47 protein-coding genes and 1 pseudogene (1 of these 48 running past the window's edge) are annotated in these 57,671 nt (G+C 51.6%); 21 read left to right on the forward strand and 27 right to left on the reverse strand.

Annotation, left to right across the window (positions count from 1 at the left end; translation table 11 throughout):
* Nucleotides 1-96 precede the first annotated feature (96 nt).
* A complete protein-coding gene (locus tag NNL35_RS02165; RefSeq protein WP_006676943.1) occupies nucleotides 97-1,635 on the forward strand; it encodes a hypothetical protein in 1,539 nt (512 codons plus the stop codon).
* A 95-nt stretch (nucleotides 1,636-1,730) separates the two neighbouring features.
* On the opposite strand, the gene NNL35_RS02170 is transcribed toward NNL35_RS02165, so the two are convergent.
* The 6 genes from NNL35_RS02170 to NNL35_RS02195 form a co-directional block, all read right to left on the reverse strand.
* The gene (locus tag NNL35_RS02170; protein WP_006676942.1) at nucleotides 1,731-2,567 is read right to left on the reverse strand and encodes a YitT family protein; all 837 of its coding nucleotides are present in this window, start codon (nucleotides 2,565-2,567) and stop codon (nucleotides 1,731-1,733) included.
* 202 nt (nucleotides 2,568-2,769) lie between these two features.
* The gene (locus NNL35_RS02175) at nucleotides 2,770-3,945 is read right to left on the reverse strand and encodes a DUF4272 domain-containing protein (protein WP_006676941.1); all 1,176 of its coding nucleotides are present in this window, start codon (nucleotides 3,943-3,945) and stop codon (nucleotides 2,770-2,772) included.
* Between the two features lie 31 nt (nucleotides 3,946-3,976).
* Complete coding sequence (locus NNL35_RS02180) at nucleotides 3,977-4,810, reverse strand: TIGR02452 family protein (protein WP_006676940.1); 834 nt, start codon at nucleotides 4,808-4,810, stop codon at nucleotides 3,977-3,979.
* Nucleotide 4,811: 1 nt separating this feature from the next.
* On the reverse strand, nucleotides 4,812-5,372 hold the full coding sequence (locus NNL35_RS02185) for a riboflavin biosynthesis intermediates N-glycosidase (RefSeq protein ID WP_006676939.1): 561 nt from the start codon (nucleotides 5,370-5,372) through the stop codon (nucleotides 4,812-4,814).
* A complete protein-coding gene (locus tag NNL35_RS02190) occupies nucleotides 5,372-6,262 on the reverse strand; it encodes an NUDIX hydrolase (RefSeq protein ID WP_006676938.1) in 891 nt (296 codons plus the stop codon). Before NNL35_RS02190 ends, NNL35_RS02185 begins: the two co-directional genes overlap by 1 nt.
* A 209-nt stretch (nucleotides 6,263-6,471) precedes the next feature.
* Nucleotides 6,472-6,825, reverse strand: coding sequence for a helix-turn-helix domain-containing protein (locus NNL35_RS02195; protein ID WP_100226331.1), 354 nt, complete (start codon nucleotides 6,823-6,825; stop codon nucleotides 6,472-6,474).
* A gap of 158 nt (nucleotides 6,826-6,983) precedes the next feature.
* Here NNL35_RS02195 and NNL35_RS02200 point away from each other — a divergent pair, with 158 nt between their 5' ends.
* On the forward strand, nucleotides 6,984-7,328 hold the full coding sequence (locus NNL35_RS02200; protein ID WP_006676936.1) for a hypothetical protein: 345 nt from the start codon (nucleotides 6,984-6,986) through the stop codon (nucleotides 7,326-7,328).
* A gap of 21 nt (nucleotides 7,329-7,349) precedes the next feature.
* Here the strand turns inward: NNL35_RS02200 and NNL35_RS02205 are convergent, their stop codons facing one another.
* The 4 genes from NNL35_RS02205 to NNL35_RS02225 form a co-directional block, all read right to left on the reverse strand.
* Complete coding sequence (locus NNL35_RS02205) at nucleotides 7,350-7,613, reverse strand: hypothetical protein (protein WP_006676935.1); 264 nt, start codon at nucleotides 7,611-7,613, stop codon at nucleotides 7,350-7,352.
* Nucleotides 7,614-7,623: 10 nt separating this feature from the next.
* Nucleotides 7,624-7,965, reverse strand: coding sequence for a zinc ribbon domain-containing protein YjdM (locus tag NNL35_RS02210; RefSeq protein WP_006676934.1), 342 nt, complete (start codon nucleotides 7,963-7,965; stop codon nucleotides 7,624-7,626).
* A gap of 475 nt (nucleotides 7,966-8,440) precedes the next feature.
* Nucleotides 8,441-8,917 (reverse strand): helix-turn-helix domain-containing protein, encoded by a 477-nt coding sequence (locus NNL35_RS02220; RefSeq protein ID WP_006676933.1) that lies wholly within the window; start codon nucleotides 8,915-8,917, stop codon nucleotides 8,441-8,443.
* The gene (locus tag NNL35_RS02225) at nucleotides 8,907-9,842 is read right to left on the reverse strand and encodes an aminoglycoside phosphotransferase family protein (RefSeq protein ID WP_040731261.1); all 936 of its coding nucleotides are present in this window, start codon (nucleotides 9,840-9,842) and stop codon (nucleotides 8,907-8,909) included. The genes NNL35_RS02220 and NNL35_RS02225 overlap by 11 nt, the downstream gene beginning before the upstream one ends.
* A 184-nt stretch (nucleotides 9,843-10,026) precedes the next feature.
* Here NNL35_RS02225 and NNL35_RS02230 point away from each other — a divergent pair, with 184 nt between their 5' ends.
* On the forward strand, nucleotides 10,027-10,560 hold the full coding sequence (locus NNL35_RS02230; RefSeq protein WP_006676931.1) for an SUKH-3 domain-containing protein: 534 nt from the start codon (nucleotides 10,027-10,029) through the stop codon (nucleotides 10,558-10,560).
* Between the two features lie 25 nt (nucleotides 10,561-10,585).
* Here the strand turns inward: NNL35_RS02230 and NNL35_RS02235 are convergent, their stop codons facing one another.
* Entirely contained in the window at nucleotides 10,586-11,287 is a 702-nt protein-coding gene (locus NNL35_RS02235) for a lysoplasmalogenase (protein ID WP_006676930.1), read from the reverse strand.
* Nucleotides 11,288-11,426: 139 nt separating this feature from the next.
* Nucleotides 11,427-12,167: a Bax inhibitor-1/YccA family protein gene (locus NNL35_RS02240; RefSeq protein WP_006676929.1), complete on the reverse strand. Its 741-nt coding sequence runs from the start codon at nucleotides 12,165-12,167 to the stop codon at nucleotides 11,427-11,429.
* Nucleotides 12,168-12,392: 225 nt separating this feature from the next.
* On the opposite strand from NNL35_RS02240, the gene NNL35_RS02245 reads away from it, so the two are divergent.
* The 4 genes from NNL35_RS02245 to NNL35_RS02260 all read left to right on the forward strand — a co-directional run bounded on the left by NNL35_RS02245 (nucleotide 12,393) and on the right by NNL35_RS02260 (nucleotide 16,459).
* Nucleotides 12,393-13,526: a DUF418 domain-containing protein gene (locus tag NNL35_RS02245; RefSeq protein WP_006676928.1), complete on the forward strand. Its 1,134-nt coding sequence runs from the start codon at nucleotides 12,393-12,395 to the stop codon at nucleotides 13,524-13,526.
* Between the two features lie 26 nt (nucleotides 13,527-13,552).
* Nucleotides 13,553-14,716: a sensor histidine kinase gene (locus NNL35_RS02250; RefSeq protein WP_006676927.1), complete on the forward strand. Its 1,164-nt coding sequence runs from the start codon at nucleotides 13,553-13,555 to the stop codon at nucleotides 14,714-14,716.
* Nucleotides 14,646-15,251 (forward strand): response regulator transcription factor, encoded by a 606-nt coding sequence (locus NNL35_RS02255; RefSeq protein ID WP_006676926.1) that lies wholly within the window; start codon nucleotides 14,646-14,648, stop codon nucleotides 15,249-15,251. Before NNL35_RS02250 ends, NNL35_RS02255 begins: the two co-directional genes overlap by 71 nt.
* Nucleotides 15,252-15,766: 515 nt before the next feature.
* Entirely contained in the window at nucleotides 15,767-16,459 is a 693-nt protein-coding gene (locus tag NNL35_RS02260) for a Dph6-related ATP pyrophosphatase (protein ID WP_006676925.1), read from the forward strand.
* Nucleotides 16,460-16,557: 98 nt separating this feature from the next.
* Here the strand turns inward: NNL35_RS02260 and NNL35_RS02265 are convergent, their stop codons facing one another.
* A complete protein-coding gene (locus NNL35_RS02265) occupies nucleotides 16,558-16,947 on the reverse strand; it encodes a hypothetical protein (protein ID WP_006676924.1) in 390 nt (129 codons plus the stop codon).
* 377 nt (nucleotides 16,948-17,324) lie between these two features.
* Between NNL35_RS02265 and NNL35_RS02270 the strand changes: the two genes are divergently transcribed.
* From NNL35_RS02270 to NNL35_RS02285, 5 genes and pseudogenes are all read left to right on the forward strand, one after another.
* Nucleotides 17,325-20,312: a hybrid sensor histidine kinase/response regulator gene (locus tag NNL35_RS02270; protein WP_254552894.1), complete on the forward strand. Its 2,988-nt coding sequence runs from the start codon at nucleotides 17,325-17,327 to the stop codon at nucleotides 20,310-20,312.
* Between the two features lie 114 nt (nucleotides 20,313-20,426).
* Entirely contained in the window at nucleotides 20,427-21,485 is a 1,059-nt protein-coding gene (locus NNL35_RS02275) for an endonuclease/exonuclease/phosphatase family protein (protein WP_420798530.1), read from the forward strand.
* Nucleotides 21,486-21,765: 280 nt separating this feature from the next.
* The gene (locus tag NNL35_RS02280) at nucleotides 21,766-22,263 is read left to right on the forward strand and encodes a hypothetical protein (RefSeq protein ID WP_006676921.1); all 498 of its coding nucleotides are present in this window, start codon (nucleotides 21,766-21,768) and stop codon (nucleotides 22,261-22,263) included.
* Nucleotides 22,264-22,280: 17 nt separating this feature from the next.
* Nucleotides 22,281-22,385: pseudogene (locus tag NNL35_RS30800) on the forward strand (spr1630 family ClpXP-sensitive toxin); the annotation flags it as partial.
* Nucleotides 22,386-22,424: 39 nt separating this feature from the next.
* On the forward strand, nucleotides 22,425-23,633 hold the full coding sequence (locus NNL35_RS02285; RefSeq protein WP_006676920.1) for a spr1629 family repressor/antitoxin: 1,209 nt from the start codon (nucleotides 22,425-22,427) through the stop codon (nucleotides 23,631-23,633).
* 134 nt (nucleotides 23,634-23,767) lie between these two features.
* On the opposite strand, the gene mqo is transcribed toward NNL35_RS02285, so the two are convergent.
* The gene (mqo, locus tag NNL35_RS02290) at nucleotides 23,768-25,405 is read right to left on the reverse strand and encodes a malate dehydrogenase (quinone) (protein ID WP_083835547.1); all 1,638 of its coding nucleotides are present in this window, start codon (nucleotides 25,403-25,405) and stop codon (nucleotides 23,768-23,770) included.
* Between the two features lie 136 nt (nucleotides 25,406-25,541).
* A complete protein-coding gene (locus NNL35_RS02295; RefSeq protein WP_006676918.1) occupies nucleotides 25,542-26,735 on the reverse strand; it encodes an MFS transporter in 1,194 nt (397 codons plus the stop codon).
* 278 nt (nucleotides 26,736-27,013) lie between these two features.
* Here NNL35_RS02295 and NNL35_RS02300 point away from each other — a divergent pair, with 278 nt between their 5' ends.
* Together NNL35_RS02300 and NNL35_RS02305 are read left to right on the forward strand one after the other, a co-directional pair.
* Nucleotides 27,014-27,601 carry a TetR/AcrR family transcriptional regulator gene (locus NNL35_RS02300; protein ID WP_083835546.1) on the forward strand — a complete coding sequence of 196 codons (588 nt, stop codon included), beginning with the start codon at nucleotides 27,014-27,016 and terminating at the stop codon, nucleotides 27,599-27,601.
* Nucleotides 27,602-28,275: 674 nt separating this feature from the next.
* Nucleotides 28,276-28,908 carry a sterol desaturase family protein gene (locus tag NNL35_RS02305; RefSeq protein WP_040731271.1) on the forward strand — a complete coding sequence of 211 codons (633 nt, stop codon included), beginning with the start codon at nucleotides 28,276-28,278 and terminating at the stop codon, nucleotides 28,906-28,908.
* A 122-nt stretch (nucleotides 28,909-29,030) separates the two neighbouring features.
* On the opposite strand, the gene NNL35_RS02310 is transcribed toward NNL35_RS02305, so the two are convergent.
* The 3 genes from NNL35_RS02310 to NNL35_RS02320 form a co-directional block, all read right to left on the reverse strand.
* Nucleotides 29,031-29,711 carry a type 1 glutamine amidotransferase family protein gene (locus NNL35_RS02310; protein WP_006676915.1) on the reverse strand — a complete coding sequence of 227 codons (681 nt, stop codon included), beginning with the start codon at nucleotides 29,709-29,711 and terminating at the stop codon, nucleotides 29,031-29,033.
* A gap of 81 nt (nucleotides 29,712-29,792) precedes the next feature.
* Nucleotides 29,793-30,755, reverse strand: coding sequence for a helix-turn-helix transcriptional regulator (locus NNL35_RS02315; RefSeq protein WP_006676914.1), 963 nt, complete (start codon nucleotides 30,753-30,755; stop codon nucleotides 29,793-29,795).
* Nucleotides 30,756-30,830: 75 nt separating this feature from the next.
* Complete coding sequence (locus NNL35_RS02320; protein WP_083835550.1) at nucleotides 30,831-31,418, reverse strand: uracil-DNA glycosylase; 588 nt, start codon at nucleotides 31,416-31,418, stop codon at nucleotides 30,831-30,833.
* A gap of 1,246 nt (nucleotides 31,419-32,664) precedes the next feature.
* Between NNL35_RS02320 and NNL35_RS02330 the strand changes: the two genes are divergently transcribed.
* On the forward strand, nucleotides 32,665-34,701 hold the full coding sequence (locus NNL35_RS02330) for a serine hydrolase domain-containing protein (protein ID WP_006676911.1): 2,037 nt from the start codon (nucleotides 32,665-32,667) through the stop codon (nucleotides 34,699-34,701).
* A 666-nt stretch (nucleotides 34,702-35,367) separates the two neighbouring features.
* Nucleotides 35,368-36,816, forward strand: coding sequence for a serine hydrolase domain-containing protein (locus NNL35_RS02335; protein ID WP_006676910.1), 1,449 nt, complete (start codon nucleotides 35,368-35,370; stop codon nucleotides 36,814-36,816).
* Between the two features lie 101 nt (nucleotides 36,817-36,917).
* Here NNL35_RS02335 and rlmH read toward each other — a convergent pair whose 3' ends face one another.
* Both rlmH and NNL35_RS02345 read right to left on the reverse strand, forming a co-directional pair.
* On the reverse strand, nucleotides 36,918-37,397 hold the full coding sequence (gene rlmH / locus NNL35_RS02340) for a 23S rRNA (pseudouridine(1915)-N(3))-methyltransferase RlmH (protein ID WP_006676909.1): 480 nt from the start codon (nucleotides 37,395-37,397) through the stop codon (nucleotides 36,918-36,920).
* 371 nt (nucleotides 37,398-37,768) lie between these two features.
* Nucleotides 37,769-43,969 (reverse strand): phosphodiester glycosidase family protein, encoded by a 6,201-nt coding sequence (locus NNL35_RS02345; protein WP_254552896.1) that lies wholly within the window; start codon nucleotides 43,967-43,969, stop codon nucleotides 37,769-37,771.
* A gap of 365 nt (nucleotides 43,970-44,334) precedes the next feature.
* Between NNL35_RS02345 and NNL35_RS02350 the strand changes: the two genes are divergently transcribed.
* Together NNL35_RS02350 and NNL35_RS02355 are read left to right on the forward strand one after the other, a co-directional pair.
* Nucleotides 44,335-44,964: a nitroreductase family protein gene (locus NNL35_RS02350; protein ID WP_006676907.1), complete on the forward strand. Its 630-nt coding sequence runs from the start codon at nucleotides 44,335-44,337 to the stop codon at nucleotides 44,962-44,964.
* A 396-nt stretch (nucleotides 44,965-45,360) separates the two neighbouring features.
* A complete protein-coding gene (locus tag NNL35_RS02355; protein ID WP_254552899.1) occupies nucleotides 45,361-45,528 on the forward strand; it encodes a hypothetical protein in 168 nt (55 codons plus the stop codon).
* Between the two features lie 251 nt (nucleotides 45,529-45,779).
* Here the strand turns inward: NNL35_RS02355 and NNL35_RS02360 are convergent, their stop codons facing one another.
* Entirely contained in the window at nucleotides 45,780-46,742 is a 963-nt protein-coding gene (locus NNL35_RS02360) for a DMT family transporter (RefSeq protein WP_006678702.1), read from the reverse strand.
* 257 nt (nucleotides 46,743-46,999) lie between these two features.
* On the opposite strand from NNL35_RS02360, the gene NNL35_RS02365 reads away from it, so the two are divergent.
* Both NNL35_RS02365 and NNL35_RS02370 read left to right on the forward strand, forming a co-directional pair.
* Entirely contained in the window at nucleotides 47,000-49,150 is a 2,151-nt protein-coding gene (locus tag NNL35_RS02365; RefSeq protein ID WP_040733312.1) for a YhgE/Pip domain-containing protein, read from the forward strand.
* Nucleotides 49,151-49,261: 111 nt separating this feature from the next.
* Complete coding sequence (locus NNL35_RS02370) at nucleotides 49,262-50,575, forward strand: MFS transporter (protein ID WP_006678704.1); 1,314 nt, start codon at nucleotides 49,262-49,264, stop codon at nucleotides 50,573-50,575.
* 607 nt (nucleotides 50,576-51,182) lie between these two features.
* Here the strand turns inward: NNL35_RS02370 and NNL35_RS02375 are convergent.
* Both NNL35_RS02375 and NNL35_RS02380 read right to left on the reverse strand, forming a co-directional pair.
* Nucleotides 51,183-51,353 carry a CxxH/CxxC protein gene (locus tag NNL35_RS02375; protein ID WP_006678705.1) on the reverse strand — a complete coding sequence of 57 codons (171 nt, stop codon included), beginning with the start codon at nucleotides 51,351-51,353 and terminating at the stop codon, nucleotides 51,183-51,185.
* Between the two features lie 124 nt (nucleotides 51,354-51,477).
* Nucleotides 51,478-52,725 carry a S1C family serine protease gene (locus NNL35_RS02380; RefSeq protein ID WP_006678706.1) on the reverse strand — a complete coding sequence of 416 codons (1,248 nt, stop codon included), beginning with the start codon at nucleotides 52,723-52,725 and terminating at the stop codon, nucleotides 51,478-51,480.
* 265 nt (nucleotides 52,726-52,990) lie between these two features.
* On the opposite strand from NNL35_RS02380, the gene NNL35_RS02385 reads away from it, so the two are divergent.
* Nucleotides 52,991-53,197 carry a hypothetical protein gene (locus NNL35_RS02385; protein ID WP_006678707.1) on the forward strand — a complete coding sequence of 69 codons (207 nt, stop codon included), beginning with the start codon at nucleotides 52,991-52,993 and terminating at the stop codon, nucleotides 53,195-53,197.
* On the opposite strand, the gene NNL35_RS02390 is transcribed toward NNL35_RS02385, so the two are convergent.
* The 4 genes in view from NNL35_RS02390 to walK are tightly spaced (at most 54 nt apart) and all read right to left on the reverse strand, a layout consistent with a single transcriptional unit that may run on beyond the window.
* On the reverse strand, nucleotides 53,169-53,990 hold the full coding sequence (locus NNL35_RS02390; protein WP_006678708.1) for an MBL fold metallo-hydrolase: 822 nt from the start codon (nucleotides 53,988-53,990) through the stop codon (nucleotides 53,169-53,171). The genes NNL35_RS02385 and NNL35_RS02390 overlap by 29 nt on opposite strands.
* A complete protein-coding gene (gene yycI / locus NNL35_RS02395; RefSeq protein ID WP_006678709.1) occupies nucleotides 53,987-54,733 on the reverse strand; it encodes a two-component system regulatory protein YycI in 747 nt (248 codons plus the stop codon). The genes NNL35_RS02390 and yycI overlap by 4 nt, the downstream gene beginning before the upstream one ends.
* A 54-nt stretch (nucleotides 54,734-54,787) precedes the next feature.
* Entirely contained in the window at nucleotides 54,788-56,095 is a 1,308-nt protein-coding gene (locus NNL35_RS02400) for a YycH family regulatory protein (RefSeq protein WP_006678710.1), read from the reverse strand.
* Nucleotides 56,092-57,671, reverse strand: the 3' portion of a protein-coding gene (gene walK / locus NNL35_RS02405) for a cell wall metabolism sensor histidine kinase WalK (protein WP_006678711.1). 274 nt of this gene lie beyond the right edge of the window; 1,580 of the gene's 1,854 nt are visible here — the last part of the coding sequence; its start codon lies beyond the right edge, outside the window — the gene reads right to left on this strand; the stop codon is at nucleotides 56,092-56,094. Before walK ends, NNL35_RS02400 begins: the two co-directional genes overlap by 4 nt.

Consider the following 57,671-nt stretch of genomic DNA (forward strand, 5'->3'; position numbering starts at 1 on the left):
CTCCCGGCCCATGCGGAGCGATCCTCCGCATATTATAATGATGAATAACTTGACAATCCGGGGCACGGATTGTTCACGGGAGGGCGATGACCGGATATGAAGCCGAAGACGGGAGATATTTATTGCGTATGGGTGGAGCCGCTGCGGAAATACGCCGCTTGCCAGGTGACCATGCTGAAGGAGACGGACTCGGGCAAAGGAAGGAGTCTGGCCGCCGTACTGGAATTGGACTGGATCGGCGACGATCTGCCCAATGAAGAAGAGCTCGAGAGCATGAAGCCGCTGTATTGCGATTATTTCTTCTGGAATCACCGGATCGATCACAGCTACCTCGACGCTATTGTCCCCCAAAATTATATTTTGGCAGGCAATGTGCCCCCGAAGGTAACAGAGAAGACCAACAGTTACAGCGGCGGCTGGAATGTCGGCGGCAGCGTCTACCGGCAGCTAAAATGGATGGAAATCCCCGAGGAACGGCGGAAACGCTTCAAAGAAGCAGCGCAGGATGACACGATGATTGAAGTGGGCGGCCAGCAGGTTCGACGTTCCATGAATGTCGCCGATGACGAGCTTCTGCGGAGCCTCTCCGACGTGTCCGAGCTGGACAAGCTGCCATGTCTGACGCGAATTATCGCCAGCCGTCCCGATAAGGCACTGCTGTCTTATATCGCAGGCAATCCGTTCATTGCCGAATTGCAGTTGGAGCATCCCGGCGGCGCTTCGCTTGATGTTCGCGGCTCCAGGTTGAGCCGGCTTATCATGCAGGCAGACGGGCTGGAGGCGCTCTTCCTGAATGAAGGCTTGCGCCACCTCTCGCTAGGGGGCGTACCGTCACCCAACCTGACCATCCATGCGGAGGACGGGGGGCAATGGCTAACGGCTGCTTTTACGGAAACTGCTCCACTCGGTTGCGGTCTGGATCATCTGGGTGCGCTCTACTTGAACGGCATCCGGGACCTGGATCTGGAGCCGATTGTTCGAAGCTATCCGTTCCTCCGGGACTTGCGCCTGTGGGGCAAGCCTGGACATATCCGCAACCTGGGCAGCATCGCGCAATTGTCCCAGCTCCGTATGTTCAGCACCAATGAGGTGTTCGGGTTCACGGGCGAGGAGTTCCCCGATCCGGATCGGATGCCGGCGCTCTCCTCACTATGGATGGCCAGCCTGCCGGCCGATGCGGCCGCTTCCATCAAGAAAAGATACAAAAAGGAAACCGCCAGCGGGCTTAACCTCTCTATCACCAAGCCGCGCAAACCGGAATGGCTCGCGGAAAACGTCGACAACCCGTTCCGCGATTGGGACGGCCGGGATCGTATCGCGCCTGCCCATGCCAAGAAGGCCATGAATCAGTACAAGAAGACATTGGCTGCTATCGCGGCCGCCGAAGCCCGGCTCGGCAATGGCCTAACAGCGGCAGAGGCGGAAGTAGAACTGGAAGCCGCCGTCGCCAAGTACACCGCTGCGTTCAATGCGATGGACAAGCACACCGGCTTCATCGAGACGGTCGAGCGGGAAGAAATCTTTGCCGTGCTGGACGAGCTGCTTCAAGGCGCCCAGTCCAGACTAAGCGCCGCCGGGGTTGAAATGGATACCGCCAAGCTGTTCAGCGTGTTCGACCAAATACGAGACTTTTAATCAGAAAATAGGATCGGCCTCAAGCGGGCCACTGCCATCTCCATCCTCGTCCCCTACGGGGGCGGAGGATGGGGATATTTTCATGTCCGAGCGGGTTATTTCGATATATCGACGAACCCTTCGCCGAACACGTCCCGCACATCATGAATCGTAATGAAGGCATCTTTATCAATCGCTTTTACGATCTTTTTGAGCGTGCTCACTTCCTGCTTGCTGATGACAATATACAGAATCTCCTTCGGCATTTTCGTATAATGCCCATGCCCGTATAAGACGGTAACCCCCCGATCCATGACAACATTGACTTGCTCGGCGATCTTGTCATGTTCCTTGGACACGATCGTAACGGCCTTCTTCGGATTGACGCCTTCTATGATGAAGTCCATCACCTTCGTCCCGATATAGAGCATCACAATCGTGAACATGAGACTCTCCGCGCCAATAATGAAGTAGGAGGAAAAGGCGACGATCAGATCGAAGAACAACAGCGCATAGCTCACGTTCCAGTCCAGATACTTATTCATGATGCGGGCTAAAATGGTCGTTCCCGCGGTCGTTCCGCCTACCCGGATAATCAATCCGATCCCTACGCCCGTAAAGATTCCCCCGAATATCGTGTTAATGATCAGCTCATTGGATTCAATGCGCCAATCCTGGGTCAGATGCAGGAACAGCGAGTTGAAGATGACGGCGATGATCGTGTAGACGGTCGTATTTTTGTCGAGAAATTTGTACCCGACGAGTAACAGAATGGCGTTCAGAATGAAGCTGACGAGCCCCGGAGACCATTGGAACAGATAATACAGAATGATGGTGACCCCCGTCACCCCGCCTTCGCCAAGCTCGTTCGGAATGACGAACAAATTGATGGCCAGAGCAAAAATCAATGCCCCTACCATAATGACAAAAATGTCGATGCAACGTTTTTTCATAATATAATCCTTTCCCGTAACGCATGTAGTGATCGTGGCAGCTAAACCGATATACGCGCGCAAGCCCGTATCCCCGTATATTTTATCAAAAAAAGGGAGTCTGGTATGCGATCGGCAGCAAAAAAGCACCTGACTTAAGCGCCGGTGCCTCTTGCTGTATCTCTATGCGGTAGATCCATTCATCATGATATGATTCCACGGTCTATGTATCCATCGGGATATGATCCCAATCTTCCTCGTCGCAGCCGACCATCCAGAACAATCCTCTGCGTCTCTCCATGACAATGCTTTCGTTCATGCCAGCCGGGGCTTCCTTCCCGTGGATCCGGCTATCGACGCATGCCCAATGCAGCCGGTAGATTTTGTCGGCTTCATCCATGATTTCCTCCTGGCTGCGCAGGACGGTCTTCCCGTAGAATTCCTCGAACGATTCGCATCTGGACACCACCTCAATCGCATACTCGCAGTCGCAAATATGATCGGGGAAGTCGAGCGATTCCACCAGACCGAGCGCCCAGATAAGCGTCCAGTACGCTTCATACTGCCACACAATATTAACCGCCTCTTGCTCTACCGGTTCGGCATCCTGCAGCAGCTTGCGCTCCTTCTCCGTCAGTTGGTCCTCCACCTCGAATTTACGCAGCATGCGCATCACGAAGTCCTTCGATTCTTCCAGATCTCCGCCTTGAGCGACGTCGCAAGCATACTGGATCACGATTAATAGAGCGACCGCTCTTCTCGCGACGTCTTCTTGCGGCTTCCACATACACGCCGCCGCGGGCGGGAGCAGGGGCAAGGTCTCCAGATGCGGAATCCCGCGCTCCTGGATATAGGCGATGGATGCGCGCTTCCTTCGCTCGCCTTCCTCGGAAGTCATCTCCGGCCCCATCACTTTATTGGTGCAGGCCCGGGGGGTGAAGTCGGCCGGTCCCGACGTTCCGTCGGGGTAGACAATCACCTGCCCGTCGCTATCGAGCAGCGTCCCGTCCTGCAGGAATCCGATGCCTTCAACCGCGGACATCAGCGCCGTGCATAATTGCAGTTGGCCTTCGTTCAGCTCCTTCTCCGCTTCGATCGCCAGCAGCGTATTGAAGACGGAGATTTGCGTCAGGACCAGTTGCTTCCGGTTCTCGTCGGCAAAAGGAATCCGATCATAAAACCCCATCATCCCGGGTATATTGGCTTCGAAATAATCGGGATTCGTATCTTCGGTCGAGACTCGAATCGTCAGCTTGTGCTTTTTGAACAGCGAGTTGGATTGAACGACATAGTCATTGCCTGCTTGTTCGATCTTATAGCCTGTCGCGAACACGGAGGCTATCTTGTCCCCGATATCATCAATATCGTTCTTGGAAGCAAATATGGTCAAATACTTCAAACTCCATGACCTCCCCGGAATGCATATATCGTTAGCCTACTTGACTCCCGAAGCGGCTGTCAAATGCACGAATGCATTTCCCGTCCCTGGCTCTGTCCAGCACGGCGTATACAATTCGCTCGAAGAACCTACCATAGCCTTCCTTCAGGAGCAGCTTCTGCCACCAGCCGGCGACCAGCTCCGGATCATTGCGGAACACCCCGCACCCGTATGCTCCCAGGACAAGATTGCGGTCCCCCCGATCGGCGAAAATGGCCAGCGCCAGACGCATCCGATCTTGCATGACCCGCTGCGCATGTTCCGGGTCCTCCCCCTTCAGCAGCACCTGTCCGTAATTGACTGCCGGAAGCGTCAACACGGAGGCGGTCACCGGCTGCTCCAGCAGCTCAAACCGCTTGTCGCGGAAAAACACCACATCCGGCGAATAGATGGCATGGTCGGTATACATCATCGATTTGCAAGCGCGGTTGGCCCGATAATAGCCCTCATGGCGCAGCTGCGTGGCGTACAGGCCGCTTGATGCGGCGAGGCTCTCCTCCTGTGCCATCGCCCCGTTCAGGAAGCCGCCGCCCGGATTTTTGGCGCTGGCGAAGTTGAGCACCCCGACCCGCTCGGTGCCGGCCCGGGCGAAATCAAGAATCGCCTGTACCGTCGCCTCGTTGGCTACCGTATGCTCCGCCAGCTTCCCTGCGGAAGGCGGTATACAGTTCCGCACCAGCTCGGCCCCCTGTTCCGGCGTAATGAGAACGCTGTTATCCTCCGAATATTGCTGCGCCGCGGCGAAATCGACCCGCCGCCCGTTCATTTCATAATATCCTTGCTGCATATAGCGCAGCGTATCTTGTGCGATTCCCTTTCTTTTCATACTACTCCCCTTCTTGTGCTAAAAGCTGATCGCGGACCTCGGTCAATGCGAAGCCCAGCCAATTGCGGCCCCGCCATTTGATCGGATTCTCCGCGTCCGGATTGGCCTTCCCCATCCCGATGCCCCAGATGCGGTCGCGCGGGCTTGCCTCCACGAGGATCCGGTTTTTCGTCGTTTTGAGGAAATTCCACAGCGCTGGATTTTGCGAAAACTTGGCATGGTTGCCCCGCTTCACGATCTCATAGCAGCTGCTCTCCCATATGTCCTTGTCGAAGTTCTTCACGGCGCGGCCATAAGCTTTCATCTCTTTCGGATGCTTCGCGTTCATAATCGCCGCCTTCATCTCATCGTCCCCGAACAGGCGCGCCTTCTCCGCCATCATATACTGTTCCGCGCAGGAATAGCGCTCGCCGTCGACGGTGAATTCGCACATCCACCATTGGCTGAAGCAGCTCTGATTGATGCTGCCGTCTGCCGGCGGCGTATGTCCCCAGAAGAACACATATTTGAATTTCTGACCCGCGTTATAAGCCTTCCGCAGCTCTTCTATGTTGTACATCATCATATCCTCTCCCAGCTTCTCCGGTACAGCCTTGATGGGCGGTGACCGGCGTTCTCCGTATAATGGTCCGTCTCCTCGACGAGATGGGCCACCTTCCGCCGGAATGCGGCCTTCAGCAGCTCACGGTCGAGAATGACCTCGTATACTTGCTGCAATTCCGTCAAGGTGAACAGCTTCGGCATCAGATGCAGTGCAATGTCCGTATATTCGACCTTGCCCCGCAGCCGCTCGATGGCGCAGGCGATGATCTTCGCGTGATCGAAGGCCAGCCCTTCGTTGGAGACGATGGCATATTCGGTCGCATAGGCCGTATCCGTCGACGTGATCTTCCGTTCCACCACGGCGGTCAACATGTCGTCTCCGTTGACCAGCCTCAGCTCGTACTGCCGCGTCTTGATGAACCCATCCTCCAGCAGCTCCTTCGACTCCCGCAGCAGCCGGTACGAGACCTGGAACCAGGCGGCGTTGTCGGCGTCGTCCCCCGCCTCCACCTGCACCTGGCTGCTGTCGATAAGCGCCATATACGAGCAGCTCATCACCCACGTTCGCGGGTCGCGCCCGGGCTCGCTGAACGTATACAGCTGCTCCAGGTAGACGTTGTCCACGCCCGTCTCCTCCCGCAGCTCCCGCTGCGCCGCCTGCTCCGTCGTCTCCACAGGGCGGACGAACCCGCCCGGCAGCGCCCACTGCCCCAGAAAAGGATGCCCGCCGCGCTGAATGAGCAGGATGCGCAGCTCCTTCTCCGGCAGCTTGCGGTAATTGTCCTCCGCGGTATCCGTCACCGTGAAGATGACCATGTCCGTTGCGACCGACGGACGCTCATAATCCCCTGCGCGGTATTGCTCCAGGAACTCCCGTTCCGTCAGCCCATTGCGATCCCGCAGCTCCATTGTTCATCACCTGTTCGTAACTTTTTGATATTATCTACTTGATACTAACAACATACGCGATGGGGCGCGCTTTGTCAAGGTTGTCGTGGTTAGGGTTGAAAAACCAGCCCGTCTCCATAACAACGGCGAACAATGCGAGCATTCATATTAGCCATAAGATAAGGGGGGGAAACGATTGCTTACGCTATATTCTAGTGAAAGCAATCAACTCATTGATCTTTTGAGTCCAACGTTTCCAGAACATCTTTAATAATGCGGTAGATTAGTTTCTTTTCTTCCAAGGTTCGGTTATAAAGTAGTGAATTTACAATTTCCAGCAATTGCGCATCTTCCAGATTGGAAGATAACACGTCCATCTCGTGTAATTGAAACATTTCAGTAGGAGTAACATTGAGACCATGGATAAGCTTCTCCAGTGTTTCTATGGAAATATTCCGATCTCCCCGCTCAACAGAGCCTATATACGATGGATTGAGACCTGCTTTTTCCGCTAATTCTTCTTGCGTGAGATTATTTCGTTTCCTCAAATATCTTAATCTCTCACCAATCAACTTCAGCAACAAGGATTTACCACCTCTCTTTCAGGTTAGAGAAGCATCATACCTGAAAACAGAGTATTAAAGAAGTGATTTGTTTGATATCTGTTCATATATACACTAATATTAGGGATCAGTAATGTTAGTGAATGTGAACCCATTATGTTTAAGGAGGGTGAAAAGGAATGCATTATTTTAATGTGGTGGTATGCCCTGAAAAAAATAAGCTGCCTTATTTGCAAGGCAACTTTGTTCGACCGCATCTCTATTTATTTGAAGACCGCCCGACAGGGATTCAGGATGATGCTTACTCTCTCTCCTATAACAAAATGCAGCATTTTATTGCCACTACACCTCATCAGGCTCATATTAATCTTTATGCTGCCCGCATGGATTCGTTATTGAAAGGAGCCGTTGACGGCTTTGTTCATTATCGATCCCGTTCTAGCAGGAGATTGCTCGTATGGATGATCGATTCCCTGCAAAAGGACAGTAAGGCTTTGAGTTACTATCAGCATGCAATAGAATAAAGAATGTCCTCCGCTTATCGCCTAGGAAATCATGCCGGTATCACGAAACTCCTCTACGAAGCCGTTCAGCCAGTCTTCCGTGAAATCGAGCGCGCCCGTATCATTATGGATAAAGGCGACATCCAGACCCATCACCCACCATCTTCTGGTGATGACGAACAATTCTACCGCTGCTTCATCCTGCTCCGAGAACGCTCTGACCGACCGATACCCGGACAGAAGAGCATTCCACAGCTTCTCTTTATGCTCCTCTTGCTGCCGCTTCCGGGCGCGCACTTGAGCCAAGGTTATCCTTCTAAATCTTTTTCACGAATTCAGATTTTAACTTCATCGCTCCAAAGCCGTCGATTTTGCAATCAATGTCATGATCCCCCTCGACCAGGCGTATATTTTTAACTTTTGTTCCGATTTTCACAACGGATGAGCTTCCTTTGACCTTCAAATCCTTGATCACAGTTACGGAATCCCCATCGTTCAGCACATTTCCATTGGCATCTCGGATGACTCGTCCATCCTCGTTAGCTTCCGCTTCAGCCCCTGGCGTCCACTCATGTGCACATTCCGGACATACCAACAGATGTCCATCTTCGTACGTATATTCAGAATTGCATTGTGGGCAGTTCGGCAAATTAGACATAATTACATTAGCTCCAATCGTTATTAATATGTTTATATACTGGCATAGATTTCTCATATTGGCAAATTCATTGGACCCGACGATTACTTCATAAACGAAGAAAAAAAGAGCGGGATAATCCGCCCTAACGCAAGGTGCTTCACACATAAAGCGCTTGCTTGATGACATATAAAATAGTATTGGGATATGCGTCTGAAAAGGATCAAACCGGGCAATCTCATACGGTGTTCCTGCCGGATGGAAATGTGCATGAAATTTCATAATAAGATTGCCATTAGAATCATTCCAGTTGTAATAGTAGCTTTCAATTTCACCGTTTGCATCAATTATTTCATGGCATTGCAACTTCGAAAAATCACGGAATACAATAGCCTGCCTTACAGATCGTGGTTCAGAGGGGAGGCTGAACGCCCCGGGCCCGATTTCCAGAATAATATCATCGTATTCCATATTTAGAAATCGAAAACTGCTCTTTTTAATCCCTAAAGACATTGGCTTGTCTCGACAAAAAATATTTCCATGCTCTAGCGTCGGTTTCTTCTTCTACTGTCCAATTCTCTTGGAGCTTCCGACCAATCGTGTTTCTAAACTCCCCTTTGTACTTTTCTTCGTATAGGGCAACTTGGCGTGTCAGGAATTCTAGTTCGGTATCTTCCTTAACTGACCCATTTTCCTTATGCCACATTTCTACGACTTCCGAAATAGGAATCACTCCGCCAGAAGCAAGCCGAAACCGCGTATCTTCCGGAACACGAAGCTGCTTACCAGGATGATACGTAATTCCTTCAAACCGACCTTCTTTATGCCAATTGGTTATGGTGGTTTGACTTACTCCAAAATATTTCGCTAATTCTCCGGATGTGTAAGTTTTGAGCGATGTCGGAACATAGGACTTAGTTTGGATATCCTCCGTCGAAGTTTCGGCGATGGCAACACGATTACTAAGCTTCATGCTGAAACCTACTGTACCACTTCGGCACAATCAACTCGAAATGGTCATGATCATCCATGACTCTGTCGATCTTCATCATCATGGAATCCAGCTCCTCCGGCCGCACCTTCAGAATCCAAACAACGGATGAGATCAATGTCATGCCCAGATAGAGCGAATACAGCCGCCAAAATGCCTCGTCAGGCTCACTGTGATGATGATATCCCCGAATTTGCCCGACTGCAAAAGGCACGCTCACTTCGGCGCTGAACATCCCGACCTTCACGAAGTCATGAAGCGGATCTCCCCAGTCGCTTCGGTTGAAATCAATGACCCCCGAGAGCTTGCCGTCCTTCACGATGAGATTGCCGATGTGGTAGTCGTCATGCTGGAAGAGATTCGGCCTGTCCTGCATCAAGTGGAGGTGGCTGTCAATGAAGGTTAACAGCTTCTCCTCATGGTCTATCGCCACACCACAGCTGGCGTATTCCGTCCGGTACCGCTGATGCTTGGCGGCCATCCTGTCCTGCCAGGACTTCATGCTGTCCGGGCAGGCGACCTGATGGATCTTCTTCAACTCCTCGCCCGCTTGCACGCCAATCGCATACTGCTCGTTCTCGGTGAGGAGCGGCAGTTCTTCCGACGCCTCATTTCCCTCCACGTAGGAGACAATCATATACCCGAGCCGCTTATCAGGGAGGACGCCGATGTCAACCGGCCGGGAGCATGCTACCCCCTGTTCCTCCATCATGCTGAGCCTGTTAAACTCCAGCCTTTTGTTCGCATCTTGATCGATGCCATACGCCCTTAAAATATATTGAGGCCGGCCGCTCTGGCCATATACGATATACTTGCTGTCGCTGGAGTATCCCTTGTGAATCTGTTCGATCTTGGCGCTATCCCGCAGGCTGGTAATCCCGCTGCGGAACAGATCTGGTTTGTTCATCATATCCCTCACCTTCGTATCATCCTCCGTAGGTCTTCATTTCAACGAATCCAAATCTATCTCAGGTATATTTATTCGCGTCTGGGTGCGAAGACCCTTTCGCGGGCCGATATATATGTAGTAACAAAAGAAAACAGACATCTGGTAAGATGTGAGTAAGCTTGCTGAACAGAGGAGATTGATGATGGTGAGTAAAACCCCAAAGCAGTCACAACATGAAGTCAGCAAACAGGAACAACTGGTCTTGTTACTGAAAAAGGCCGGCTGGCATGAGGACAGGCATGTCGATATTTCGGGCTTTGAGCTCCGCTGCCAGGCTGAAGGCGTGGAGCTGTTCGACAGTGCGAAGCATTTCCTGCAAGAGTTCTCGGGCTTGGACAGCATGGTCTATTTCAAATATATTCATGATTGGCCCGATAGCCGCTTTTCTGATTCATGGTATGACTACACTTTTGATTTTCTTCCGGACGAGCTGGACGAAATCGCAAATTCCCACGATTATCAAGCAATTCTTGCTTTTGCCCAGGAGGACTGCTTCTGTCTGGGGGAATCCGGATATTATTATCCGGCCGTTGCAGCCATTGGGCGCTCCGGGAAGCTGTACTTCAAGCATGACTATGAGGACATGGTCCATGTGTTCGATTCCTTACTCCACAGCATGGAGCATGAGTTGAAGCATCTTGACCTCGTCACCGCTTCTTTGTATGAAAAAGCCTAACATCGTGCTGCTGCTGGCCCCTATTTCAAGCAAGGTCGCCTGAATGGATGGCGGTGCTGGGTTTGTCTTGCGCGATCGTTCTGAGGCTGGAAGCAATGAGGAACTGGGCTGAATAATACGTTATCATAATCAACGGCCCTGCGAAGACGATATCGGATACAAATCTATCCCACGCCAATATAGAGTCCGATACCGCGAACAAGACGCTGCCGGCCATCGCAAGCTTATTCCCGGTCATGATCGCAGACCAGGTCATGAAGGAAATGACGATAATATAGAGAAGCACAGCTGCAGCCAAGGCGTAATTATCGGCTTGAATCAGCGCTTGAATCAGATGCCAGCTCATGAACGAGGCATACGCCAGGATCGGAATGAGCATGAAGAAGCGAATGGCGGAGAAGCGCCATCTGCTTATAAATGCAGTCACATAGAACAAATGCCCGATGAGGAAGGCCGCAAGCCCTACGATGAACCAGACCAACAGTCCGTCGCCCAGCATACAGAAAAACAACCCGATCCCGATCATCCAATGGCAGCTCTTTCGTTTGGATGGCATTTGCAGATAGCCGTAGGCGATAATCAGCCACATCGGAATTAATTTGAACAGCAGCTTGACCGCTTGCGGCTCGTCAGGAATCACGAAAATATAAAGGACACCCATGACAGCGATAAGTGCGGGCAGCCCATACTTCACCAAAAGAACCTCTCCCTTCATGACATGTTCCATTGTATAAGCGATTCCGTATATCCTATTCTTCATGCCCACGGTAAATGTCTTGAGAGCAGGCCCCATCCCCGTTATGGGCACAAAAAAGGGAGTGCCTCAATAAAGGCACTCCGCAACCCGCTAACCTGTTCCTATTCGATTAATCCCGATTCGCGAGCTTGGCCAGGAGACGGACAATCTCGATGTACAGCCATACGAGGGTCACGAGCAAGCCGAACGCCCCGTACCACTCCATATATTTCGGCGCGCCCTGCTGCGCCCCCTCTTCGATGAAGTTGAAGTCCAGCACGAAGTTCAGAGCCGCGATAATGATGATGACGACCGAGATCCCGATGCCGATCGGGGTGCTGTCATGCAAATAAGGCACCGTTACGCCAAACATCCGAAGCACAAAGCTGAGCAGATAGACAATCGCAATTCCTGCCGTAGCGGCGACTACGCCGCGCTTGAAGCCTGCCGACGCCTTGATCATGCCCGTCTTGTAGGCAAGCAGCATGCCCATGAACACGCACATCGTCAGCAATGCCGCCTGGAGGGTAATGCCGTAGTACAATGATTCATAATTGGCTGACAGAGCCCCAAGGAACAACCCTTCCGCAATGGCATAGACAGGCGTCAAAATCGGCGCCGTCGAAGGCTTGAAGCTGATGATCAGCGCCAGAATCAGGCCGCCAATCGCTCCGCCTATCATATAAGGAAACATTTCGTACCCATTGAAGAACATAGTCCAAGAGATCACGGCTGCCCCCACGAGCAGCGCCAGCGTCATGAACGATTTGTTCACCGTCCCGCCGATCGTCATCGTCTCTTGTCCATTGTAATGTCCGCTATTCTCAAACGTGTTTTCGTTGAGCGTCGGATTTCCGCTGCGACCAATCAAATGAAAGAACCTCCCACTATGTATTTATACCTATATTAGCATATGTTAATATATTCCTCCACCTTGATTGTGAAACAGGATGCAATGATTCCGGCGAAGTTAGCGCTTGAATCACGCAGAGATGACACCTGTCATCAATATCTCTTTACACTTGTGAATGTTTTGTCACTCTTCTCACAACTACAATAAAACCACGCTAATCAATGTGAGAAGAGGGTGAGTACTGTGGAGCAACGCAAAGGGAGAATTCCCCTGCTTGATATTCTGCGAGGGTTCGCCATCCTGGGAACCCTTGGGACGAACATCTGGATATTCGCGCACTTAGGGGATTTATCTTATATTATGACGTACAATTATACCGGTTGGTGGAAGCCCGATGATCTGCTCAGGATGATCGTGTTATTCCTCGTGAACGGGAAGCTGCTTGGCTTGTTGACGATTATGTTCGGTGTAGGAATGGAATTAAAGTATCAGCAAGCGATACGCACAGGAAAAGCTTGGCCAGGAGTCTATATGTGGGTCCTCATCATCCTGTTCATGGAAGGCCTGCTTCACTTTACCCTGGTCATGGAGTTTGACATCCTCATGAGCTACGGCATCACTGGCATGATTGCAGCGTTCATCGTCCGAGGCGGTGACCGCCTCATCTCGATTACGATGAGAGCGATTGGCAGCGTCCATGCGGTCATCATCTTGGCCATCCTGCTTCTTTCCTTGATGGCACCCAATATATCGCTGGGCAGCTTCGATCATATCGTCACTCTTTATCAAGACGGTTCTTGGCTGCAGCAATTCCAATATCGGCTGTCTCATTTCCTGAAGCTTCGATTAGAAGTCATTTTCGTGATTCCCATGAATGTCTTTTTATTTTTGCTTGGCGTTCGTCTCATGCGCTTAGGGGTCTTTGCCCAAGATGAGAACGGCGAAAGACAGCGTAAAAAACTGTTGAAATTGGGGCTTTTTCTTGGTCTGCCGCTGAATCTGTTGATTTTTATTCCTGGGGGCGCCTTTGATCTGCCTGTGCGCTATTTATTTGCCCCATTCCTTTCCCTTGGGTATATAGCACTCATTGGAAAAATGATACAATATACGAAGTTGAACTGGCTTTGGCGTCTTCTTGAACATGCCGGGAAGATGTCTTTGAGCTGTTATGTCATGCAAAACATAATCGCTTCCGTCATTTTTTATGGCTGGGGCTTTGCTCTAGGCGGGAAGCTGAATTCCCTGACAATTATAGCGGTCTGGATTGGCATTTCCATCTTCCAGCTATGGTTTGCATCAACATGGCTTCGTGCCTTTAAGGCAGGGCCTATGGAATCAGTCCGTAGACGTGCACTGGGAATCTTCGAATCCAGATAACCCGACAACCGAACTGGAGGTCATCCATGATATTCAAGATTTACCCGAGAGATCAAATCAAGAATTATTTGCTCTTAGATGTGATCGCGATCGTGTATTTATTTTACATGGTTCTCAGTTCCAGTTCGAATCCGGGTCTTGTGGGAAGTCTCCTTCTTCTGCTTTCCTTTCTTGTTTGCTTTTATATCGGACTGTGGTATCGCAATGGGTATCTTCTAGCGGCAGTTCTAGCCGGTCTTGCTACAACTGCTCTGATCGGTTTGTACATCGACACGAACCTCTTGATATTTGGATTTATATTTGCCGACCTGATCGGAAGGTCGAAGTCCAAGTGGCATATTGGTATCGGGAGTGCCGCCATTGCCCTCATGTTTATCCTTGTTCATTGGGAGAGGACAGACAATTTTCTATTCCTGCCTATTATGATTGTCCAAATGCTTTTCCCTATCGTCATTTATATTACGGAAAAAGCCAAGCGCTTGCAGAGCAAGCTGGATGCAGCCAATCAACAGCTTGAAAAGTACATTCAACAGGAGGAAAGGCAGCGTATTGCGAGGGATCTTCATGATACGTTAGGGCAGACCTTGATGATGATTAAACTGAAATGCGAGCTGGCCAATAAATGGGTAGATAAAGACCCGCTGCAGGCCAAGGAAGAACTGAAGGATATACTGTACACATCGAGAATCGCCTTGAAGCAGGTGAGAGAGTTGGTTTCCGATATGAAGTTCATCTCTCTGGCTCATGAAATAGAGCATTCCCGCAAGCTGCTGCATACGGCAGGCATTGAACTTGAAATCGTGGAAATTGGAATGCCTCCCCTGATGGCTAGCGTAGAAGAAACGATGATTGCGCTCGCAGTTCGGGAAGCGGCGACCAATATTGTCAAACACAGTCAGGCAAAGCAATGTACAATCAAGCTGGAAACGGTGGACAATCTGTATTGTGTATCGATAACGGATGACGGAGTTGGCCTGCTGGATCAAGCAATCGGAAATGGAATTCAGTCGATGAAGGAGCGGATGCAAGCTCTTCATGGAACCTTCATTCACCTGGCGGGGGAACGGCTATTGCTATGCAGCTTCCGCTTCGCCAGCCTGGAAAGGAGAGTCCCGCAACATGATTCGAGTCGTCATTGCCGAAGATCAGCAAATGCTGCGCGGCGCCTTCGCCTCATTGTTGAAATTTGAACCAGATATTGAGGTGCTGGCTGAAGTGCCGGACGGGAAGCAAGCCTGGGAGGCGATACAGAAGCACCAGCCTGATGTGTGCGTGCTTGACATTGAAATGCCTCTCATCAACGGCCTTGAGCTGGCTGAGCAAATAAGAAATGCCGACTTGCCCTGCAAAATCATGATCGTCACTACGTTTGCCCGTCCCGGCTATTTACAAAAAGCGATCGAGGCTCAAGTGAATGGCTACTTATTAAAGGATGAACCGATTGATTATCTGATCGAGTCGATTCGCCGAGTCATGGCTGGGGAACGGGTGATCAGCACCGATTTGGCGGCAGCGCTCTTTATGAAAGAAGATAATCCGTTAAGCGAAAGGGAAGTTGAGATGCTGCGCCTCACCAAAGAAGGTATGACGACGAGTGATATCAGCAAGGCCCTCTTCTTAACGAAGGGTACCGTGCGGAACTATTTGTCCTCTGCGATTCAGAAGCTGGAAGCCGAATCGAGGCAGCAGGCCGTGAATATTGCCGATGACAAAGGGTGGCTCTAATTATATGCGGCAAGGGCCAGACGGGACAACGGGGGATGCGGAAAGCGGGGAAGAAGACGGGTAAGGCGGAGGAAAATCTGTGATGAGGAAGCGAAATCCTGCGTACAAGCAGGATTTTTCGCTATTTGAACCGCTAGTTGATGAGATTGCTGCAAAAAGACAGCAATTTGGGTTACTTTGGGGTTCAATCTATGGAGATGGCTGAAATTCCTGCAGTTTTGCAGGAATGCCTGTAACAGAATAAGCATCATAAGGAAATACTGCACTTTTACAGTTTTTTCGGCAAATCGAACTGCAAGAAGCAGACGTGCGGATCATGGAATCGGGATAGACCACTCAAGGACGAACACTCTTGCATGACAATAAACGAAAGCCCTCTTGCCAGAGGGCTTTCGCCGCGATCCTGCTACTGAATACCAGCGCCATCGATTATAATGAAAGAAGAGCAGCTCATCTTCTGCCCGGAACTGGAAAACATATAATCCAAGCCATAGACAACAGAGGAGAAGACAGACATGACAGAGACAGCAGATTGGAAAAACGGCGCCCGCGGGCATAAATTTGTCGCTTCCTTCAGCGGGGGGAAAGACAGCACACTGGCATTATATAAAGCGATGCAGGTTGGAGAAGCCACCGGCCTTATCGTCATGCTAGAGGAAGAAGGGCAGCGCTCCCGCTCCCATGGCATGCCGCCCGAGGTGATACAAGCCCAAGCGGAAGCTATCGGCTTGCCTGTATATACGGCCGCTACGAGTTGGGCGGATTATGAGAAGAACTTTATGATCCTGTTGGCCACAGCGAAAAGCGAAGGAGCGGAAGTGTTGGTCACCGGAGACCTGGATGTGCCCGCGCATGGCTGCTGGCATGACAGGGTAACGCAAAATGCGGGCCTAAAGCTGGGGATGCCCCTCTGGGAGATGGATCATCTGGAGACGGTCCGGCAGTTTATCGATCTCGGCTTCGTCACGATGCTAGTGACCGTGAATTTATCGTTAGCCATGCGGGAGGACGACTTGGGCCGATTGCTGACCCACGAGTATGTGGAAGAGCTTCTCGCCCGCGGCATCGATCCTTGCGGAGAAGGCGGCGAGTTCCATACGACCGTCATTGACGGGCCAATTTTCAGACAACCCATCCCCGTCCGTAAAGGTGAGATGGTTAGAAACGGAGAATATGCGTTTTTGCCTTTAGAGCTGGATAAGCCTTGAGACAAAAGTGACGAAAGAGCCGGTAAGGCAAGCGGCTGCCCCTTGGAACCTACCGCGAGGCAGCCGCTTATTAACGCATGTGCGCTAGCTGGTTTTCCCTATGTGAAGCGATGGAAGCCGCCATACCATTCATCGGCCCCTATCATGTCTTCCCAGTTCGCCTCCCCGGTCAGAACTTGCTGCCCCAGATCAGTAAGGCGAACCACGCATAGGCGAAAGGACGGTACGGAATCATGATAGTCCGGAAATGCGGTCAGCCCTTCGAGTTGCAGCAACGGAGAAGGCTCTTCCGACATTTTCTTTAATCGGTACCAGTACTTCAGATCACCCATTCCGAGCACATGCAATCGGTCCCCCACCTGCTTGAATAGCTCATATGGATGATCAATCCCTTCAGACACAGCTTCTAACGTGACCTGCTCAATGATCCCGATTCCATTACGCTCGGAAGGAATTCGGGCCAGATGCGCCTCGAATGCGTTCCGCAATATTGTTTACATCCGTATAAAGACTTATAATCAAATGAATCAAGCATGACGGCGATCTTCACCCTATTGAACGCTCATCTTTACATAACTTTGGCAATATGCACCTTAACGGATGGTCTGCAATGAATTTGATAGAGGGCAGCAAATATCCGTTTTGCAGACACCTTTCTATGGAATCATCCAATAGACCATTTTCGTAAAGGAATAAGTGCTATATGTTCCCACTCATTGAGCCTGTGCCCAAAATAAATAAAATTTCCCCTAAATATCGAAATATAGCCTTGCTAATCTTGATTTTCGGCGGTCTCCTCTGCCTGCGATGGGCATGGTCCGAGCTATTTCCTACATCGGGAGAACATCGGGCAGTTAATGGCGTAATGGATTTACGCGGTATCGATTTGGAGACATCGCCCCCCTTCTATTTGGACGGCGAATGGCATTTCTACCCTAATCAATTCATCTCTTTTCCGGACTTGCAATCAGAGGATAACCTGCATCGTAATATACAGATTCCAGGAGATTGGGGGAGCGCGGTGAACCCGGGTTCCGGTACTTCGTACGGGTACGGAACGTACCGGCTGCGCATTCTGATCGATCCGCTGGACGAGCCTGTCGCGCTCTGGCTCCAGGGGATTCAGGCTTCTTCGCAAGTGGAGATAAACGGATCGGACAAATACGGCGTCGGGAAACCTGCCGCGGCCGAGAAAGATTACTGGCCCAAAAGCGTCTCTTACACCGCTACCCACTCTGAGAAAGGGACAACGGAGCTTGATGTGCTTATTCACGCGGCCAACTTCGATGAACCTTTTAACGGCGGTCTTGTACGCTCGATTCGCTTCGGCTCTCAGGCCTCCATTGACTATGTGCGTTGGTATTCTATCGGATTTCAGCTAGTGACATTCGTTGTGCTGCTGCTGCACGGTATGTATGCCTGGATCCTCTACCTATTCAACCGTCAAGAACGGGCTTTGTTCATTACGTTTCTGTTAATGCTGACCGTCGGCATCGCGGTACTGATCGGTCATGACAACGTGCTGCAATTATGGCTTCCAATCAACTATACGTGGGCGATCAAGATCAAGCTGATCGCTCTCCTGTGGCAAAACTACTTTATTCTTGTTATTTTCAGAAGATTTGCTTCGGCTTCTTCGGGGAACGTATGGCTGCGTGCATACACCGCGGCAATCGTTTGCTTTACTGGGTTTCTGCTTGCCGTTCCCGCTTCATGGGTCTACGGCGCAGTGCATTTCAACCTGTTTATTGCCTTTTATCTCTTTTCGTTCGCTTGGTTTTTTTATATCGTAGGAACGATGATCTTCAAAAGGCAGGGCGACAAGGACGTCGTGTTTCTGCTGCTCTCCGCAGCGGGCATGATATCCAACTTATTATGGGGCATCGTGGAGTCGGTTAAAGAGGTTACGACCGTCTACTATCTCATCGATATTCTGGTGGCCATTATCGGATTTTCGACGTATTGGTTCAAAAAATATATCCATAATGCCAAGGAGAACGCCAAGCTGAACGAACAGCTCAAGGAAGCCGATCAGCTGAAAGACCAATTCCTGGCCAATACGTCGCATGAACTGAGAACGCCGCTGCACGGGATTATGAATATCGCTCAAACCGTGGTAACGAAAGAGAAGGAAAAGATGAATGCAAGCAGCGTGAAAGATATGGAGCTGCTGATCACGATCAGCCGCCGCATGTCGCATATGCTAGGCGATCTGCTCGATGTCGCGCTTCTCAAAGAGCACCGCGTCGTGCTGCAGCAAGAGCCGCTGCGGATTCAATCGCTCGTTCCCGGCGTCATCGCGATGCTGAAATTTCTGACCGAAGGCAAGCCCGTCCAACTGCAGATGGATATCGACGAATCGCTGCCTCCCGTAACGGGGGATGAGAAAAGGCTTGTGCAAATTTTGTACAACTTATTGCATAACGCCCTCAAATATACGACGGAGGGAACGATCGCCGTTTCCGCCCGGACAAGGGGCAAGCATGCCGTCATCCATGTCTCCGATACCGGACTCGGCATGGATGAGGAGACCCAGGCGCGGGTGTTCCTCCCTTATGAGCAAGGCTCTCCTGGAATCAGCGATGGGAGAGGAATTGGACTCGGATTGAGCATTTGCAAGCAATTGGTAGAATTGCACGGCGGCATATTGACCGTTCGCTCCGAGCTGGGCAAAGGCTCCGTTTTTAGCTTCAGTCTGCCATTGGCTGACCGGTCGTCTCTTCCGCTGTCACAGGGCCCTGTTCATCCCGGTCAGCGAACAGACGGGACAGGAGTCGAGCCGGCCGGGTTTACCTTTGCCAATCCGACAACCGGCGAATTGGCGGCCACCGTACCGATCCCGCCGCTGTTGCAGGACGGGAACATCCATATTCTTGCCGTGGATGACGATCCGGTGAACCTGAATGTGCTGGTTGGAATCCTGTCGACGGAACCGTATACGATCACCACCGTCCAATCGGCCCGCGAAGTATTGGAGCTTCTGGGGACACAGCAATGGGATTTACTGATCGCCGATGTCATGATGCCCCACATGTCCGGCTATGAGTTGACACAGAGAGTAAGAGAGCATTATTCCGTATCCGAGCTGCCGATCCTGCTCCTTACCGCTCGCAGTCAACCAGCGGACATCTATACCGGTTTCTCTGCGGGAGCCAACGATTATGTGACGAAGCCAGTAGACGCTCTCGAGCTGAAATCCCGCATCAAGGCCCTGACTACATTGAAGCAATCCATTAATGAACGATTACGCATGGAAGCGGCCTATCTGCAAGCGCAGATCCAGCCTCATTTTCTGTTCAACACGCTCAATTCGCTGATGGCGCTAAGCGTGATCGACACGCAAAAAATGCGCAAGCTGGGCAATGCGTTCGCGTCCTTTTTACGGATTAGCTTCGATTATCTCAACACGGGGGAAATGGTCGAACTGTCACGTGAATTGGAGCTTGTCCAAGCCTATTTATACATTGAGAAAGAGCGGTTCGGAGACCGGCTGTCTATCGCCTGGGAGGTTGAGCCCGACATCGACGTGTTCCTCCCTCCGCTCTCCATTCAGCCACTGGTCGAGAATGCCGTCAAGCACGGCCTCCTCAGCCGCAATGAGGGCGGCACGATTCAGCTTCGGATTACTCGCCAGGAAGGCTTCACCCTGATTGAAGTCACCGATAACGGCAGCGGCATAGATCAGGACAGGGTAGCCCATCTGTTGAGCCCGACCATGAAAGGAAAGGGCGGAATCGGGCTGGCTAACACGAATCGAAGATTGATTCAATTGTACGGCCGCGGCTTGTCTATTATGAGCCAGCCGGATGAGGGAACAACCGTATCGTTTGTCATTCCGGATAAACAACATTAATAGTGTATAAGGAGCCCGTCGTGAACCGTCTCTGTCCTGCTGCAGGCCAGGGACTTCAAGGCTGGTTACTTGCACGGCAAGATTGATAACCCAGGAGGTAACAACCATCTTATGATCAAAAAATTGTTAAAGTGGCTGGCCTGGGTCGTGCTCACGCCCGTTGCTGCGCTTGCCATTTTTCTCATCTATATGACAGCGGTTGATTATAAGCCCCCTGCTCAAGTAGAACTTCTATCCAATAATAATACTGCCTCTACGCTGAAGCAGGGTCAGCCGTTCACCGTCACGACATTCAATCTCGGCTACGCCGGTCTCGACAAAGGACAGGACTTCTTCATGGACGGCGGAACGAAGTCCCGCTCCAGCAGCAAGGAACAGACGGAAGCGAACCTGAAGGCTATTGCAGATTTTCTAAAAGGCACCCGATCCGATTTGTATATCTTGCAGGAAGTAGACGTTAATTCTTCACGCAGCAATCATATTAACCAGGTCCAGATGATTAGCGATAACCTGCCGGGATATAGCAACACATTCGCCTATAACTATAAGGTGGCATGGGTGCCCGTGCCGCTGACTCATCCGATGGGCGCGGTGCAGAGCGGATTGCTGACATTATCCACGTTCTCCAGCACCTCGCATACCCGCTTCGATCTGCCTGGCAAAGAGAGCTGGCCAGTGCAGCTATTTGAACTGGATCGTGCATTTATCGAGAGCCGATTGCCCGTCGATAACGGCAAAGAACTCGTCTTGCTCAACCTGCATTTATCGGCCTTCGACAAGGGCGGCACTATCCGCAAACAACAGCTCGACTTCCTGGCGGACTATATTCATCAAGAAATGAAGAAGGACAACTATCTCATCCTCGGCGGAGATTGGAACCACTCCTTGCCGGGAACCGATCACAGCCGCTTTCCCTCGCAGCAGGAATGGCCGGAGTGGCTGCAGCCCTTCCCCGATACCTTCGCTCCGCCTGGGTTTCAATGGGCGGTAGACCCGAGCACGCCTTCCGTCCGCACGCTGGACAGCGCGTATCGGCCAGGGATTAACTTCCTCGCTGTCATCGACGGCTTCCTCGTCTCTCCGAATGTCGCAATCGTTGATGTGGCCGGACACGATCTGAACTTCGAGAACAGCGATCATAACCCGGTGACCGGGAGATTTATATTGAAATAAGCCTGATAAAAAAGAATGCCAGCGCTTCTAATGTTCGGAGACGCTGGCTTTTTTGCGGTTCTGATAGGCGTTGGTGGAACAACAACAGTTGGATAAGTTAAATAACACTTCCCCTTCTATTTTGCCTATGTACAAAAAAGAATGAGACTCTTTAACTTTAACACTTATATCCAATTCATCCAGCGGTGGGAGCTTTTAAAAGAGTTAAATCATGTCGCCCGTTCCTCTTGAAAAAAGTAGCGGTTATGCCGATGATAGAGGAAAAGAAGGGGGAAAACCTATGCCTTCAGCACTGCTGGTGATAGCCAGTATTATCGGTTTTGCTTTTGCACTTAGTCTGCCTCGCGGCAATACGAGCTTCTCTATCTTCTTGCTGCTGGCAGCATGTACGGTCGGTCTGTATGGTCTGTTCATCTACATCGATAACAAGCGCGGCGCAAAAATGAATGCATGGCTGCTGTCTAATGCCGCTCTGATTCGTCAAGACGGCGCTCACTATAACGGCATCCTCATCGACAGCCAGACCCAATTTATGCAATATGAAATTTGTTTCTCCTGGATCATCGTCTCCTATCGTACCAAGTCCAGCTACTATGTGAGCGGCTACCATCCCACTCCACTGCTTAATTTGCTATTTTGCAGCTTTATTTGCGTCTTCGGCTGGTGTTCGTTGCCCTTTGGGCCCGTGTATGCCTTGCATTCGCTCGGCAGCAATATTTTAGCCCGCCCCAAGCCGCTGAATACGGTCCTGCAAGAACTTCGCGAGTACCGCGGGTAAAAAGAGAGACCACCGCAACTGAAGAGGATCGCGATGTAGTGGCACCTGAAATGAACGATGATGTTATGGATCCTGCCGCATTTGATATCGGGATTTATGAAGAGGAACAACAAAATTCATAAACAACAGAATGGTGTTAGGTAAATAAGGAGGGAGCAGGCATGTTCATTGGTAAAAATCTAGCCAATTTACGGATCATGCATGGATATTCGCGAAAGCAGCTCTCCGAAATGTTAGGTGTTACAGAACAAGCCGTCTGGCAGTACGAGAACGCTTATACATCTCCGAAAATGCAGATCGTGAACGAATTGAAACGAATTTTTAGCGTAAAAAGTAAATACTTTTATACGGAAGACATGCTTGCACGGTACATGACGCCTGCCAATGTCGACGTAATGAACATCGCATATCGTTCAAAAGTACTGAATGTCATTTCGAAAACGCAGGCAGAAGCGAAGCATGTTGAATATTTAGATGCTTTTGTCAACTATGTAACGGCCAAAGTCAGCCTTCCTACCTTAAAAATTATTAAGTTAAGGGACGAGGTTATTGAGTATTTAAACCATACAGGTGACGACAGATCTACTCAAATATATCATGTCGCTCATTTAGCGCGAAAAAGGCTCGACTTACCGAATTCTAATAATGATGATCTCGTGTTCCTGATCGAAAAGAGCGGAGTGTTCGTTTTTGAGAAGGCGATTGGCGAGGAGATTGATGCTTATAGCCTCTGGACCCAAAACGATCGACCCTATATCATTTTGGGTAATATGAAACGATCGGCTGTTCGGAGGAACTTCGATATCGCACATGAATTGGGTCATTTGTTGCTTCATTATCGCCTTGAATTCGCTAACTTAGATCGGAAAGAGCACAAAATGATTGAGAATGAAGCGAATATATTTGCCGGAGCATTATTACTGCCGGAAGACGACTTCGCATTTGATATGAAGGATGTATCCCATATCACGAATCCAGATGATTATTTAGATTTGAAAGAGAAATGGAAAACTTCGTTGCAAGTGTTGGGATATAGGGCAGCTAATCTTGGGATCATCGAACCCAAAGATCATCGGAACTTTTACGCGGCAATGCACCGGAAAGGTTATTTAAAAGTTGAACCGCTTGATGATGTCATTCCAATCCAGAAACCAATGAAAATCAAAACAATCATTGATCTGGTTTCAAAAAGGGGGCTCTTGGATATTGGTCATATGATTGAAAACGATTGGAAAGTAGAAGTATCCTTCTTTCATCATTTGACAGGAATCGCTCCAAGCTTTTTTAATAAGTACATGACGAGAAACTTGGATTTCGGATTCGACAATGTTACCAAAATATCTGAGCGTATTTCTACAGATAAAATATAAGTGATCATCCCCTTCAAGCAGTCACTCAAAAGAGGCCTCAATTCCTTATGAGGAAACGAGTACACCTGAAGGGGATATTGACAATGCGATTCATGTATTCCAGGAGACTAATTCATTTTTTCCTTTTGCTCGGTCTACATCACAGGCTGCAGTTCACTGTTGAGACCAAGCGTCCGCGCTTTTGAAGTACGAATGTCATGGATAAGCTCCGGATTTTCCACGAGAGACACGCCATAAGAAGGGATCATTTCTTTTATTTTCGGTTCCCACTCTTTCAGATGCTGCGGGAAGCATTTTTCGATGACCTCCAGCATGACGGAAACGGCGGTAGAAGCCCCCGGAGAAGCGCCGAGCAAGGCGGCTATCGATCCATCGGCGGCACTGACGACTTCCGTACCGAATTGAAGCGTTCCCTTACCGCCAGCAACCGTATCTTTGATGACTTGCACGCGCTGGCCCGCCACCAGTAGATCCCAATCCTCGCTTTTGGCGTTCGGGATAAACTCTCGCAACTCTTCCATGCGCTTCTCCTTGGATAACAAAACTTGCTGGATTAAGTATTTTGTCAACGAAAGGTTTTTTGCGCCCGCGGCCAACATCGTCAACACATTATTCGGTTTTACCGAACCTATCAAATCAAACATGGAACCGGTTTTTAAGAATTTTGGCGAGAAGCCGGCAAACGGCCCAAAGAGCAGCGATTTTTGATTATCGATAAATCTGGTATCAAGATGCGGAACGGACATTGGAGGTGCGCCAACCTTCGCTTTACCATATACTTTGGCATGATGCTGTGCTACCACTTCCGGATTATTGCACACCATAAATAACCCGCTTATCGGGAATCCTCCAATATGCCTTCCTTCAGGAATACCGCATTTTTGAAGCAAAGGAAGACTTCCTCCCCCGCCGCCGATAAAGACAAATTTAGCAGTATGGCGTTCAACTTCGCCGCTATCATTCCGTACTTTCAATTCCCATAAGCCATCGCTAGTACGTTTCATATCCTCAACACGATGTTTGTAATGGATATCGACGTTTTTATTCTTTAAGTGATCGAATAATATGCGCGTTAAAGCGCCAAAGTTGACATCTGTGCCGGATTCGATTCTTGTTGCCGCTATCGGTTCATTCAGGGTCCGGTCTTTCATTATAAGAGGAATCCATTCCATCAATTTTTCCGGGTCATCGGAAAATTCCATCCCTTGAAACAGGGGGTTGTTTGATAGCGCTTCAAAACGTTTTTTCAAAAACGCTACATTCTGCTCCCCTTCTACTAAACTCATATGAGGCAAAGGCATGATGAAGTCTTGCGGATTCCGAATCAGATTGCTGTTGACAAGATAAGACCAAAACTGCAGGGAAACTTGAAATTGTTCATTCACTTTGATCGCTTTGCTAATATCGATGGCCCCATCCGGCTTTTCGGTTGTGTAATTCAGCTCGCACAGCGCAGCATGCCCCGTTCCCGCATTATTCCATTCGTTAGAGCTTTCCTCTCCTGCGCTTGCCAGCTTCTCAAACACGGTAATTTCCCAGTACGGCGCTAATTCCTTCAACAATGTCCCCAAAGTCGCACTCATGATTCCAGCACCAATTAAGATAACGTCTGTTTCGGTTTGTCTGCTGCTCATTTTTACCGCCCTTATACGCTGATATTTGAAGAAAAGATGTAGTCGCTCCTGCCTGCTCCCCCTAACACAGCAAGCCGGAACGTGATCGGAATCATATACCTTTTCTATTATTGCCTGATCATAGTATACCACTATCATTGAAAGATTAAGATATTTACTATTATATGACAGTTACAAAGTAAATAAAAGCCAGTAAATTTCAGTGAGGCTTTTGCGGTAAAGGAGTGAGCAACCAGACCGTTAACCTGCAGGAGGTTAAATTCTACTCATAGACCTACTTCTTCTCTGTAGCAAAATAAAGTAGGGCAACGATCGGAAAAGCTATTCCAATCCATAACGCGGCACTCCATCCTCTCGTGGCGTATGCCCACCCCCCAATTGCGGATCCGATGGCACCGCCCAAAAAGAAAATAGCCATGAAAAGCCCATTCAGGCGACTACGAAATTCCGGATTCAACGAAAAGAGCGCGCGTTGTCCGAGCACCAGATTTGCGGATACGCCGGCGTCCAATAATATGGCCGAAACGACGAGAACGGCTATTCCGATGGGTGAACCCGTACGGATCATAAGCGGTAACAGAACAGAAATGACGACAGTAACGAGTGCAATCCCTGTTGCGGGTCTAGTCCAGCCGCGATCGGCCAATCGCCCTGCGACGGGCGCTGCTATTGCACCCGCAACTCCGACAAGCGCGAACAACGCAATGGCCTTCTGGGAAAAATGAAAGATCGGGCTAGATAACAGTAACGGAGCTGTTGTCCAAAATAAGCTAAAAGTCGCAAACACACATGCATGATATGCAGCCCGACGGCGTAAAATTGGAGTTGTTCGCAGCAAGTGCCACATCGAACCGAGTAGAGCTCTATAGTGTGTGTCTGTAGAAGGCTTTCTTGCAGGTAACACCTTCGACAGTACGACAGCCAAAATAATAACAGCTGTGGCAGACAAAGCGAATACGGCATGCCAGCCAAAGAAGTCGGCTACCAGGCTCGACAAAGGACGCGAGAGCATGATTCCAAGTAACAAACCACTCATGACGTTGCCGACCACACGACCGCGTGAAGATTCGGATGCAAGGTATGACGCAAAAGGTACGAGTACTTGCGCAGCCACCGACCCTAACCCGATTACAAACGAAGCGGCTAAGAACAACACGGCTTGTTTCGATACTGCAGTGATTGCAAGGGCAACCGCTGTGAGAAGTAAAGAGACGACAACCAGCCTTCGATTTTCAACAATATCTCCCATAGGTACGATAAATAACAAGCCGACTACGTAACCAATCTGCGTTAACGTCACGATAAAGCCAGAACTGTTTGCGGACAGCCCGATTGAAGAACTGATTACCCCAACCAAGGGCTGCGCATAGTAAAGATTAGCCACAATGATACCGCATGCGGCAGCCAGAAGTATGGTTAACCATGTCGGGATATCTTTCTCGGTTGATTGTTTTTTTAAAGCATTCATTTTAGGGCAGCTCCTTATATAGAAATATAATGTTCTACGGTGTGTAATTTCATTGCTTATCGGATATTTACAAGTTCATTCAACATTCTCCTCATGTTAGTTCCTCCTTCTTCGCATTTTTAAATACTGAACGTATAGTTTATAAATTTTATAACAAAATAATATACTGAACGTTTAGTTTTGTAAATAGGTAGTTTCAGCTTTATTTTTTGTTCATAATTGGTATACTGAACGTATAGTTTATTTTTATCGGCTAAGATATGTATTGACGAAAGGTGATGATTACAATGAAGGGCAAAAGAGGCAGGCCGCGTAATGTAGAGGCTCAAAAGTCTATCCTTTCCGCATCTTATGAGTTATTGTTGGAAAATGGCTTTCAAGCCGTCACCGTTGATAAAATTGCCGAACGTGCTCAAGTTAGCAAGGCCACAATTTATAAATGGTGGCCTAACAAGGCTGCCGTGGTCATGGATGGTTTCCTGCATGCCGCCACGGCCAGATTGCCCGTGCCTGATACGGGTTCGGCATTGAATGATATTCTAATTCACGCCACGAATTTAGCCGGTTTTTTGATAAGTCGCGAGGGGACCATCATTACGGAGTTATTAGGAGAAGGGCAGTTTGATTCGGGATTGGCGGAGGCCTATCGAGCTCGATTTTTCCGTCCCCGCCGACTTGAGGCAAGAAGTCTTTTGGAGAAAGGGGTCCAACGCGGGGAATTGAAAAAAAATCTCGACATTGGCATATGCATTGATCTCATTTACGGGCCGATTTTCTATCGCTTGCTTGTGACAGGCGAAACGTTGGACGAACCCTATGTGCAACATCTAGTAACAAACGCATTTGAAGGAATCCGTTCTACCTGAGTCGCATTTATCACAACATCCAACGAATATCGAACAAACATTTAGATGGTTTCATGTGCTATCCATGAACAGTCCCAAAGCCTTTGCGCTCCATGCGGTGGGATCAGTGCCGGGCAGGAACGTAGAGCGCCTTGGCCGGAGACTTCTTTCCCGCAGCTTTGGCGCTTTCGTTATCGATCGAAGTTCCACCCGCAGCGGGCGTATCGGCTCTTGGCTGGCGTGCTTTTTCGCGAGCTTAGACCTACAAGGACCAAACTCCAATATTTAGTGGTCTTACGGGTTGCATGCGTGGAATTCTTGAGTTATCGTTTCCCGTTAGCTTAACAAATATCTAAACTTGTAGGTCATTGACCAAAATTTCGCCCTACCCCGCCAACTTTCCATATCGCATTATGGAGAATGATGGGTGTACCTGTCGATCTCATGCCCCCCTCAAACCAATTACTTGAATGAGCATACATACCCTCCGTCTCAACGATTGTCATTATCAATGAAGTACGCCCTCTCCATTACAAATTCCACAGCTTCAATCATTCGATAACTAAAGTCCCAGTGATTAACCGGCAACACCTCCATATTTCCTGCATATTTATAGATCAGCTCGGCAAAAAGGCCGCTTCCCAAGAAACACGGAAACGTTGGCCCCAAGTAATGGCATTAAGGAGGTGTTTTCAATAAAGACGAAATATGTAAGAGAGTTTTTCTTTTTCCCCGATATCTGCATCATGAGCGGAATCTTCCTGGTCAGCTTTGGCTTTCTGATTCCAAGCCTCACAACCATCGGACCCTGGGTTGCTTTCGCCATAGGCATGGGCGCTTATGCCGCTACCGAGTATTTCACGCACCGCTTCCTTTTTCACCTAAGAACTCCGAAGAACCCCTTCTTCTTAAAATTACTTAAGCGTTTACATTATGATCATCACTCCAATCCAAATGACCTGCATTTATTGTTTCTGCCTTTGTGGTACACTCTGCCGAATATCCTCATCGCGGGAACCATTGCCTACTTTATTTCAGCAAGCCTCGTGATTGCAAATGCTTTTATCGCTGGAGTGATCCTGTTCCTCTTGTTTTATGAGTGGAAACACTATATCGCACATCTTCCGATTACCCCCGTCACCTCATGGGGCCGTTGGATGAAGAAAGTCCATTTATGGCATCACTTTAAAAATGAAAATTACTGGTACGGTGTTACAAACCCGGTCTTTGATCTCGCATTGGGAACCTTTCAGGACCACAAAAATGTTGAGCTAAGCCAGACTGCCCGCAACCTTGAACAACGCGATAGTAAGAAACTCGAACTGTAAAGAAAAAACAACCCGCCAAACGCCAAAGTTTGCGGGTTGCTTCTATAAGCGGTAATCGCATTTTTCTTCTGAGGCAGCCTCATGGAAAATCCATCTCGTCATCAATGACGCGAAACATTTCCCTAGTCCGCGCCGGGTACCGGGCGTCCAGTTCCTCCCCCTGTTGATTCGGTAAATTTGAGAGAATTCATTAACTCGAAGAAGTATTTTGGTTCATGAGTCTGATAGAGATTGAACCATGAATGTAATGTTTCCGGTGCAAATACATCCAGCACCTTCAACACATGCAGCGTAAATTCCAACGGAGCTATTCCTGATGCCGTAACTAAATTCCCATCAGTTACTGCTGGTTCCATTTCATAATATTTTTCTCCAGTATAATTGGGACAGATCATTTTCATATATTCTAGACTGTTGCTTGTATGCCTTCTTGAGTTTAGCAATCCCATCTTTGCAAGTCCCACTGTTGCACCACAAATCGCCGCAACAACAGTACCTTCTTTTAAAGATGCAGAAGCTTTTTTCAATAAAGGTTCGTGAATTGCTTCTGTCCAAGTATTTCCGCCCGGAAGAACTAAAACATCGGTACTTTCCAAAATACACTCATCAAAAGAAATACTAGGCAGTATTTTCAATCCTCCCATTGTAGTAACAGGATTTTTATCAATGCCTACAGCAACCACCTCTAAAGGCACTAATTCTTTTTTAAAATACCTTCCCGAGTTGAGTTCCGCAATTAAATAACCTACCTCCCAGTCTGACATCGTATCAAATACATAAAGATACACTTTTCTTGTATGCATAACAGCACTCCTTTTGTAAGGGATGAATCGATATACCCTAATATAAAAAAACTTTACTGACATCCTCCGTCAGTAAAGTTTTTAAGCTTGATAATAATCAATTAACTCATATAGAACCTCAATAAGTTTTTGCTTCAAACTTAGTGGTTCAATGACTTGAATAGATTTACCGTAAGGTAACAGTAAATACGGTACATATGTATGAATTGCTTCTTCTTCAAGTAGAAATACAGCTTTCTTTGAAGTTCGTTCTTTGAAATGATGCCCTAAAAACCAATGCTGGCATAAATTATCCAACGCACTGGTCGTACCGCCAACAACTAATGGCATAAGTCCTTGCTTATCTGCTGTTTCTGGAAGCAGGCTTTTCATAAAAAATTCACCGGCCGAAAAGGACGTTGGACGATTGAAGGTAATTTCTGTTTGAATAATACTGCGAATTCGCCCTACTCTAAAACTGCGGACTTCATTCCTCAGATGGCAAAATGCAATGACATACCAGTTATTATTCCAATAAATCATTCCATATGGATCAACCATCCTGCGCTTGGATTGCTCTTCACGATTTGTATGATATTCAATTTCTACAGATGATTCGTTTACTATACCTTGCTCCAATTGCTTCAATATTGGCTCCATAGATGATTTTCCAGTTGGACTTATGACTTCAAGCCCTTTTAAATGTTGCTTAATCCTTCTTTCCTGCTCTTGATTTGAATACATTGTTAGCTTTGATGTCGCTCGGTCTAATGCCTCTCCTAAAAAGTAGCCAGCTTCTTGGGCAAAAACAGCAGCATGAAGTAATGCAGTTTTCTCATCAACATCGAAAAGAAGAGGACTTTTAATAAAATTATTCAACAGGGTATACCCCCCATGATGACCTGTGTCCGATATAATCGGGACACCACTGGCAGAAAGCGCATCAATATAACGGTAAACCGTCCTTATATTAATCTCTAACTTTTCAGCTATTTGTTTTGCAGTAATTTTCCTGCCTGAATTCAACATCCATAGAATCGCCATCATATTATCAATTTTAGACATAATGCTTTACCTCAATTCATTTTGCTTAACACATTTTGATACCGCCAACCACCTACCACATAAAATGTAGACCGCTTATGTATGCGGTGTTGATCTTCCCTTCCACTTCTCCTTCAATGCTTTCAAATCCTCTACGAAGAACCTTAGTAAATTGGGTCTCCTTCTTACGGCAAGCGGGTGATAGGTAAAGCTGATCGGGATACCCTGAAACTCGTGCCAGTTCCCTCGCAATTCCTTGACACTCGCATTCTCCTTCTGTGGGAATATTGCTTCCGCCACGACATTCCCAAAACCAAATAATACCGACGGCTGCTTCTGCAGGAGCTGTAATTGTAGATGGGGAAGACATGCTGTTCTGGCCTCAGGTTTATTATAAGCACGCATCGGTCTGCATTTAAGCAAATAGGTGACATAAACCGAGTTCGTATCGATACCCGCTTCCCTCAAGCCGAGTTGGAGTGTTTCCCGGGTGCCGCACAAAAACGAATTTCCTTCCCGATCCTCGCGGGCTCCCGGATTATCCAGGATCAACATAAGCTTGGCTTTCGGATTTCCTTCACCCCAGATAACACGAGTCCGTTGCTTGGATAGCTCGCAACATTCACAATGCTGAAGGGCTTCGGGCGCTTGTTCTTCAGGCAAGATGACAAAGGGATGGTCCATTTCCGTGTCATACAGCTCCTTCCTTTCTTTCGCACGCAATGAATTCATTATCCCCCACCCAGAGCAAAAACTTGCCTTTCTTTAGGATACGGTTCCCCTGACTTATCTTGAGCGACGGCAATTTACTTGAATCAGCATTCCCAGTGTTCCCAGAATAATGGCAATAAGGAGGTATTTTGAATGCAGACTAAATATGTAAAAGAGAGAGTTTTTCTCTTTCCACGATTTATCCATGAGATGAGGAATCTTCCTGGTTAGCTTTAGCTCTGCTTCCGAGCCTGGCAACCATTGGATCATGGATTGCATTAGCCAGAGGCATGGCCGATTATGCCGATGCCGAGTATTTACGCATCGCTTCCTTTTTACATATAAGAACTCCGAGTCCATTTATGGCATCACTATAAAAATGAAAATTACTGGTACGGCGTGACAAACCCGTTTTTGATCTCGAATTGAGAACCTTTCAATCAAAAAAATGTCGAACCAAGCCAGACGGCCCGCAAACTTGAACAACGCGATAGTAAGAAGCTTGATCTGTAAAGAAAACAACCCGCTAAACGCCAAAGTTTGCGGGTTGCTTCTATTCATGAGCATCTTACTGCAATCTCTCGATCCGCCATCTGCTGCTGGGCGAATCCAGTAGATAAAGAACACAGTGTTTATGTTTATATGGAGCAGGTCCCACGCGCGGCAAATTGCGTGAACGAAGATTGGATCCTGCTCCCGAAGCCTACACCGTAGAAGAATTTCAAGGGAATCATTTTAATGAAGTACTGGTATATACCGCTAAAGCAATGTGTGTGATTTGATTCCCCACTTTTTCGTATTTACAACAACCTCAACTCTCCGCCTTACCACTATTTAGATACGGTTCACCTTAACATCTATAGAGCGAAATCAAAAGGCACCCGATTGGGTGCCTTTTGATTTCTTAGACTGAGTACTCGAAACTCTAAAAGAGATAGTATCTTCATTTCAACTAATAACATCATTTAGTAAGGGATCAAACTGTCCTACAAGTTAATTTGGAGGGAATATGATTCTCACTCTCGACAAGCAGCTGGAACGCAAGCTCTTTATCATGAGTATTTCAATATCGATTGAGATTGATGTTTGCGCGATCACGCAAATATCATGCGGCAGATACGGATTTGCCGTGGATTCCTATTTGATATATTAATATTGCTCAACATGGAAGCGGGCTACGAAATAGCCAACGCTTATACATTTCGAGGGGGAGAAATAGATGACAACCATAATTCGCAAAGGGTTCAAACCTGCTGTCCTTGCCACTGCAATCCTCATTGGATTGACTGCAATGACGCCCGACATACCGGTATATGCCACACAAGATCACAGCGCATCGGTGCAGAAAACAGCCACCGCTTCGAGAGAGGCCATTCCAATCACAACCGAATCGGTAGAGAGGTTTGCGGATTCTTATTTCTCGCGTCCCGATGTCAGGGAGCGGCTCAAAGGCGCACTCTTTCTTGTCGTCAAAGATGATAAGGTACTGCTCAATAAAGGATACGGATATGCCGATGTGGCCGCCAAGAAGCCTATTGACCCCGATAAGACTGTATTCAGAATGGCGTCAATATCCAAAGTTTTCACAGCAACGGCAGTCATGCAGCTCGTTGAGCAAGGCAAAATCGATCTGGAACATGACATATCCAAATATATGGCAGACATCACCATCCCTAATAAAACAGGCTTCCCGCTTAAGATGAAACATCTGTTGACCCATACAACCGGGTATAACTACACAGATGGTTCCGCAGCAGCAAGCCGCATATCTCTTGATCGCTATGTAAAAGAAAATATACCGACTGTCATACGCAAACCTGGAGAGGCCTACCGTTATGATAATATAGCTTTCGTACAACAGGGATATATCGTACAAAATGTATCGAAGCTCCCGTTTGAAAGCTACATGAAAGAGCATATATTTAAACCGCTCGGTATGAATAGATCCGATTTTACAATGAGTGCCGATGTCAAAGCAAATCTCGCCAAAGGCTATGATCCTGAAGGCAACGAGATTGCTCTCTACGATAATACCCCCTATATTGACCCAACCGGAGGATTATTCTCAACCGGAAGCGATATGGCCAAGTACATAACTGCGATGTTAAATGGAGGCAAGCTCGGGGACAATCGAATATTGAAGGAACAAACGACCCGGACCATGGAGTCCTTTCAATACGGCATTCATTCGAAGCTGCCTGTAATGTCATATGGGTTCGAATCTTTCCTTAAGCACCTTCACAATGGAGAGGTTGTCATCGGGAAAGGCGGGGATCTTGCTGGAGCTCATTCCTGGATGTGGATGCTGCCCGAGCACAAAGTAGGCGCGATGGTTATCGTGAACGGCGAGACGATAGATCCGAGAATCGAACTGTTCGCCGCCTTCATGCAGCAGTTTTATCCCGATCAACGCTCTGCCGCAACGGCTCAACTTAAACCGGCACAGAAACAGTTGACTCGATTTGAAGGCACATACAGAAACCTGCGGAATCCGATGGCGATCTCGAGTATTACGGCAGGTAAGGACGGTACAATTACGGTAAAAGATCAGATGGGTACTCATAAGCTGAAACAGCTAGAAGCTTTATTGTTTCAAGACGAGGACGGCATGACAGCGGGCTTTAAAGAGGATAGTAACGGGGGGATCAACTACTTCTATTACAACGCCCCAGACAGTTTTTTCGAGAAATTGCCAAACCCTAAGCAATACCGTGACGTACCTAAAAATCATCCGTATGCCTCTTCTATTTATCTGGTAAGAAAACTTCAAAATGTAAGCGATGACGGCCCAAACACATTCAGACCTAAAAAAGCTATAACCCGGGCGGAATTCATTCAAATGCTGGTGCAGATTGGCGGATTTCAATTAAGCAAGCAGCCTGTCCGATTCACCGATTCGGTGGGCCATCCGCTTGCACCGGAAATTCAGACAGCCGTTGAGCATTTAGGTGTCGCAGGATTACAGGACGGACGTTTTGAACCGAATCGAGCGATAACGAGGCAGGAAGCTGCTTTATTAGCATGGAGATTTGCGCAGACGTATAGAACGGACCAACCGCAAAAAGCAAAGCTACGTGGCAAACAACCATCATCTTGGGCCCGGGATGCCGTACAATTTGTTGCTGCCGCAAAACTGTTTGGTCCTGAAGTAAAGATTGGAGCGAATGGAGCGATAAATTATGAACCTATGCGCCCAATGCTTCGCCAAGAAGCCGCTGCGTTGTTAGCCGGGCTTGCCGTACCGTCGGGATCATAAGGGTGGCGTGCTCACAGCCCAAATCCGTGCTTGAGGAATTGAACGCATCACGAAGCACAAAGAGGGAAAAATTAAACGGGTAAAGGGACGAATACTAACCCCCTACCCGTTTTCTTAGCCCTACTTATGGTACGGTTCACCATATCATCTATAAAGCGAACTTAACTCCTATCAAAAGAACTCGTCCATAAGGTAATAATCTCCCATATTATTATTGTTTTTCGGAAATCGCCTCAAAATGCTTGACTATCAACCTTGTTTACAGTTGGAATATCACCGAAAAAGGTCGACATCAACACAATTGGAGTCTTCTGAGCTATTCAAGTTTGACTAAATGCAGTGTTTCTATCTGACTGTAGCAGTAAATAAGTGCATCACAAAGAGATCGAGCTAACCTTTGATGAGAAGATTGAGGAATACTTCCAAACTATTGCCCCTTCCGCTAATGAAGCAGAGGGGGCTTTTTGTGTTCCTAGCAAAATAGTTCGTAGTAAGTAGAAGATTATGATAGCAATCTAATTTTTTATATCGTATGATTCTTCACATACAATAAGATTTTGCAATAATAAGCTTCATAATATATATCTTATTACACTTTAGGGGAATAAGGCGTACTGCGGATTATTTATATTTTCCGTACGGGAGTTTTTTGGGAATGGAGAGACTATGAAAAAAATTATTGTCTTTATGATTGCATTACTTATACTGTTCACCGGATTCGCAACACCAAGTTATGCATTATCAGATTCGCAATCTGATTCAATACAAACATTGTTGGATGATGCAAGCCGTATATCAGGTGTACCGGGAATGTCAATCTCAATACTTGTGAACAATGAAGTGCTCTACTTTTCTTCCGGGTACGCAGATCGTGAAAAGGGACTGCCGGCAAGTGAAAATACTCTATATGAGCTGGCTTCGGTAAGTAAAGCTTTTACCGGCATGGGTATTCTGCTGATGGAAGAACAAGGAATGCTGTCAATGTCAGACTCTATCCAGAAATATTTGCCTTGGTTTACGTTAAAGTATCAGGGGAAACACGTTGATATGCAAAGTATGACACTCAATAACTTTTTACACCATACTAGCGGCTTAACAAATGGCAGTCACAGTCAAAACATTCCACAAGGCAATACGCCGGATATGTTGCAAAAAACCGTAGAAATGCTCGTAGATTCTGAATTGTCGTTCTATCCTGGTGAGCAGTATAATTACGGAACTGTTAATTATGACGTATTAGGTCTGGTTATTGAGATTGTGTCGGGACAAAGCTATGAAGAATTTATGAAGGAACAGGTATTTCAGCCACTGGGTCTTCACCAGACGTATGTTTATAAAGAAGATGCTCAAGCCACCGGACAGTTGGCACAGGGCTACCGTTCTTCCTTTTTTATGACAACCCCATATAACGCGCCGGATTATTCCGGGAATAAACCCGCAGGCTACATCATTTCTTGTACAAAAGATATGGCGCGTTGGATGGGCATACAGATGGGTATTGTGCAGGACATACCCGAAATATTCCATACGGTTATCGAGAAATCACATCAGGGTGATAGGTCTGTTCCGGCTGTCAACGAAATGTATTATGCGGCGGGCTGGTCGGTAAACGCCAACCAAACGATGATAGAGCACCCAGGGGGCAATCCCAATTTCGGAACCGAAATGGTCATACTGCTAAATGAACGAATAGCCATCTGCTTGCTGACCAACGGCGAAAATATCAATAGAAGCATGGTACTAAAAGTTAAAGATATATTAGACGGCAATCTGACGCAGTCATATGGAATAAGCGGCACACAGCTTTTGGACATCATTTTGTCGTCTACCACAATTATTCTTTGCCTATTGGCTGTTCTGTTCTTTCTCTTAGGATTACGCAGAAGGAAAACGAATGAGCGGCAGCCAATGACAAAAAAGCGAATAATCGTAACAGCTATTTTGCTGATTGCTACGATTGTCCAGTGTATAATATGCTATGCATTAGATTGGTCAGAGATACTTATTTGGCGAACATATAGTGTTCTTACAGCTTTGATTTCGTCGGCATTATTAACAGCAAGCATTACATGGTTTGTATACACTCACCGATATAATGCCTCGCTCCGAAAATAAGCATTGCATTCGTTCGCCTTATTGAAAAAACGCGAAGATTTCTTTAAATGAGAGAACAATATCAGCAAAAAGGAAGTGCCAGGCACCCCCTATTTTTCGCCCTACTTATGATACGGTTCCCCCCGATTAATCTTCACCGCCCGGTAAATCTGCTCCACGAGCACCAGGCGCATCAGTTGATGCGGCAGCGTCATGCGGCCGAAGGACAGCTTCGTCTGGGCGCGGCGCAGTACGGCGTCGGATAGGCCATTCGAGCCGCCGATGACAAAGACGATGTGGCTTGTCCCATAGGTCGCCAGACGATCGATATGGGAGGCCAGGTCCTCGCTCGACCAGAGCTGTCCGTCGATCGCCAGCGTCACCACATGCGCATCCGGTTTGATGTGGCCGAGGATGCGGTCGCCTTCCCGCTCCTTCACCTGCTCCACCTCGGCGTCGCTCATTTTCTCGGGCGCCTGCTCGTCGGGCACCTCGACCACCTGGAATTTCGCATAGGGCGCCAGCCGCTTGCTATATTCCGCAATCCCCTGCACCAAGTATTTCTCCTTCAGCTTCCCAACGCATACCAATTGAATAAACATTCGTCTCGCTTACCCCGTTTCGTTTTGTTTACTTTATCCAAAAGAGAACCATCGCCTCTTAAAGTTCCATGCTTGCTTCTAGTGTACCCGACAATTCCTCGACGCGTCTATTCAACGCCACCAGATACCCCATCCCGCTCGCGTTGCTATCAGCAGCCCCCCATAAGCAGCTATAACTTGCACGTCGCTTCCGCAAAAACCGCGCTCGTCTGTGACCTCACCTCAAAGCTCCGTTCCCGTTATCCTGACCGAATGGGATAGTGACGATAAGGCCTTGAACATACCAACGAACCCCAGGCATAAAAAAGGCGCCCTCACACAGAGAGCGCCCACTCCAGCAACTTCACTACCCTATCCTGCTACTTAATAGCTCATTCCTGTTCCTGAACCAGCGCCAATATCCGGTTCAAGAAGACCGCGACTTCGGCCCGGGTCGCGTAACCGTCCGGACGCAGCTTGCTGCCGCTGCCTTGAATAAGCCCTTCCTCCAGCAAGGCGGCAAGCGCCTCCTTCGCATAGCCGGAAATCTTCTCATGATCGGCGAACTTGGTCAACGCTGCCGGATCGCTCATCAGCTTCAGCTTGCCGACGTGCTCTAGCCCGCGGGCTGTCATCGTGAACAAATCTTGGCGGGTAACCGCATATTGCGGCCCAAAGAAGCCATCCCGCTTGCCCCGTACCAAGCCCAGTTCCTTCGCGACCGCAATCGCATCCGCATAATACGCGCCAGCGCCCACATCAGCGAAGCCCGAGCCCCTTACCCCTTCGCGGCCAGCCGCTTGAAGCTCCAGTGCCCGCACGAGCATCACCGTGAAGTCTGCCCGGGAAATCTCCGACTGCGGCGCAAACCGATTGCCGCCAATACCGCTAATGATGCCTCTCGCCGCCAAAGCGTCTATCGATGTCTTCGCCCAGCCAAGCTGTCCGATATCGTCAAACTCATCCGCATAGAAGGTAACTGCCGCAACACCCAATGTGTTCACCGAAAAATACACCATACCGGACTTCGCATCATACCGCGCTTTCGGAACCGCGATAACCCGGCCGTCCGCATCTACCGTACGGACGACGATGCGATGCGGCTGCGCCAGCTCCCGCGCAGCCGGTTCATATGGAACGGCGACAAGCACGCGTTCCCCAAGCTTTCCGGCGAACAGCGGCTTCCCGTCCGCCAGCAGCGACAGCTCCACCGCAGGGCGGCCGCCTGCCTGCGCAGCCAGTCCCGCTGGCCATGCGCTGCGGTCGGCTTGGGCGATAACGATGCTCACCGTCTTCGCATCGTCCGCCAATGCCCCTTCCGGCACCAGTCCCGACGGTGCCGTCACAGTCGCCTGCGGCGTCACGATCTCGTATTCTTGCCGCAGGCTCGAATCCGATACCGCCGCCGCAGGCAGCGACAGCGCGACGCCGGTCGCGTCCTTGTCCGCATCCACCTCAATGCGGACCCTCTTCACGCCGCGCCGATCCGGCGCGACGGCCTGCAGCGCCTGCTCCAGCATTGCAGCCGTCACCTCCGCCCGGGCGAGAGCGCCGCCCGGATCCCGCTTCGCCTTCACGCCAATCCGGCCCGGATCCACCTTCGCGGCCGGCTCCGGCGGCTTCGGCGTCACGCTCGGCTCCGTCCGGGACCCGCCACTATCACTCGGCCGTTCCGGCTCCGGCTCTGGATCTGGCTTCGGCGGCTCCACGGCCGGGGTCACCGTCAGCCGGAAGTCGGCATACTTCGACGCATCCGCCTGGCTCAGCGCGCGGATGACCGCCGTCCCCGGCTTCACCGCCGTAATCAGGCCGTGATCGCTAACCGTCGCCACGCCCTCCGGCGCAGAGCGGTACACCGACCAGATGACCGACGGATCGGCCGTCTCCGGCAGCACGGACGCGTTCAACTGCAAGGTCTCGCCCGCCTTCAAGGTGCCCTCCGTCCGGTCGAGCCGGACCTCGTCGACGATAACCTCGGGCAGACGGTCGACCGTAATGACGCTGTCGGCATAAACCGCTTCGACGACGCTTGTCGCCCGGACGACGGCGGTGCCGAGCGCATGGGCGGTTACCAAGCCGTCCGCCGTGACCGAAGCGACGCCATCGGCGGAAGAGCGGTAGACGGACCACGTCACCGTCTTATCGCTCGCCTCCGCCGGCAGCACCGTCGCCTTCAGCTTCACGCTCTCCCCGACCGCCAGCTTCGCCTGCGGCGGATCCAGCACGACCTCGGCCGGAGGCACCGGCTCCGTCGTGCCCTTCCGCAGCGTGAACTGATCGACCAGCCGGTCGCCGAGCGTTTTCACCGTGAACGTGAGTTCGCCGCCTCGAATCTCCACGGCACCGTAAATCTGCGTCTGCTCGCCGTCCACCTTATACTGCCACTCACGCTCCGTCACGGCGTAGAACTTCGGTCCGGTCGAGCCGCCGACGACATACGTCGTGCCCTCGCCTTCACCGACCGGCTTCCCGCCGCGCATCGGATACGAACGGACATAGACATGGTCATGCCCGTTCATCGCCAGATCGACATGGAACTCGTCGAACGTCGACGTCCACGCCTCGCGAATATGGGCGGAGTCATAGACGCTGCCGTACGGACCGCGATGGAACGTGACGATTTTCCACGTCTTGTCCGTGGCGGCGAGGTCGCGGCGCAGCCACTCCTTTTGCGCCTCGAAGTCATATTCGCTGTTCAGCACCACGATGTGGGCATTGTGATAATCGAAGGAATAATTGCTGCCTTTGAGACTATCGATTCCATTTTGCGGGTTATTGAAATGCGCCAGGAAATCGTCATTTTTCCGGGTGCCCGTCACCTCGTGGTTGCCGACCACCGAGACAATCGTCGTATCGGTCAATATATCCTGCGCTTCCTTGAACCACATATTCCATTCATTCTCCTTGAAGCCGTCCTCCACCATGTCTCCGGCCTGCAGGATGAAATCAAAGTCCGGATGATCGGCCACGGCTTTGCGGAGAATATCGCCCCACAGCTTGAAGCCGGCCGCATTGGAGGCCTGCGAGTCGCCGAAGAACAAGAACTTGGTCGGATTCTCCGCCGTTCCCGCCGTCCGGAACAAGCCTTCACTCACATGGCTGTCGCCATCGCCGACACGATAGACATAAGCGGTGCCGGGCTCCAGCCCATCCACGACCGCCTTGTGCACGCGCACGGTACCGATATCCCACGTGTGATAGAGGCTGCTTGTGCCGCTCACCTTGATTACGCCGGTTCCGTCAAAGCCGGAAAATCCGTCCTGCTTCGCCACCTCCACCACCGTCGCTTCCACGTTCGCATGCGTATGCCAAGTGAATCCGCGCGACGCGGCCGGATCAGCGCCCATCCCGACACTGATATTGTACGGATCGCTGCCGCCCGCCAGCGGCGATACCTTGAACTTCACGACCGGACTGTAGCGCTCATCCTTCATCGCCTGCAGCGCATATTCCGTCACCGTCCCGGTCAAGGCGCGGGTAGCGAGCTTGCCCTCCGTATCGGTTACGCCAATCTCCTGCCCGTCCGCCGTCATCAACCGGGCGCCTTCTATCGGCTGCCCCTGCTCATCGACGACGCCGAACACCGTCTCATTGCCTTGGGCGATGCCGTCCGGGTTCCAGTTCAGCCGCAGATGATACTGTACCGCCGCCACCAGCGGCAGCCCGAAGAAATCGAAGTCGACGTCATCCTGATCGGCGAACGCGATTGAACCCGATCGGAAATTCACCCGCAGCTCGCCCTCGGTGTTCGTCTTCACCCGGTACCGAATCTGCGCCAGCACATCGTCCTCGGACAGAGTCAAATCGGACAGGCCCGTGAACGTAACCTCCACCGCGCCGCTGGCCTGATCGACCGTTGATGCAAGCTGGCCTTCCTTGAGTTTGGCGCCAGGCACGACCTCCAGTCCTTCCGCCTGTGCCGGGTCGAAATCGAAAGCGATGCTTGCCCGACGGATGTCGGAAGCACGGAGAGCGGTAACATCGACCGTATACGTGCCGCCGGCGTACACATTATCCGGACCGGTATACATCAATTTCGGAGCGCCCGTATCGACCTCGAACCTCCACTCCTTCTCCGTCGGGTTGCCGGACAAATCCTTGACCCGCACCTTCACCGTATGCACGCCGTCCGCGAGCGGCACTGACGGAATATACGTGATTTTGCCCTTAGGCGGGTAGAGACTATGCTGCACGAGCTTCCCGTCGACCATCATGCGGATCGACTCGGAATCGATAAGCGTCGTGCCCGGATGGGCCACCGGATCATACCCGGCATCCTCGGCGTACACATGAATCTCCGGCGTCGCCGTATCTACCGTGCTGCCGTCAGCCGGAGCGAACTCCTTCAAGATCGGCGGATCCAGATCATCATCAGCCGGCCCGTACAGCGCCCGAATCTGATCGATATAAATTACCCCTGCCGTCTTGTTGTCATTCTTCGTCTCCATATACCGGATCGGCCGATCCATCGTTAACGGCAGCGGTCTGCCCTTCGGCACCTCCGCCTCCAGATACCGCCATCCGGTGAAATCAACGCCAACCTTCTCCTCGGTGTAGTCCAGGGCCACCGCCGCGTTATTGCCGTCGCGGATCTGGCCGCGCAGCCAGTGCGCCTTGCCGTCGCCATAGACCCAGACGCTGATCTTCTCCGGATACCCCGGAATCTGGATGCGCGACGCATCATCCTTCGCGGCCAGGTAAGCGCCGGATATGCCGATCGTATCGGTGAAATCATATTCCAGTTTGGCCGAGGAGGAACCGAAGCGGACGAACTCCTCGTTCGTCTCTGCACTGACGCGGACACTTTTATACCTGTCCCCGCTTGTCGCCAAATACCGGTCCATGCCCGATTCGAAATCCTCCAAAATGACCGGACGCAATCCGACATTAACCTCCATCGAGGCCTCAATGCCTCCGTAAGCAGCGACAATGCGCCCGCTCTTCTCCGTTTCGTCCGTCGCCGTGAAGACGCCGTTCTCATCGATCGTCCCGATCGGCCCCTCCACCCGCCAGGTGAAGCGGCGGTTATCAGCCACGATCTCCTGCCCGTCCCGCAGAGCGCTCACCTGAAGGGTTACCTTCTCGCCGGAAGCGAAGGTACGAACGGTATCCGGGAAGCGCAGCTCGGTCAACTCCTTCACCACCTCGACCTCCCCTTGGCCGGACAAGCCGCCGAGACCGGCCTTCACGTCGGCGGTTCCGGCGGTATCCCCTGCCGTGAACAAGCCGTTCTCATCGATCGTTCCGAGCGCCGGATCGACGCTCCATTGCGGCGTTCCCTCGACTTCAGCCGGGTGGCCGTTCGCATCGATGCCCGCCGTCTTGAACGTATAGGAAGACCCGGCCAGCAACCGCTCCAGATTGGGCTGCACCACCAGCCGCGCCGCCTCGCCCTCCGGGGCCTTGTTCACGAGCAGCAGCCCGTTGGCCGTCTTCCGCTCCCCGCCGTCTGACGGGCGGTTCAAGATACGGCGCTCCGGCACGCCCGGCAGTCGCGCCACGAACGTGGAGGAGCCGCCGCCATCGAGACAGAGCGCATTGACGACGCCGATGTCCTTCATCACCTTCGCCAGGTCATCATACGACACGCCCTCGCTGAAGCCCGGCGCCCGGCCGTCAATCTCGATCATGACCATTGAGCCGTCTGCCTTCGTGCCGATCGCGACGCGCGGATAGAGCGCCTTGTCGTTCTGCGGCTGCACCTCGCCGTCCTTCAGCAGCTGGGCCACGCCGCCGATAGCCATCTTCACGTCGCGCCACGCTTCCTCCAGCTCGAAGTCGATCGTGACTTCATCTCCGACCTGAAGTCCCTGCAGCAGCTCGCGGTAGGATCCCGCCGCCGACAACACCGCCTTGCCCTCGCCGAGCGGCGTATCGCCCGCATGCAGCCTTAGCTCGGACACCTTCAGCTTCAGCGTCTGCCCGCTCTTCACCTCGCCCGACACTACGTCCAGCACCACCTCGTCCCCAAGCTGATTCGTCATCGTCGATGCATGGAAGGCGGACGTATACAGCATCAGCTTGTCTCCCGTGCCGCGCATGCGGTTGATGTCCGATAGTTCAACATCCTTGCCGCCGAGATGCAGCGTCCGTTTGAGGGTCGGACTCAACCCGTAGATGGTCGTGCCGTCTTCCTTCAGGCCGAAGGCATACCAACTGGCAGGCTCGGGCGGACTGACGAGAATCTCGCCATCCCCCATGAAGAGGCCGAGCGGCACGCCGGTGGACATATCATAGAAATCGCCGTTGATGGCCGCAATGACTCGGTTCCCCTGCTTGTCCGCATCGCTCGCCATCTTGGTGACCCCCTGCATGCCGTATACCTTGCCATCCGTCATGCCCGGCTGCAGATCGAGCGCCTCATTCTTCGGATCGAATTCGATGAAATGCACCTTCTCCAAGCCTTGCGGAAGCTTCATGTTGTACCAGGTGTAGGTGGCTCCCGGGCCGATCTCCATCTGCCTCCGGTCAAGCACCTGCCCGAACTCGGTCTGCGGCAGCTCGCTAGCCAGAGCTTGTCCGGCCGGAGCGAGCAGCGACCAGATCAGGCACAGGCTCAGAAGCAAGGCTGGCCCCTTTCGTTCCCATTTCATCCCTCATCCATTCCTCCTAAAATAAAATTTCAGAGAGCTCCCTTAAGACCCTATATGTATGCGGCCGGGAGCGCCGATATGTGCTTCATTCCGCGTGTATGTCCTTCTAAATTGTCAAAATTAGCAGAAGTTCTCCACCCGCCTTTCGCCCAGCAATCTGACTTCAAATTAGCATAAAAATCCGTGCCCGGGCCGTCCGAAGCCCATTCTTATCAAAATCTTATCAATTCGCCGATCTTGGTTTGCATGCCTCAAAATTAAAATAACAAAAATAATGTTAATTTTATTATAATATGTACTTACTTTTAATAAGTAATGGTGGTAAAATAGGACCATCAACGATTTTCGTAGGAGGCGTGTTTACGATGACACAAGATTTTGAAGCTATCATCAAAGAAAGACGATCCGCCAATAAGTTTATAGAGAACATTGCTATCTCCGAGTCGGAGCTGGAAGAGATCTTCTCGTTGGTTAAGTTCGCCCCGTCCGCATTCAATTTGCAGCATGCGCATTACGTTACCGTAACGGATGGAGATCTTAAGGAGCAGCTGTACGAGGCAGCGAACAAGCAGTACAAGGTGAAGACGGCTTCGGGCGTCATTGCCGTATTGGGCAGCACGGAAGCTCATCTGAAGGCGCGGGAACTGAACGAAGGATTGGTCCACCTCGGCGTGTTGAGCCAGCAGGAGGCGGATATGATGGCAGAGGATACGATCCGATTCTATGAAGAGCGCGGAGAGACGTTCAAGCGGGATGAGGCGATTCGCAATGCCAGCCTGTCTGCCATGCAATTCATGCTCGCCGCCAAGGCTAAGGGGTGGGACACCTGCCCGATGATCGGCTTCGATCCAGACAAGGTACGGGCGATCTTGAATATTCCCGACAAATACATTCCGGTCATGCTGATCACGATTGGCAAGCAAGACGCGTCCAGCCTGCGGCCGCGCGGCTACCGCAAGCCGGTGCGGGAATTTGTGACTCACCAGCGCTTTTAACCGGGACTATTCGATCACGAGTCACAGGCGGGAAGCTTTATTTCAATACATAGCACGCCAAAAAGGGACTTTCCCGTAGGCATTGAATCATGACACAGGGCAAGACGGGACAATAGAGAATAGAGGTGGAAAAGACGGCGACGGGTTTTTTACGAAGGGTGGAGATGTCCATTGACCTAATCAAAACTTGGCACTCAGAGCGTTTCAAGTCGATTTTTTCTACTGAGAGACGAGATCCACCATGTAAAAAATGAAGTGGCGAAAATCCCCATGGACTTCTCAACGGCCTGATTTTACGGGATCCAAGAGACCGCGTCGGATCCTGGAGGCATCGTTGCCTCCTGGGGCTTGAACATGTGGAGGGAATTGCTGCTATTTTACAGGAATTTCGACTCAATGAGTCCACATCCCGAGGAATTGCTGCAAATCTACATCATTTTAGGCCCTTTGGCTTCAAGTCGAAGCGAAACGGGTGAAATTCCTGCAGTTTTGCAGGATTCCCTTTCTGAGAAAGTCGTCCCTATCGAATTGCTGTACTTGCGCAGCATTTCGCTTACCGAATAGGCGTGTCTCGAGAAATCGTGCAGTTTGGCGGATTTCGCACCATAGCGTTTAAAACCGCTTTTTTCTACTGAGAGACGAGATCCACCACATAGGGGAAAACTGTATTTCCGCAGCTTTTTCGGCAAGTCGCGCTGTGTGGAGCAGGGTCGGGCTGTCCCACTGTAGTTAAAACCTACTTATGGAACAGCCCTTCCTCTGTCCTCGGCCGTTCGATATTTTCGCCACCGCTTCCCGGCTTCCGCCAAGAACGTTCAAGAGCCGCTGCTGCAGCCTTTGCTCTCCGGCGTCCGATAGCCGCGATGATCCCCTTTCCGCAGGCGGTGCTGGCGCAGCCATTCCTCGAGGGCGCCCGAGCCGAACAGGACGCCGATCAGGATGAGCACGAACCCCGACACTTGCACGAGCGTGACGGGCTCGCCCAGCAGGAGCGATGATCCAATCAAGGCGAAGAACGGATTCAGATTGATGAAGATCGACGCCTCCGCGGCACCGACCTGGCCGATCGCGTAATTGTACGTCATATGCCCGACGGCCGTCGCGATCACCGCCGAACCAAGGAAGACCGCCCACAGCCCGATATCGGTCTGCGCCATGCTGGCCATCCCCTCCGGCTCCAGCACCCGACTTAACGCGTACAATCCAAAAGACCCGAAAAACAGCATATATCCCGTCATCAGCCGCGGATCGAGCGTAGCGGCCATTTTTTTAATCAGAATAAAGCTTATCGCCTGCGCCAGAATGGCCAGGAACACATACACATCCCCGATCGATACGCCGCTCATCCCCGAGCTGCCATGCGTAACAATGAAGGCGACGCCGGACAAGCCGAGCACGATGCCGGTCATATTGAACCAGGTCATCCGGGTGCCCAGGAACAGAATCGCCATCAGCGTCGTTAATAACGGACCCAGACCGAGAATCAGGCCGCCGTTGGAAGCCGACGTATTGGCCAGGCCAAGCGACAAAAAATAATGATGCCCCACCACATTGAACAAGGAAGCGATCAGCACGTAGCCCCATTCCTTGCCCCGGAGCAGCCGCAACTGACGCATCGGAACAAGCAGCAGGAACACGCTCAGCGCCGCCGTCATAATGCGGAATGCGGTCATCGTGACCGGCATGAAATTCGTCACCAGCACCTTCGTCGCCGTCACGTTCAAGCCCCATGCGACCATCACACCGACCAGCATGAGATAGATGGCGTATTTTTTCACACAAACACACTTCTTTCTGTCTGACTTCGGAAGAATCATGGATGTTTTCTTCGTTAACTCATCCATCCTCTCATATCCGCGCCATTTGTCAAGACCGGGGAGTCTCTCCCATTTCCCATCAGGACATTCCTTGCAATGCAGCAAACGCATACATTACCGCGATCACGGATCGATCCCTCCGTCCTCGCCAGCCCCTCCGCATGATTGCATTTCCTTTGGCAAATACTGAAAACATTACCTTGGAAGCGGGGGCCATCATGAAACATATTTTTTCCATTTATGCGAACGACCTGAAGCGAATCGGCTCCAATTGGGCCGCCACCGTCATTATACTCGGCTTGAGCATTCTTCCCTCCCTCTACGCGTGGTTCAATATTGAAGCATCATGGGACCCGTACAGCAATACGCGCGGCATCCAAATCGCCGTCGTCAATCTCGATCAAGGGGCAGAGATTATGGATAAGCCCGTCAATATCGGCAATGAGGTCATTGAGAATCTGAAGACCAATACCCTTATCGGGTGGACCTTCGTCGACAAGGACGAAGCGATGAGGGGCGTAAGCCACGGCAATTACTACGCCAGCATCATCATTCCGGAGGACTTCTCCACCCGTATCGGGTCCGTGCTCACGAATGAGCCGATCAAGGCCGAGATTCTCTACTTTGTGAATGAAAAAATAAATGCCGTCGCTCCGAAAATTACGTCCAAGGGCGCTACCGGCATCATCGAGGAGGTCAGCGACAACTTCGTCAGAACGGCCAACCGGGCGATTTTCAAAATCTTCAATGAGCTCGGAGTTAAGCTGTCCAATGAGCTTCCGACCATTGAGAAGGTGAAAAATCTCGTGTTCAAGCTCGAAGAATCATTCCCCCGCTTCTCGGATGCGGTCAATACCGCGATGAGAGACGTGACTACGGCGAACCGGATCGTGAATGAGGCACTGAAGAATCTGCCCACCGTCACCCAACTGGCGAAGGACGCGCAGCAATTCTCGTCCAAGCTCGCCGACTTGCTCCAATATAGCCGGGAAGGCATCGAGACCATCTCTCCGTTCATTAAGCAGGACTTGAGCACCCTGCAGCAGGCAGCCGAATCGGTGAACCAGGTTACGGCGATTCTCCAGGACGTCACGGCCGATCCGTCGCTGGCCAGCACAGGGCTTGGCCGGCTGTCGGAGAAGCTGGGCGCCGCAGTGAAGATTGCGGACAGCACCGCGGATTGGTTCAACCGGCTCAGCCAAGCGGTCACCGGCGGCCAGTTCCACGGCGTCACCGATCGGCTGCGGCAGCTCTCGGACAATCTTGCCCAGCAGGCCGCGACCGTCAATGAGATCAAGGCGGCCGTCGATCGGGGAGAAGAGGTCGGCGCCGATCTGCTGGACCATCTCCATCGGCTGTCCCAGGATGCGGGAGCCATTGCGGGGGAGCTGCTGAACCGGTACGACAGCGAGATTAAGCCTGCCATGCTGCAAGGGGTGGACAAGGCGGCCGAGGACATCGCCACAGTGCAGCAGGTGCTCCAGGATGCCATCAAGAATATTCCGGACATCGAGACGTTGTTGAAGGACGCCTCGAAGGTGATCGCGATCGGCACCGAGCAGATTCCGGTGATTCAGAAAAACCTGCCTGCCGTTCAAGCCAAAATTACGGAATTTGCGGACAAAATTCGTGCGTTCGAGGCACAGGGCGACATTACGGAAATTATCGATCTGCTGAAGAACAACTTCGAGAAGGAGAGCGAGTTCTTCGCCGAGCCGGTCGTCCTGAAGGAGAACAAGCTGTTCCCGATCCCGAACTACGGATCGGCCATGTCTCCCTTCTTCACCACGCTGTCACTGTGGGTCGGAGCGCTGCTGCTCGTCTCGCTGCTGACGGTGGAGGTGCATGAAGAGGACAAGCATTACACGAATGTTCAAATCTACTTCGGACGGTACTTCACCTTCCTGACGATCGCTCTGCTTCAGTCGCTGTTCGTAACGACCGGTGATATTTATCTGTTGAAGACCTATGTACTGCATCCGGGCTGGTTCGTGGTGTTCGGCCTCATCATCAGCGCCGTCTTCATGCTTGCCGTCTACACGCTGGTCTCGGTCTTCGGCAACGTAGGGAAGGCGATCGCCATCGTGCTGCTCGTCCTGCAGTTGGCCGGCTCCGGAGGCACCTTCCCGATTCAGACGACACCGCCTTTTTTCCAGGCGATTCATCCGTTCCTGCCGTTCACCTACGCCATCAGTATGATGCGGGAAGCGGTCGGCGGCATTCTGTGGGATATCGTGCGGCGCGACATCATCGTGCTGGCCGTCGTCGCCGGCCTCTTCCTCCTTATCGGCCTCGTCCTCAAAAGCCCAATCAACAAAGCAAGCGCGGGGCTGGTGCGCAAAGCGAAGGAGAGCAAGCTCATCCATTGACCTGTAATTTCCACCCTGCCGGAGAGGCCTTTCCCTACAAGGCCTCTTTATTCCCGCATTCCCCCCTGTTACAATGAGAGAGGCAGCAAGAAAAATGGGGGCGTGACACGAATGCGCTTTTTTCATCATGCAACGACAGAGATACGAAGCTGGAACCGGAATATCCAGCTGTTTTTTATTGCCAACCTTCTCTATCAGATCGGAACCGGCATGTTCTCCGTTCTGTATAATCTATATGTCCAATCGCTCGGCTATAACGATCAGATGAACGGGACCATCATCAGCGTCCAGTCCTTGGCGACGGCGATCCTGTTCATCCCGATCGGACTGCTTGGCGACCGTTCCAGCCGCAAGCGGATTCTGATTGCCGGCTCACTGGTGACCGGTATCAGCTTCATGCTGCGGGCCTTCGCCGAAGCGCCGTTCAGCCTGCAGATGCTGGCCGTCTTTACCGGTATTTTCGCGGCCTTTTTCCAGGTGATTGCGATTCCTTTCCTGGCGGAAAATACGCCGAAGGAGCAGCGGCTGAAGCTGTTCAGCTATCATTCCTCGATGGTGCTGGCCGCGCAGGTGCTGGGCAGCATGGGCGGCGGCTACCTGGCCGACGTCCTGCAGGCGTTCGGCTGGAGCAAGATCATCAGCCTCCAGTCGGTGCTGCTCATCGGCGGCGCCGCCAGCTTCGCGGCCTTCCTGCCGCTGCTGCTGGTCAAGGAGAGCAAGCGGGCCGCTCAAAAGCCGGAGCCCGCTCCCGCTCCATCTCCTGCGCTGGCGTCCGAACCGGCGCCCGCCGCGGCGAAGCAGCGGGAATGGAAGGTCATCCGCCGCCTGACGTTCTGCCAGCTGCTCGTCGGACTGGGCTCCGGCTTGGTCGTGCCATACTTGAACCTGTATTTCACGAATCGGTTCTCCGTCTCGCTGACCGCCGTCGGATTGCTGATCTCGCTCGGCCAGGTGATGACCATCGTCTCGATGCTCATCGGCCCGACCTTGGTCAACCGCGTCGGACAAGTGCGCGCTGTCGTCTTATTTCAGCTGATGTCCTTGCCGTTCCTGCTGCTGACCGGATTCACGAACCTGCTGCTCATCGCGTCCATCAGCTTCCTGTTCCGGCAAGCGCTCATGAACGCGGCCAATCCGATTCAATCCGCCATCATGGTCGACCGCATATCGGATTCGCGACGTGGTATCGCTAACTCTCTTACCCAGACCGCCTTCATGCTCGGATGGGCCAGCATGGGTTCCGTCCAGTCGTACCTCGTCACATCATACGGCTACTATTGGGGCTACGCGATGACGTTCTCCATCACCGGCGTTCTTTACGTGACCTCGGCGATATGCTACTTCTTCATGTTCCGGGAGGACCGCCCGAACCGCACGGGCCGCTTCCGCCGCCGGCCCCGCACCGGCGGCGCTCCCGCCATATAAGCGAAGCGAATGTGTAACAACCGGAGACCTCGTCTCCGGTTGCTGCATTTTGGGGCGGGCCTGCCTTTCCTGCCTGCTGTGGCTATCCCGTCGGCTCAGCGGCCATACGAGTGCTGCGGGCCTCTCTCCTTTGCCCTCTCTTCACCGGTATCTCGGTATTTCTTCTCTTACAGACACTATCCCACTCGCTCAGGCCCGTCTACAAGCTTTCATTTGAGCAAAATCTGAATTTCCGAGGATAGCCCTGAGGGATTGGGATATTGAACAAAAGGGATGCCACCCCTTCCCCTTCCAGCTTCGCTTCCTTCTCCTGAACTGCCGCAACTTATCTCCATCCGATGATGCCCCCGGCTCTCCCCTAGGGTAGTCTTCCTCTTGATTCGATTGATTTCGACCCTGAGCAACGTCATCCATCATCCTCATTCTACAACGCTGTGGATAACCACATTTGCCCGCTCCGCCTGCCTTATCCACATGTGGACAACCTTCCTCCGGTTCACTTATCCCGTTTATCCACAGCGATGCGCACAAAAAAACAAGGGCCGCCGACCTCCCGGTTCAGCGCCCTTGCTCTTCCGTGCTGCGCACGATATTCCTCTCCTGTCCCTCACACGATTAGAAATTTGGCCTCCTGATCGCAATTCATGCAGCATTTGACCGGCTTCTCCCAATCGCTGAATTCGACCTCGTCCAAATCGACCAGATCGGGAGCATCCTCATACTCATCTACGAATTTATCGATTGCCAATTCTACGTGTTCTTTACAGACGACATACATGCATGTTCCCTCTTTCTTGCCTAACCTGCTGTCAGTATTGGAAAAGTCATTGCTCCGGTTCCGGTGCCCCCAACGAGTTCACATCGCCGCGGACAGGCACCGTACTCTTGTCATTGTGTCCCGATTAGTCCGGCTTATCCGCCAATATCACGGTCACCGTCATAAGCACGCCGTCCCGATAGAACTGAACGTCCATGCTATCGCCAATATGCTTCTTCTCGTACAAATATTTGCGCAGCTCCAATGTCGAACCGATCTCCTGCTTATCGAACCGGACGATGACGTCGTTCAGCTTCAAGCCGGCCTGCTTGGCGGGACCGGATGACTCCAGGACGATTACGCCCTCCCTCACGTCCTTCGGGAGTCGGATGTCTTCGCGCTGTTCTTCGGTAATCGGCGCGTACGGATTGTTGACATCAACCGTATAGACGCCGAGATACGGCCGCACTACCTTGCCGGCATCCATAATCTGATTGACCGTATCCATCACTTCATTGATCGGAATGGCGAAGCCCAATCCTTCCACGCCCGTCGTCGCGATCTTCATCGTGTTGATGCCGATCACTTGGCCGTTCAGGTTGACCAGCGCCCCGCCGCTGTTGCCTTCATTGATCGCGGCATCGGTCTGAATCACCATCTGCTCCCAGTCGTATACCCCGTCCTGGTTCAGCGATACCGGAATCAAGCGGTTCGTATACCCGACGATTCCAGCCGTCAGCGACCCGCCGAAGCCGAGCGGATTGCCGAGGGCAATGACTGTCTCGCCGCGCCGAATCGTGCCTGAATCGCCGATCTCGGCCACGGCCGTCACGCCGGCCGCATCAATCCGGACCACCGCGACATCCATGACGCGATCCTTGCCGACGAGCTCGGCGTTCTTGCGCTGTCCGTTGTCCAGCACAACCTCCAATTCGTCCGCGCCTTGAACGACGTGCTCGTTCGTCAGCACATACGCCTTGCCTCCGTCCTGCTTGAAGATGACCCCGGATCCGAGATTCATATCCTGCGCCACGCCGTCTTCATCGCCGATCTGCTTCTGCTTGTTGACCATGCTGACGACGGCCGGGCTGACCTTGTCCGCAGCCTGAACGATCCGCTCGTACGGATCGTTCGCCATCGCATTGCCGGAGACGGCCACGGCGGGAGAGCCTGCCTCTCCCGAGCCGATCAGCCAGCTGTACAGCATGACGGCGACGAACGCGCTGATGATTGAACTGACCACGGCTACCTGCACCGTGGACCATTTGCCGCTTCCTGACCGTCGAATCCGCTTCCAGCCGTCACGGGGAGCTCTGGTACGCCGATACCACCATCTGCGCTCGATCCGCCGTCTCACCTTCGGTGAGAAAAAATCATCCTCAAACAAGCTCATCCGAACCCACTCCCCTCAACCGGGCTCTCGCCACGTTCGGCTGCTGCTCCGACTCTATGCATCCTACTACCCATTACACAGGAATGCCAGGCTTTCAAACGGTCAACACTATATATGAGATGCCTGCAGCGGACAGTTCATGCATCAGGCATGTCATCATTTCGTTTCCTCGTACATATTCTATCATACATCGTTCTCATTGAGAGAAAAGAGACGGCATTGTAACTCTTTACCATCCTATTCCCTTATGAAGGAGGAAATGCACATGAAAACAGCCTCTTCCGCTTGGTCGGACGTCAATATTGTGGGGCAGCTTGCCGATTTGAAGGAAGACCAGTACCGCCTTACGCTGGCCTTGTCCACCTTGATGGAACTGCTGGTCGAGAAAGGGCTCATCACCGATGAGGACATCGCGCGCAAAGCGCACGAAGTCGATCGATGGCTTACCGACGAACCGGAGACTTCTCGCTAACCTTATCCCATGCCGTCGGACGGTCATAATACGTATCTTTCAACTGGAACTCGCTTTCTTTGAAAAAATGGCCTTTGCTTTCCATCACGTCCTGCACCGTCATCCGGGCCAAATCCTGCATATTGTGATCCAGGCTCAAATGCGCCAAATATGTACGGCGCGTGTTGCCGGTGACGACCTCGCACAGCGCCTCGCCCGCCGCTTCGTTCGACAAATGGCCGAGATCGCTCAATATGCGGCGCTTGATGTTCCATGGATAACGCCCAACGCGAAGCATCTCGACATCATGATTGGATTCCATGACGAGCACATCGGAATCGGCGATCGCGTCGCGGACCTTATCGCTCATATAACCCAAGTCGGTCGCCACCGACAGCTTCGTCTCCCCCTCGAAAAAGCGATACGCTACCGGCTCGGCCGCATCATGCGAGATGCCGAACGACTCCACGCGCAGATCGCCGAAGTCGCGGGCTTCACCGGTCTGCATGACGATGCGGTTCTCCTCCGCGATATTGCCGACATGCTTCTCCAGCGCATCCCACGTCTTCTCGTTGGCATAGATGGGCAGATCGTATTTCCGCGCAAAAGCACCCAATCCTTTAATATGATCCGAATGCTCATGCGTGACGAAGATCGCGTCGATCTGCTTGCCGGAGAGTCCCTGCTCCTCCAGCAGCTGCTCGGTTCGCTTGCAGCTCAGACCGACGTCGATCATCACCGTCGAATCGTCATTTTGGATCACGGTTGCATTCCCTGTCGATCCGCTCGACAACACTGAAAATCGTAAACTCATTTCTCGCTCTCCTTCTTTCCCGCTTGCGAACTGTCCACCGCTCCATTCATCGCATTCACGTAGTACACTTCGCCATTTTCGAGCAAAATCCGCCAGGAAGGCGCCGCCACCTGGGTATCTGCGTCGAAAAGCTGGCCGTGATAGCCCAGCTGAATGTCCTTCACAATCGAGCCAGGCGCCAGCACATTGTCGATAACGCTTTGCAGCGCTTTGGATGCGGACAAAATTTTCTGCTCTTGATTGACCTTCGGCTCGATCAATTCCACATATTGCTGACGGTAGGCCGTAATCTTCTGGCTGCGGGTGCTCAGCTCAAGCGTCACTTCGAATATCGGCAGCCCGTTCGCCAGCCGCTGGTGCAGCATGAAGGTGTCGACGCTTCCGCTGAACGAATCATATCGGTACATTTCAATATGGGGAATCTCTCCCTGCAGCCCGCGCACCAGATCCTTCTCCGCGAAAATGATGGTGCTGTCCTGCGGATTCTCGAGCGGCACCGGCTCCGGATCGCGCCGGACGAACCGGTACGTAATCTCGCGCAGCGCCGGGGTTTCCGCCGGTATTTTGGACGTAACCTGAATTCTCTTCATATCCATCATCTGGCGCGTCTCCTCGGACAGCGACGTCCAGTCCAGATCGGAATGGAGCTGATCGCGAATATCCTGCCACAGCTGGTAGCCGAGCACGATATTCAGCAGCAGGAACGCATATATCAAAATATTTTTGGCCCGGCTCCAATCCATGCCGATCCTCCTTTGCGCTTCATGATTCCGGTTCCGCATCGAGCACGATTCGCCCTATTGCAGCAGCGTCGTCGATCCGTCATTGAACTTCACCTGCCACGTAGGCACTAAGTGAATCGTCTCCTTGCCGAAATGCGGCACGTAGACGGGATCGACGCTGATGATATCGTTCATCCGCCCAAGCGTCTTCAGCTTGTTCAGCAAGGCGTCTCCGGCCGGAAGCTTGCGTATCTCCTTCTCGGCGGAGCGGTTGAACAGCTGAATGAGCGAGCGCTCGTAATTGGTGACCGTTCCTTGCTGGATCGTCACCTGCATATAGCCGAAATGGAATTCCGGCGTGCTGACGACCGGGTACGAGCCCCAATACTGCTCGAACCGCATGACGACTCCGCGTTCATTCGCGCCACCGTACAATCCAGCCTGTCTCTCGTTCGGATTCGGCAGCGTGAAGCGGTATTTCCCGTTCCATCCGCCATGCTGGTTGATGAAGCGGACCGCCGATGTCGCATCCGCTGCGACATCCTGCCTCCCTTCCGTCGTCACCGCCGGATCGGAATAGATAATCCAATGCTCCCCCCGGTTAATCTCCAGGCCCCGCTTGGCGTCGGTATAGATCTCGGAGCCTCCTGCGACGATATTTTTCGTCAAGGTCGGATCGAAGAACAGGCTGCGCTGCATCTGCTCCACCGTAATCTGCTCGTACGGCAGCTCCACCTCAACTGCCTCCAGCGGCTCCTCCGGCATGTAGAACATGCCGCCAACCATGCGGTACGGCGTCCAGGTGCGGCCGAATTCGACCTGCTGCGCGACATCCTGAACCGAAAGATCGGCCCGTGTCGATTCATAGACCGCGTCCCCCTTCGCATTGAAGAAGAAGACCCGCACCTCGTTCGACTCGGGATTCGCATACAGCCATATCCGCTTGATTGTCTCCTCCAGGAAGGTGGTGTCATCCCCAAGCGGGAATACCCGCTGCAGCAGCTTCGCCGGAACCGGCGAGTTGAATCTCAGCTCGATCCCTTCGTTCTGCTCCCGGACCCGATCCCATTCGACCGATGAGACCGGACGGTATTGGAAGCCGTCGTACGTCCGCCCCTGCAGACGCTTCATGATCATATTGTAGAACGTCGTCCCCGGATACAGCATCGTATGCTTGTCTTCTCCCAGGTGGAGAATCATCTGTTCCGGGAAGACGAGATTTTCGAGCCGTTCCTCCGGTCCGAGCGGCTCCGTTTTGATATAGTCGCTGGTCGTCTTCTTCTCGAAATTATAATACGGCATGCTGTACATCAGGAAGAAGCTCTGGAGAAGACTAAGCAGCACAAGCACGGTGAGCAATATCGTCTTCAGCCGCTCGATCATACGCTTGGGTCACTCCCTTCGGCCGATACCGGAAGGGTGAAGGTTACCTTCGTGCCTTCATTCCATTCCGACTCGATTCGGATATCCCCGCCATGCGCCCGCACAATTTCCCGGGCAATGGACAACCCCAGACCGGTTCCTCCCATATTTCTCGATCGCGCCTTATCGACGCGGTAGAAGCGTTCGAAGATACGCTCCAGATCTTTTTGCGGAATGCCGATGCCGTTGTCGCTCACGTTCACCTCAACGCTCGGCTTATCTTCCCGGAAGATGGCGGACAAGGTGACTTCGCCGCCATCAGCCGTATATTTCAACGCATTCGACACGAGATTGTCGAGCAGTTGATCGATCTGATCGCGGTCGATGACGACCGGAATATTGGTTCCCTCGACCGATGCCTTCGCCGTTATCCGCTTTTTGCGGAATTGGAAGGAGAATCGGTCCAGCACATCCTCCAGCATCTCGGCAATATCGGTCGGCTGCTTGCGCATAATCGCCTGCTTCGAATCAAGCCGCGACAGATGAAGCAGATCCGTCACGAGCCGGATCATCCGTTCCGTCTCATTGCGGATGACGCCGACGAAGCGCCCGGACAGCTCCTTCTCCTCCAGGGCGCCGTCCTCCAGCGCTTCGGCATAGCTCTTGATCGTCGTGAGCGGCGTGCGCAGCTCATGCGATACATTCGCGACGAATTCCCGGCGCGATTGCTCCAGCTTCTCCTGCTCGGTCACATCCTGCAGGACGACAATCGATCCGGTCATGCCTTCGCCGCGGCGGTGAATCGGGGTGAACGAGACGCGCAGCACCGTATCGCCGCCCGGTTGGGCCGCTTCGCCGTCCCCGTGCGCCGGAAGCAGCATCCCGTTGTTCTCCCCGCTGACGAGCTGCTCGACCTGCTGATCGGGAATGCTCAGCAGTCCGGCGATCGGCCGGCCCGAGGCATCGGCTTCCCGAATCCCCAGCATCAGGCAAGCCCGCCGATTCACGAGTATGACTTGTCCCGCTTCATCCGTCGCGATCACGCCATCGCTCATATTGGTCAGAATGGAGGCCAGCTTCTCCTTCTCTTCCTCATTCGCATTGAGCGCTTCCTGCAGCCGCCGCGTCATATAATTGAACGCCTCGCTCAGCTGCCCGATCTCGTCCGTGCCCAGCACCGGGACTTCGCCATCGAAGTTCCCTTCCGCGACCTTCGTCGCCTGCTTCGTGATCTCCTTGATCGGCTGCGTAATCGTATGGGCCAGAATGATGCCCAGCACCGCCGTCAGGCCGAGGGCGATCGCCATCCCCGAGAAGAAGATTCGGTTGATTCCGTTAATCGTCTCGTACAGTTCCTTCATCGACGCGACAATATACAACGCGCCGACGAGCTTCCCGTTCGAGTAGACGGGCTGGGCCATAATCTGCTTGCGCACGTTTTTGTCGTCGATGATGACTTCCTCGTTATAGCTGATGCCCTGCAGCGCGCGGTTCACGACTGGCTCCGTATTTTTGCGTCCGACATATTCCGTGCTTGTCTGCGACGAAGTCGTCAACACCCGCCCCGTCGCATCCAGCACCTGAATCTCCATGCCGT

This window comes from Paenibacillus dendritiformis (genome assembly GCF_945605565.1).
Taxonomy (GTDB): Bacteria; Bacillota; Bacilli; order Paenibacillales; family Paenibacillaceae; genus Paenibacillus_B; species Paenibacillus_B dendritiformis_A.

What these genes read in the sequence shown, in the direction of transcription:
- NNL35_RS02225 (WP_040731261.1), bottom strand. Translation starts at nt 9,842, where the DNA reads ATGAACAAACCAGATCTGTTCCGCAGCGGGATTACCAGCCTGCGGGAT.
- NNL35_RS02330 (WP_006676911.1), top strand. Translation starts at nt 32,665, where the DNA reads ATGACAACCATAATTCGCAAAGGGTTCAAACCTGCTGTCCTTGCCACT.
- NNL35_RS02335 (WP_006676910.1), top strand. Translation starts at nt 35,368, where the DNA reads ATGAAAAAAATTATTGTCTTTATGATTGCATTACTTATACTGTTCACC.
- NNL35_RS02365 (WP_040733312.1), top strand. Translation starts at nt 47,000, where the DNA reads ATGAAACATATTTTTTCCATTTATGCGAACGACCTGAAGCGAATCGGC.
- NNL35_RS02295 (WP_006676918.1), bottom strand. Translation starts at nt 26,735, where the DNA reads ATGAATGCTTTAAAAAAACAATCAACCGAGAAAGATATCCCGACATGG.
- NNL35_RS02370 (WP_006678704.1), top strand. Translation starts at nt 49,262, where the DNA reads ATGCGCTTTTTTCATCATGCAACGACAGAGATACGAAGCTGGAACCGG.
- NNL35_RS02315 (WP_006676914.1), bottom strand. Translation starts at nt 30,755, where the DNA reads ATGTCTAAAATTGATAATATGATGGCGATTCTATGGATGTTGAATTCA.
- NNL35_RS02200 (WP_006676936.1), top strand. Translation starts at nt 6,984, where the DNA reads ATGCATTATTTTAATGTGGTGGTATGCCCTGAAAAAAATAAGCTGCCT.
- yycI (WP_006678709.1), bottom strand. Translation starts at nt 54,733, where the DNA reads ATGGATTGGAGCCGGGCCAAAAATATTTTGATATATGCGTTCCTGCTG.
- NNL35_RS02190 (WP_006676938.1), bottom strand. Translation starts at nt 6,262, where the DNA reads ATGGAGCTGCGGGATCGCAATGGGCTGACGGAACGGGAGTTCCTGGAG.
- NNL35_RS02350 (WP_006676907.1), top strand. Translation starts at nt 44,335, where the DNA reads ATGACACAAGATTTTGAAGCTATCATCAAAGAAAGACGATCCGCCAAT.
- NNL35_RS02230 (WP_006676931.1), top strand. Translation starts at nt 10,027, where the DNA reads ATGGTGAGTAAAACCCCAAAGCAGTCACAACATGAAGTCAGCAAACAG.
- NNL35_RS02170 (WP_006676942.1), bottom strand. Translation starts at nt 2,567, where the DNA reads ATGAAAAAACGTTGCATCGACATTTTTGTCATTATGGTAGGGGCATTG.
- NNL35_RS02220 (WP_006676933.1), bottom strand. Translation starts at nt 8,917, where the DNA reads ATGAAGCTTAGTAATCGTGTTGCCATCGCCGAAACTTCGACGGAGGAT.
- NNL35_RS02255 (WP_006676926.1), top strand. Translation starts at nt 14,646, where the DNA reads ATGATTCGAGTCGTCATTGCCGAAGATCAGCAAATGCTGCGCGGCGCC.
- NNL35_RS02400 (WP_006678710.1), bottom strand. Translation starts at nt 56,095, where the DNA reads ATGATCGAGCGGCTGAAGACGATATTGCTCACCGTGCTTGTGCTGCTT.
- NNL35_RS02355 (WP_254552899.1), top strand. Translation starts at nt 45,361, where the DNA reads ATGAGTCCACATCCCGAGGAATTGCTGCAAATCTACATCATTTTAGGC.
- NNL35_RS02385 (WP_006678707.1), top strand. Translation starts at nt 52,991, where the DNA reads ATGAAAACAGCCTCTTCCGCTTGGTCGGACGTCAATATTGTGGGGCAG.
- NNL35_RS02165 (WP_006676943.1), top strand. Translation starts at nt 97, where the DNA reads ATGAAGCCGAAGACGGGAGATATTTATTGCGTATGGGTGGAGCCGCTG.
- NNL35_RS02210 (WP_006676934.1), bottom strand. Translation starts at nt 7,965, where the DNA reads ATGTCTAATTTGCCGAACTGCCCACAATGCAATTCTGAATATACGTAC.
- NNL35_RS02345 (WP_254552896.1), bottom strand. Translation starts at nt 43,969, where the DNA reads ATGAAATGGGAACGAAAGGGGCCAGCCTTGCTTCTGAGCCTGTGCCTG.
- NNL35_RS02375 (WP_006678705.1), bottom strand. Translation starts at nt 51,353, where the DNA reads ATGTATGTCGTCTGTAAAGAACACGTAGAATTGGCAATCGATAAATTC.
- NNL35_RS02320 (WP_083835550.1), bottom strand. Translation starts at nt 31,418, where the DNA reads ATGGACCATCCCTTTGTCATCTTGCCTGAAGAACAAGCGCCCGAAGCC.
- NNL35_RS02235 (WP_006676930.1), bottom strand. Translation starts at nt 11,287, where the DNA reads ATGGAACATGTCATGAAGGGAGAGGTTCTTTTGGTGAAGTATGGGCTG.
- NNL35_RS02310 (WP_006676915.1), bottom strand. Translation starts at nt 29,711, where the DNA reads ATGCATACAAGAAAAGTGTATCTTTATGTATTTGATACGATGTCAGAC.
- NNL35_RS02185 (WP_006676939.1), bottom strand. Translation starts at nt 5,372, where the DNA reads ATGATGTACAACATAGAAGAGCTGCGGAAGGCTTATAACGCGGGTCAG.
- rlmH (WP_006676909.1), bottom strand. Translation starts at nt 37,397, where the DNA reads ATGTTTATTCAATTGGTATGCGTTGGGAAGCTGAAGGAGAAATACTTG.
- mqo (WP_083835547.1), bottom strand. Translation starts at nt 25,405, where the DNA reads ATGATAGTGGTATACTATGATCAGGCAATAATAGAAAAGGTATATGAT.
- NNL35_RS02390 (WP_006678708.1), bottom strand. Translation starts at nt 53,990, where the DNA reads ATGAGTTTACGATTTTCAGTGTTGTCGAGCGGATCGACAGGGAATGCA.
- NNL35_RS02300 (WP_083835546.1), top strand. Translation starts at nt 27,014, where the DNA reads ATGATTACAATGAAGGGCAAAAGAGGCAGGCCGCGTAATGTAGAGGCT.
- NNL35_RS02180 (WP_006676940.1), bottom strand. Translation starts at nt 4,810, where the DNA reads ATGAAAAGAAAGGGAATCGCACAAGATACGCTGCGCTATATGCAGCAA.
- NNL35_RS02270 (WP_254552894.1), top strand. Translation starts at nt 17,325, where the DNA reads ATGGATTTACGCGGTATCGATTTGGAGACATCGCCCCCCTTCTATTTG.
- NNL35_RS02380 (WP_006678706.1), bottom strand. Translation starts at nt 52,725, where the DNA reads ATGAGCTTGTTTGAGGATGATTTTTTCTCACCGAAGGTGAGACGGCGG.
- NNL35_RS02285 (WP_006676920.1), top strand. Translation starts at nt 22,425, where the DNA reads ATGTTCATTGGTAAAAATCTAGCCAATTTACGGATCATGCATGGATAT.
- NNL35_RS02280 (WP_006676921.1), top strand. Translation starts at nt 21,766, where the DNA reads ATGCCTTCAGCACTGCTGGTGATAGCCAGTATTATCGGTTTTGCTTTT.
- NNL35_RS02250 (WP_006676927.1), top strand. Translation starts at nt 13,553, where the DNA reads ATGATATTCAAGATTTACCCGAGAGATCAAATCAAGAATTATTTGCTC.
- NNL35_RS02260 (WP_006676925.1), top strand. Translation starts at nt 15,767, where the DNA reads ATGACAGAGACAGCAGATTGGAAAAACGGCGCCCGCGGGCATAAATTT.